The 57,671-nt window shown below is 74.4% G+C and carries 46 protein-coding genes and 1 riboswitch (1 of these 47 only partly in view); of the genes, 28 read left to right on the top strand and 18 right to left on the bottom strand.

Annotation, left to right across the window (positions count from 1 at the left end; translation table 11 throughout):
* Positions 1 to 814 carry the 5' portion of an MFS transporter gene (locus V1J52_RS12605; RefSeq protein ID WP_330139813.1) on the bottom strand. Its footprint begins 443 nt before the window's first position, so the window shows 814 of its 1,257 coding nt (coding positions 1-814); its start codon is at positions 812 to 814; its stop codon lies beyond the left edge, outside the window.
* A 92-nt stretch (positions 815 to 906) separates the two neighbouring features.
* Between V1J52_RS12605 and V1J52_RS12600 the strand changes: the two genes are divergently transcribed.
* Positions 907 to 2,202, top strand: coding sequence for an ROK family transcriptional regulator (locus V1J52_RS12600; protein WP_443075809.1), 1,296 nt, complete (start codon positions 907 to 909; stop codon positions 2,200 to 2,202).
* Between the two features lie 96 nt (positions 2,203 to 2,298).
* Here the strand turns inward: V1J52_RS12600 and V1J52_RS12595 are convergent, their stop codons facing one another.
* Positions 2,299 to 4,644, bottom strand: a complete 2,346-nt coding sequence (locus tag V1J52_RS12595) for a chitinase C-terminal domain-containing protein (protein ID WP_330139812.1) — start codon at positions 4,642 to 4,644, stop codon at positions 2,299 to 2,301.
* A gap of 274 nt (positions 4,645 to 4,918) precedes the next feature.
* Positions 4,919 to 5,049, top strand: a riboswitch (FMN riboswitch).
* A gap of 181 nt (positions 5,050 to 5,230) precedes the next feature.
* Between V1J52_RS12595 and ribD the strand changes: the two genes are divergently transcribed.
* The 8 genes from ribD to V1J52_RS12555 all read left to right on the top strand — a co-directional run bounded on the left by ribD (position 5,231) and on the right by V1J52_RS12555 (position 11,256).
* A complete protein-coding gene (gene ribD, locus V1J52_RS12590) occupies positions 5,231 to 6,304 on the top strand; it encodes a bifunctional diaminohydroxyphosphoribosylaminopyrimidine deaminase/5-amino-6-(5-phosphoribosylamino)uracil reductase RibD (RefSeq protein ID WP_330140106.1) in 1,074 nt (357 codons plus the stop codon).
* Positions 6,305 to 6,922: a riboflavin synthase gene (locus V1J52_RS12585; protein WP_330139811.1), complete on the top strand. Its 618-nt coding sequence runs from the start codon at positions 6,305 to 6,307 to the stop codon at positions 6,920 to 6,922.
* A complete protein-coding gene (locus V1J52_RS12580) occupies positions 6,919 to 7,593 on the top strand; it encodes a nicotinamide mononucleotide transporter family protein (protein WP_330139810.1) in 675 nt (224 codons plus the stop codon). The genes V1J52_RS12585 and V1J52_RS12580 overlap by 4 nt, the downstream gene beginning before the upstream one ends.
* Positions 7,590 to 8,906: a bifunctional 3,4-dihydroxy-2-butanone-4-phosphate synthase/GTP cyclohydrolase II gene (locus tag V1J52_RS12575; RefSeq protein ID WP_330139809.1), complete on the top strand. Its 1,317-nt coding sequence runs from the start codon at positions 7,590 to 7,592 to the stop codon at positions 8,904 to 8,906. Before V1J52_RS12580 ends, V1J52_RS12575 begins: the two co-directional genes overlap by 4 nt.
* An 81-nt stretch (positions 8,907 to 8,987) precedes the next feature.
* Positions 8,988 to 9,473 (top strand): 6,7-dimethyl-8-ribityllumazine synthase, encoded by a 486-nt coding sequence (gene ribH / locus V1J52_RS12570; RefSeq protein WP_330139808.1) that lies wholly within the window; start codon positions 8,988 to 8,990, stop codon positions 9,471 to 9,473.
* 66 nt (positions 9,474 to 9,539) lie between these two features.
* A complete protein-coding gene (locus tag V1J52_RS12565) occupies positions 9,540 to 9,812 on the top strand; it encodes a phosphoribosyl-ATP diphosphatase (protein ID WP_330139807.1) in 273 nt (90 codons plus the stop codon).
* A 77-nt stretch (positions 9,813 to 9,889) separates the two neighbouring features.
* Positions 9,890 to 10,738 (top strand): ATP phosphoribosyltransferase, encoded by an 849-nt coding sequence (hisG, locus tag V1J52_RS12560; protein WP_330139806.1) that lies wholly within the window; start codon positions 9,890 to 9,892, stop codon positions 10,736 to 10,738.
* Positions 10,739 to 10,782: 44 nt separating this feature from the next.
* Positions 10,783 to 11,256 (top strand): PH domain-containing protein, encoded by a 474-nt coding sequence (locus V1J52_RS12555; RefSeq protein WP_330139805.1) that lies wholly within the window; start codon positions 10,783 to 10,785, stop codon positions 11,254 to 11,256.
* A 14-nt stretch (positions 11,257 to 11,270) separates the two neighbouring features.
* On the opposite strand, the gene V1J52_RS12550 is transcribed toward V1J52_RS12555, so the two are convergent.
* Positions 11,271 to 13,262, bottom strand: a complete 1,992-nt coding sequence (locus tag V1J52_RS12550) for an AAA family ATPase (RefSeq protein WP_330139804.1) — start codon at positions 13,260 to 13,262, stop codon at positions 11,271 to 11,273.
* Positions 13,263 to 13,693: 431 nt separating this feature from the next.
* Positions 13,694 to 14,347, bottom strand: a complete 654-nt coding sequence (locus V1J52_RS12545) for a uridine kinase family protein (RefSeq protein WP_443075808.1) — start codon at positions 14,345 to 14,347, stop codon at positions 13,694 to 13,696.
* A gap of 156 nt (positions 14,348 to 14,503) precedes the next feature.
* On the opposite strand from V1J52_RS12545, the gene V1J52_RS12540 reads away from it, so the two are divergent.
* Positions 14,504 to 15,877: a C39 family peptidase gene (locus V1J52_RS12540; protein ID WP_330139803.1), complete on the top strand. Its 1,374-nt coding sequence runs from the start codon at positions 14,504 to 14,506 to the stop codon at positions 15,875 to 15,877.
* Here the strand turns inward: V1J52_RS12540 and V1J52_RS12535 are convergent.
* From V1J52_RS12535 to V1J52_RS12500, 8 genes are all read right to left on the bottom strand, one after another.
* Complete coding sequence (locus V1J52_RS12535) at positions 15,831 to 17,084, bottom strand: Cmx/CmrA family chloramphenicol efflux MFS transporter (protein WP_330139802.1); 1,254 nt, start codon at positions 17,082 to 17,084, stop codon at positions 15,831 to 15,833. The genes V1J52_RS12540 and V1J52_RS12535 overlap by 47 nt on opposite strands.
* A gap of 284 nt (positions 17,085 to 17,368) precedes the next feature.
* A complete protein-coding gene (locus V1J52_RS12530; protein ID WP_330139801.1) occupies positions 17,369 to 17,704 on the bottom strand; it encodes a YnfA family protein in 336 nt (111 codons plus the stop codon).
* Between the two features lie 62 nt (positions 17,705 to 17,766).
* Positions 17,767 to 20,157: an ATP-binding cassette domain-containing protein gene (locus V1J52_RS12525; protein WP_330139800.1), complete on the bottom strand. Its 2,391-nt coding sequence runs from the start codon at positions 20,155 to 20,157 to the stop codon at positions 17,767 to 17,769.
* 100 nt (positions 20,158 to 20,257) lie between these two features.
* The gene (locus tag V1J52_RS12520) at positions 20,258 to 20,668 is read right to left on the bottom strand and encodes a VOC family protein (RefSeq protein WP_330139799.1); all 411 of its coding nucleotides are present in this window, start codon (positions 20,666 to 20,668) and stop codon (positions 20,258 to 20,260) included.
* A gap of 10 nt (positions 20,669 to 20,678) precedes the next feature.
* A complete protein-coding gene (locus tag V1J52_RS12515; RefSeq protein ID WP_330140104.1) occupies positions 20,679 to 21,119 on the bottom strand; it encodes a helix-turn-helix transcriptional regulator in 441 nt (146 codons plus the stop codon).
* A 135-nt stretch (positions 21,120 to 21,254) separates the two neighbouring features.
* Positions 21,255 to 22,364 carry a ricin-type beta-trefoil lectin domain protein gene (locus V1J52_RS12510; protein ID WP_443075807.1) on the bottom strand — a complete coding sequence of 370 codons (1,110 nt, stop codon included), beginning with the start codon at positions 22,362 to 22,364 and terminating at the stop codon, positions 21,255 to 21,257.
* Between the two features lie 323 nt (positions 22,365 to 22,687).
* A complete protein-coding gene (gene mgrA, locus V1J52_RS12505; protein WP_330139798.1) occupies positions 22,688 to 23,680 on the bottom strand; it encodes an L-glyceraldehyde 3-phosphate reductase in 993 nt (330 codons plus the stop codon).
* A gap of 131 nt (positions 23,681 to 23,811) precedes the next feature.
* Positions 23,812 to 25,113, bottom strand: a complete 1,302-nt coding sequence (locus V1J52_RS12500) for an ROK family transcriptional regulator (RefSeq protein WP_330139797.1) — start codon at positions 25,111 to 25,113, stop codon at positions 23,812 to 23,814.
* Positions 25,114 to 25,530: 417 nt separating this feature from the next.
* Between V1J52_RS12500 and V1J52_RS12495 the strand changes: the two genes are divergently transcribed.
* From V1J52_RS12495 to V1J52_RS12475, 5 genes are read left to right on the top strand one after another with little or no spacing between them, the layout of a single operon-like run.
* Complete coding sequence (locus V1J52_RS12495) at positions 25,531 to 27,222, top strand: ABC transporter substrate-binding protein (RefSeq protein ID WP_330139796.1); 1,692 nt, start codon at positions 25,531 to 25,533, stop codon at positions 27,220 to 27,222.
* A gap of 57 nt (positions 27,223 to 27,279) precedes the next feature.
* Positions 27,280 to 28,269: an ABC transporter permease gene (locus V1J52_RS12490; protein WP_330139795.1), complete on the top strand. Its 990-nt coding sequence runs from the start codon at positions 27,280 to 27,282 to the stop codon at positions 28,267 to 28,269.
* A 19-nt stretch (positions 28,270 to 28,288) separates the two neighbouring features.
* Complete coding sequence (locus V1J52_RS12485; RefSeq protein WP_330139794.1) at positions 28,289 to 29,278, top strand: ABC transporter permease; 990 nt, start codon at positions 28,289 to 28,291, stop codon at positions 29,276 to 29,278.
* Entirely contained in the window at positions 29,275 to 30,213 is a 939-nt protein-coding gene (locus V1J52_RS12480; RefSeq protein WP_330139793.1) for an ABC transporter ATP-binding protein, read from the top strand. Before V1J52_RS12485 ends, V1J52_RS12480 begins: the two co-directional genes overlap by 4 nt.
* Positions 30,210 to 31,112 carry an ABC transporter ATP-binding protein gene (locus V1J52_RS12475; protein ID WP_330139792.1) on the top strand — a complete coding sequence of 301 codons (903 nt, stop codon included), beginning with the start codon at positions 30,210 to 30,212 and terminating at the stop codon, positions 31,110 to 31,112. The genes V1J52_RS12480 and V1J52_RS12475 overlap by 4 nt, the downstream gene beginning before the upstream one ends.
* A gap of 39 nt (positions 31,113 to 31,151) precedes the next feature.
* On the opposite strand, the gene V1J52_RS12470 is transcribed toward V1J52_RS12475, so the two are convergent.
* A complete protein-coding gene (locus V1J52_RS12470; RefSeq protein WP_330139791.1) occupies positions 31,152 to 33,335 on the bottom strand; it encodes an alpha-galactosidase in 2,184 nt (727 codons plus the stop codon).
* 165 nt (positions 33,336 to 33,500) lie between these two features.
* Here V1J52_RS12470 and V1J52_RS12465 point away from each other — a divergent pair, with 165 nt between their 5' ends.
* Positions 33,501 to 36,011, top strand: a complete 2,511-nt coding sequence (locus V1J52_RS12465) for a glycoside hydrolase family 2 protein (RefSeq protein ID WP_330139790.1) — start codon at positions 33,501 to 33,503, stop codon at positions 36,009 to 36,011.
* Complete coding sequence (locus tag V1J52_RS12460) at positions 36,008 to 36,901, top strand: LacI family DNA-binding transcriptional regulator (protein ID WP_330139789.1); 894 nt, start codon at positions 36,008 to 36,010, stop codon at positions 36,899 to 36,901. Before V1J52_RS12465 ends, V1J52_RS12460 begins: the two co-directional genes overlap by 4 nt.
* 122 nt (positions 36,902 to 37,023) lie before the next feature.
* On the opposite strand, the gene V1J52_RS12455 is transcribed toward V1J52_RS12460, so the two are convergent.
* Positions 37,024 to 37,500 carry an ATP-binding protein gene (locus V1J52_RS12455; protein ID WP_330139788.1) on the bottom strand — a complete coding sequence of 159 codons (477 nt, stop codon included), beginning with the start codon at positions 37,498 to 37,500 and terminating at the stop codon, positions 37,024 to 37,026.
* 361 nt (positions 37,501 to 37,861) lie between these two features.
* Here V1J52_RS12455 and V1J52_RS12450 point away from each other — a divergent pair, with 361 nt between their 5' ends.
* The 3 genes from V1J52_RS12450 to V1J52_RS12440 all read left to right on the top strand — a co-directional run bounded on the left by V1J52_RS12450 (position 37,862) and on the right by V1J52_RS12440 (position 43,285).
* Positions 37,862 to 40,804: a glycoside hydrolase family 48 protein gene (locus tag V1J52_RS12450; protein ID WP_330139787.1), complete on the top strand. Its 2,943-nt coding sequence runs from the start codon at positions 37,862 to 37,864 to the stop codon at positions 40,802 to 40,804.
* A gap of 227 nt (positions 40,805 to 41,031) precedes the next feature.
* Positions 41,032 to 42,666, top strand: coding sequence for a cytochrome bc1 complex cytochrome b subunit (gene qcrB, locus V1J52_RS12445; protein ID WP_330139786.1), 1,635 nt, complete (start codon positions 41,032 to 41,034; stop codon positions 42,664 to 42,666).
* Positions 42,667 to 42,760: 94 nt separating this feature from the next.
* Positions 42,761 to 43,285 (top strand): DUF1360 domain-containing protein, encoded by a 525-nt coding sequence (locus V1J52_RS12440; RefSeq protein ID WP_330139785.1) that lies wholly within the window; start codon positions 42,761 to 42,763, stop codon positions 43,283 to 43,285.
* Positions 43,286 to 43,330: 45 nt separating this feature from the next.
* On the opposite strand, the gene ctaF is transcribed toward V1J52_RS12440, so the two are convergent.
* Together ctaF and ctaD are read right to left on the bottom strand one after the other, a co-directional pair.
* Positions 43,331 to 43,729, bottom strand: coding sequence for an aa3-type cytochrome oxidase subunit IV (gene ctaF, locus V1J52_RS12435; protein ID WP_330139784.1), 399 nt, complete (start codon positions 43,727 to 43,729; stop codon positions 43,331 to 43,333).
* The gene (ctaD, locus tag V1J52_RS12430; protein WP_330139783.1) at positions 43,726 to 45,417 is read right to left on the bottom strand and encodes an aa3-type cytochrome oxidase subunit I; all 1,692 of its coding nucleotides are present in this window, start codon (positions 45,415 to 45,417) and stop codon (positions 43,726 to 43,728) included. The genes ctaF and ctaD overlap by 4 nt, the downstream gene beginning before the upstream one ends.
* Positions 45,418 to 45,693: 276 nt before the next feature.
* Here ctaD and V1J52_RS12425 point away from each other — a divergent pair, with 276 nt between their 5' ends.
* Entirely contained in the window at positions 45,694 to 47,493 is a 1,800-nt protein-coding gene (locus tag V1J52_RS12425) for a thiamine pyrophosphate-requiring protein (RefSeq protein WP_330139782.1), read from the top strand.
* Between the two features lie 125 nt (positions 47,494 to 47,618).
* Here the strand turns inward: V1J52_RS12425 and V1J52_RS12420 are convergent, their stop codons facing one another.
* Positions 47,619 to 48,674, bottom strand: coding sequence for a glucose 1-dehydrogenase (locus tag V1J52_RS12420; protein WP_330139781.1), 1,056 nt, complete (start codon positions 48,672 to 48,674; stop codon positions 47,619 to 47,621).
* A 143-nt stretch (positions 48,675 to 48,817) separates the two neighbouring features.
* Between V1J52_RS12420 and V1J52_RS12415 the strand changes: the two genes are divergently transcribed.
* Complete coding sequence (locus V1J52_RS12415) at positions 48,818 to 49,687, top strand: DUF4429 domain-containing protein (protein ID WP_330139780.1); 870 nt, start codon at positions 48,818 to 48,820, stop codon at positions 49,685 to 49,687.
* A 279-nt stretch (positions 49,688 to 49,966) separates the two neighbouring features.
* Positions 49,967 to 51,151 (top strand): acyl-CoA dehydrogenase family protein, encoded by a 1,185-nt coding sequence (locus V1J52_RS12410; protein ID WP_330139778.1) that lies wholly within the window; start codon positions 49,967 to 49,969, stop codon positions 51,149 to 51,151.
* A gap of 66 nt (positions 51,152 to 51,217) precedes the next feature.
* On the opposite strand, the gene V1J52_RS12405 is transcribed toward V1J52_RS12410, so the two are convergent.
* Positions 51,218 to 51,616 carry a hypothetical protein gene (locus V1J52_RS12405; protein WP_330139777.1) on the bottom strand — a complete coding sequence of 133 codons (399 nt, stop codon included), beginning with the start codon at positions 51,614 to 51,616 and terminating at the stop codon, positions 51,218 to 51,220.
* A gap of 215 nt (positions 51,617 to 51,831) precedes the next feature.
* Between V1J52_RS12405 and V1J52_RS12400 the strand changes: the two genes are divergently transcribed.
* The 5 genes from V1J52_RS12400 (at position 51,832) to fxsA (ending at position 57,632) form a co-directional block, all read left to right on the top strand.
* Positions 51,832 to 52,272, top strand: coding sequence for an Lrp/AsnC family transcriptional regulator (locus V1J52_RS12400; RefSeq protein ID WP_330139775.1), 441 nt, complete (start codon positions 51,832 to 51,834; stop codon positions 52,270 to 52,272).
* A 58-nt stretch (positions 52,273 to 52,330) separates the two neighbouring features.
* Positions 52,331 to 53,971 carry an amidohydrolase gene (locus tag V1J52_RS12395; protein WP_330139774.1) on the top strand — a complete coding sequence of 547 codons (1,641 nt, stop codon included), beginning with the start codon at positions 52,331 to 52,333 and terminating at the stop codon, positions 53,969 to 53,971.
* Between the two features lie 532 nt (positions 53,972 to 54,503).
* A complete protein-coding gene (gene lnt, locus V1J52_RS12390; RefSeq protein WP_330139773.1) occupies positions 54,504 to 56,228 on the top strand; it encodes an apolipoprotein N-acyltransferase in 1,725 nt (574 codons plus the stop codon).
* A complete protein-coding gene (locus V1J52_RS12385; protein WP_330139772.1) occupies positions 56,225 to 57,013 on the top strand; it encodes a polyprenol monophosphomannose synthase in 789 nt (262 codons plus the stop codon). Before lnt ends, V1J52_RS12385 begins: the two co-directional genes overlap by 4 nt.
* Positions 57,000 to 57,632 (top strand): FxsA family membrane protein, encoded by a 633-nt coding sequence (gene fxsA / locus V1J52_RS12380; protein WP_330139771.1) that lies wholly within the window; start codon positions 57,000 to 57,002, stop codon positions 57,630 to 57,632. The genes V1J52_RS12385 and fxsA overlap by 14 nt, the downstream gene beginning before the upstream one ends.
* Positions 57,633 to 57,671: the final 39 nt, after the last annotated feature.

The raw sequence follows: 57,671 nt of genomic DNA, 5'->3' as shown, positions 1-57,671 counted from the left end.
CGAGCCGGGCCACCGCCATCGTGCAGGCGAACGCCGTCGTGGACGCCGCGGCGGCACCGGCCGAGGTGCCGAGCACGTCGCGCAGGTAGACGGCCGACCAGTCGAGGCTGGCGCCCTCGGCGAAGACCGCGCAGAACCCGACCGCGCCGATGACCAGCGCCGACTTCGGCGGCAGCGTGAAACGCGGCGGCGGGTGCTCGTCCGGGGCGCTGCGCAGGTCCAGTACGCCCTGGCAGAAGACGGCGCCGAGGACCGTCAGGACGGCGGCCGCCACCGTCAGGTGCACCCGCGCGTCCAGACCGGTGTGGGCCGCGACGGTACCGGCTGCGGAGCCGGTCAGGGCGCCCACGCTCCACATGCCGTGCAGTCCCGACATGATGGAGCGGCCCATGCGCCGCTCCACCTCCACGCCGAGCGCGTTCATCGCCACGTCGGACATGCCCGCCGTGGCGCCGAAGACGAACAGGGCGCCGCACAGGGCGAGCAGGTCGGGGGCGAGGGCGGGGAGCGCCAGGGCGGCCGTCCACAGGGCCAGCAGGCCGCGCAGGGCGGTCCGGGCGCCGAAGCGGTGACTGATCCTCCCGGCCAGCGGCATGGCGAGGGACGCGCCGATGGCCGGGAACGCCAGGGCGAGTCCGAGCTGGCCCGCGCTGATGCCCGCGTGGTCCTGAATCCAGGGGATGCGGGTGGCGAAGCCACCCGTCACCGCGCCGTGCACGGCGAACACGGCCGCCACGGCCAGGCGTGCCCGCCGCACCCGCCGCACGGAGAAGACGCCCGCGCTCCCGCCGTCCGGTTTCCCGATGTCCGCCATGCCGTGGAGCCTCCCCGGTCGCCGCCTGTGCCGTTGCCGCCGTAAACTATCAGGAAGGTAGCCTGAATAATAGTTGGAGTGCGTCTGGAAGGATGGCCCGCGTGAGCCCACGCCTGCCCGCGGACAGCGGCTCCGGTGCCTTGCGGCCCGGCCCCGCCCCCCGCGTCTCCGCCCGCCCCGCCGCCGCGGCACCCGCCGCCGCCTCCGCGTCCCCGAGCACGGCGCGGGCCATCAACGACCGGCTGGCCCTGCGCCTGCTCCAGTCCGAGGGGCCGCTCACCGCGGGCCAGCTCAAGAAGCTGACGGGCCTGTCCCGGCCCAGCGTCGCCGACCTGGTCGAACGGCTCGGCGCCGCCGGGCTCGTCGCGGTGGTGGGGGAGACGGGCGCCGAGCGGCGCGGTCCCAACGCCAGGCTCTACGGCATCGTCGCCGACCGTGCCCACCTGGCCGGGATCGACGTGCGCACCCACCGCGTCTCCGTGGCCGTCGCCGACCTCCTGGGCCGCACGGTGGCCGAGGACACGCTTCCCGTGGACCCGGCCGACGAGCCCGGCCGCACCGTCGACGCGGCCTCGGGCCTGCTGGAGCGGACCGTGGCGCGGGCGGGTGTCGGCACGCCGCACACCCTGGCCGTGGGCGCCCCCGGACTCGTCGACCCGGCGACCGGGCGCCTTCAGCACACCGGTTCGCTGCCGCACTGGCACGGGGAGTTCGTCACCCGGCTGCGCGGCACCCTGGGCGCCCCGGTGCTGCTGGAGAACGAGGTCAACCTCGCCGCGCTGGCCGAGCAGCGGCTCGGCGCCGCCCGGGACCGCGACACCTTCGTCCTGCTGTGGCTCGGGCACGGCGTGGGCGCCGCCGTGATCCTCGACGGGGCGCTGCGCCGCGGCGCCTCGGGCGGCACCGGGGAGATCGGCTTCCTGCCCGTGCCCGGAACGGCGGACCCGCCGACGGCCACCGACTGCGACGGCGGTTTCTTCTCCCTGGCCGGAAGCGCCGCCGTCTGCGCCCTGGCCCGCGAGCACGGACTGGCCGTGCCCGGGGACGCGGGGGACGCCGCACCGGCCGCCGAGGCCGTCGTGCGGGCCGCGGCCGCCGACGGCGCCGGGCGGGCGGACGGGTTCCTGGACGCGCTGGCCGCCCGCGTCGCCGTGGGCGCGGCGGCCGTCTGCGCCGTCCTGGACCCCGGCTGCGTCGTGCTGGGCGGTGAGACGGGCCGTGCGGGCGGTGACGCGCTCGCCGCCCGGGTGCGGGGGAGCCTGGCCGGGATGATCCCGCTGCGCACCGAGGTCAGGGCGGGCTCGGTGGGCGGCGGCGCGGTGCTGCGCGGCGCGGTGCTCACCGCGATGGACGCCGCGCAGGACGTGCTGTTCAGTCCGCCGGTGTGAACGGCGGCGGGCGGGACGCGGCCCGGGGACGGTGAAGGGCCCCGGTGGGCGCGGCCTGTCGCACGCGCCCACCGGGGCCGGTCAGCGGGGGAGGGCTCAGCAGGCGCCGAGGTCCTCCCAGACACCCCACTCGCCGGTGGTGCCGGGCTCGTCGCCCTGCGTCCACCACTTGGCGCGCCATGTGCGGCCGTCCCAGGCGACGGTGCTGCCGCCGGTGTAGACGCCGCCGGACGTCCACGCCGGAGCGGCGCACTCCCCGCCGTCACCGCCGCCGTCGTCACCGCCGCCGTCACCACCACCGTCGCCGCCGCCGTCGCCCGGGGTGCCGGGCGTCGTGCCGCGGGCCAGGTCGGCGGTGATGCCGTAGCGGGTGCCGTCCACGGTCACCGTCCAGTTGGACGGCGTCGAGACGGGCATGTAGTAGACGAAGTCGAGCACCACGGTGCCGCCGGGGGCCACCGACTGCCAGGCGGGCAGCTTCAGCGACACCCGGTGGTAGTCGCCGTCCAGCCCGCCGACGTTGCCCGTCCTGGTGTGGTCGCTCGCGACGACCGTCGTGCCGAACCCGGACTGGTCCTTGGCGTTGCCCGGGGCGGAGGTGGCGTAGTCGAACTGGAACTCCGTGCCGCCCGGGAGGGTGGTGCCGGAGTTGTTCGTGATCCGCAGCTTCGGCCCGATCGGGTAGTTGGAGTCGCCGAGGGCGAAGTCGGTGAAGCGCACGTCCACGTCGAGCGTCTCGGTGGGCATGTCGCCCGTCGCCCGCTGCGCGCCGTACGCCGGAGCCGACTTGAAGGCGTCGTACATGACGCCGGTGAGCGTGTCACCGGTCTCGTACTGGCCCTTGTCCGCGTTCCAGCCGTAGTCCCCGGCCAGCTCCCACACCATCGTGCCGCCGATGCCCTGGTCCACCACGTAGTCGGCCTTGGCCCGCACCGACTGCTCGTCCTCGGTGGACAGGAACACCTTCTTCTGCGCGTTCCACAGCCACGGCGCCGCCATCGTCTGGCTGTACTTGCGGTCGTAGGTACCGGTCAGCGCGTGGCCGGCGGGGAAGCCGTACTGCGTGACGTAGTCCCCGACGATGCCTTCCTCAAGGTTCTTGGCGTGCCACATCGGGTTGGAGCCGGCGGGCGACTCCACACCGTCGGTGTCCAGGTCGTGCCAGAGGTTGTCGATGCCCGAGGCGCCGTCACCGCACGTGGTCAGGCCGGAACCGGCCGGGCAGGTGGTCGCGCGCGCCTTGCCCCACAGGCCGTCCGTGCCGCCGGTGACGTTCTTCCAGCCGCGCGTGTAGTACGGCAGCCCGATGTTGATGCGGCCGGCGGGCATGGAGCCGCGGAAGTAGTGGTAGGCCCAGTCGGCGTTGAGGTAGCCGATCCCGCCGTACTGCGAGGTGGTGTAGACGCCCGCGGCGGCCAGCTCCCCGTCCTTGCCGTCGTCGAACAGCGCGGCGTTGGGGCCGACGTGCTCGTTCCAGGCGCCGTGCAGGTCGTAGGACATGATGTTGACGTAGTCGAGGTACTTGGCGCTCTCGTACGTCTCCATGCCGCGCAGCAGGTAGCCCGAGGAGGGCGCGGCCACCGTGAGCAGGTAGTGCTGTCCGTCCGCCGCCCCGGCCCGGTCCAGCTTCTCGCGCAGCGTCTTCATCAGCTCCGCGTAGCCCGCGTTCAGCCCGGCCCGGCGCGGGTTGGAGATGTGCCAGTCCAGCGGGTTGCCCGCGTCCTTCATCGACGTGGCGTACTCGTAGTCGATGTCGACGCCGTCGAAGCCGTACGTCTTGATGAAGTCGACGGCCGAGTCGGCGAACGTCTCGATGCCCGCGTGGTTCACCGAGCCGTCGGCGTTGGTGGCCATCGAGTAGAAGCCGCCGGAGTCCACCCGCTCCCCGCCGGGCCCGAAGTAGCCGCCCGTCTCCGCCCAGCCGCCCACCGACACCAGCGTCTTGACCTGCGGGTGCTGCTTCTTGAACTTGTTCAGCTGGTTGAAGTGGCCCTGGTAGCCGAAGTCCGGGTCCATCTCGGCGCCCTCGACGCCGGGCCAGGTCATCCCGGTCGCGGGGTTCTCGGGTCCGTCGGGGCCGACGGAGAGCCGGTTCGCGCCGTCGACGTGCGCGAAGGCGTAGTTCAGGTGGGTGACCTTGTCCCACGGGATGTCGGAGGCGAGGTAGGCGTCGCGGCCGTCCTTGCCGGTGCGCCAGCCGGTGAAGTAGCCGATGATGCGGCGCTGGTGGTCCGCGCCCATCTTCTCGCGTCCGGCGCTGTCGTAGACGGTGCAGTAGGGGACGTCGACCCCCGGCGTGGCGTAGAGCCCGTCGGGACGGCAGGACTCGTGCTCCGCGACCTGGGCCTGGGCGGGGGTGGCGGTGAGCGTGCCGAGCAGCAGCCCGGCGACGGCGGTGGTGACCGCCGTGAGTGTCGCTCTCGCGCGGTTTCTGGGCAACACGATCGGGGTCCTCCTGGAGAGGGGGGACGGGTACACGGGCGCGTGGGGGGTCGTGCCTGGCCCGGGGCGTGCGCACGCCGTCGGACCGCTCCTCGGAGGTGTGGTGAGATTAAGAGGACTAGACCAGTGAGTCAATAGGTATGGACCAATGCCCCGGCAACTCGCCCCCGCCCCGGGCTCGGCCCGGGGCGGGGGCGTCCTGTGAGTCAGGCCACATTCCTCGCCCGCATGGGACGGCGCGGCGCGTGGCAGACTGGACACGTACACGTGACGTCAGCGCACTCCGGGGTCGGTGAAAGTCCGAACCGGCGGTTACAGTCCGCGACCCGTCCGCCGCCAGCGGCCGGTTGACCAGGTGAAACTCCTGGACCGACGGTTAAAGTCCGGATGGGAGGCAGTGCGCGGCGGATGTCACGCGGCGCGCCGCCGTCGCCGTGGCCGTCCCCTCGCGGGGGCGGAAACAGCCCTGGCCCGGTGCCGCCGTCCCGGCGTCCGCCCAAGTCCCGCTCTACCCCGGAGTCCGTGCCCCTTGAGGCAGGAGGACCCGGTGGCCCCCGCAACCGCAGCGCCCGGCGAGCGCGACGCGATGCGCCGCGCGATCGCCCTCGCCGCCCGTGGGCTCGGCCGTACCCGCCCCAACCCCGTCGTCGGCTGCCTCGTGCTCGACGCCGCCGGGCGCACCGTGGGGGAGGGCTGGCACAAACGGGCCGGCGGCCCGCACGCGGAGATCCACGCCCTCGCCGAGGCGGGCGACGACGCCCGCGGCGGCACCGCCGTCGTCACCCTGGAGCCCTGCGCCCACACCGGGCGCACCGGCCCGTGCGCGCAGGCGCTGATCGACGCCGGGGTGGCCCGCGTCGTCTACGCCGTCGCCGACCCCACCGGCACCGCCGGCGGCGGAGCCGCAGCCCTGGCCGCCGCGGGCGTCCGCGTCGCCGGGGGACTGCTGGCCCAGGAAGCGGCGTCCGGCAACGCCGCGTGGCTCACCGCCGTCACGCTCGGCCGCCCGCACGTGCACTGGAAGTACGCCGCCACCCTCGACGGCCGCACCGCCGCCGCCGACGGCTCCAGCCGCTGGATCACCTCCCCCGAGGCCCGCGCCGACGTGCACCGGCTGCGCGCCGAGTCCGACGCCGTGCTCGTGGGAGCGGGCACCGCGCGCACCGACGACCCGCACCTCGCGGTGCGCGGCGTGCCCGGAGCCGTCCAGCCACTGCGCGTCGTCGTGGACGCCGGGGCCCGCGCCGTCCGGCCCGGCGCCCGCGTCCTGGACGACGCCGCCCCCACCCTCGTGGCCGTGGCCGAGGACGCCGACGCCACCGCGCTGGAGGAGCACGCCGACATCCTGCGGCTGCCCCGGGCCGCCGACGGGCCGGGGCTGGACCTCGCCGCGCTGCTCGCCGCCCTGCACGCCCGCGAGCTGCGCTCGGTGCTGCTGGAGGGCGGGGCCCGTCTCGCCGGGGCGTTCGTCGCCGCCGGCGCCCTGGACCGGGTCACCGGCTACCTCGCGCCCGCCCTGCTGGGTGCGGGGCCGCCCGCGCTGGCCGACGCGGGCATCACCACCATCGCCCAGGCGCTGCGGCTGTCCGTCACCGACGTCACGCGCGTCGGCCCGGACCTGCGCGTCACCGCCGTCCCCACCGCCCCCGAGGAGCGCTGAGTGTTCACCGGAATCGTCGAAGAACTGGGCGAGGTCACCGCCATCGAGCCCCTCGGGGACTCCTCCCGGCTGACCCTGCGCGGCCCGCTCGTCACCCAGGACGCCCGGCACGGCGACTCCATCGCGGTGAACGGCGTCTGCCTGACCGTCGTGGACACCCTCGACGGCACCTTCACCGCCGACGTCATGGCCGAGACCCTCGGCCGCACCAGCCTCGGCGCCCTCACCGAGGGCGCGCGGGTCAACCTGGAGCGGCCCATGGAACTGGGCGGGCGCCTGGGCGGCCACCTCGTGCAGGGCCACGTGGACGGCACCGGCACCATCGCCGCCCGCACCCCGGGAGAGCACTGGGAGCTGGTGCGCGTCAGCCTGCCGCCCCAGCTGGCCCGCTACGTCGTCGGGAAGGGCTCCATCACCGTGGACGGCGTGAGCCTCACCGTCGTCGAGACCGGCGACGACTGGTTCACCATCAGCCTCATCCCCACCACGCTCGACCTCACCACGCTCGGCGTGAAGCGGACCGGCGACCCGGTCAACCTGGAGGTGGACGTCCTCGCCAAGTACGTCGAGCGGCTGCTCGGCGCCGGGGGGACGGCCCGGACGGAGGCCGCCCGGTGAGCTTCCTCGACTCCCTCAACAGCACCGCCTTCGAAGCCTTCGGGCAGACGGTCATCTGGTCCGACATGACGGGCAACCTGCTCGGACTCGCGGCCCTCGCCCTCGGCTGGCGCCGCTCCGTCCTCACCTGGCCCGCGCAGCTCCTCGCCGGGATCATCCTCGTCGCCGCCTACCACTCGGCGTCGCTCAGCGGCGGGGTCGGCAAGCAGCTCGTCGTCATCGCCGTCGCCCTGTGGGGCTGGCGGCAGTGGCGGACCGGACGCGACCGGGCCGGTGACGGCGCCGTCGCCGTCCGCTTCGCCACCACCCGCGAGCGGCTGCTGCTGGCAGGCGGCACGGCCCTGGGCACCCTCGCCGTCGGCGGCCTGTTCACGGCCGTGCCCGAGCTGTCGTGGAACCCGTGGCCGGACGCGTACATCTTCACCGGGACGCTCGCCGCCATGGTCGCCCAGGCCCGCGGCCTGGTGGAGTTCTGGTTCGCCTGGATCCTGGTCGACCTCGTGGGCGTGCCCCTGGCCTTCTCCAGCGGGCTCGCCTTCTCCGGCCTCGTCTACCTCGTCTACCTCGTCCTCGTGCTGTGGGGGCTGCGCGCCTGGTGGCTGCGCAGCCGCGACGCGAGCACCGCGCCGGCCCCGCGGCCGGTGCCGGATATGGAAGGAACGGCCGCATGACCACACTGGAGAGCTGGTACGACGCGGCGGGCCCCGGCCTCGCCGCCGGGGACTCCCTCGTCCTCGATCCCGTCGAGCGGGCCGTCGCCGAACTGGCCGCCGGACGGCCGGTCGTCGTGGTGGACGACGCGGACCGCGAGAACGAGGGCGACCTCGTCATCGCGGCCGAGAAGATCACCCCCGAGATCGTCGCCTTCATGATGAGCGAGTGCCGCGGCCTGATCTGCGTGCCCATGGAGGCGCCCGCGCTGGACCGCCTGGACCTGCCGCAGATGGTCGGGCAGAACACCGAGTCCATGGGCACCGCCTTCACCGTCTCGGTGGACGCCGCCCGGCACCACGGCGTCACCACCGGCATCAGCGCCGCCGACCGCGCCGCCACGATCGCCCTGCTCGCCGATCCGGCGAGCGACACCGCCGACTTCGTGCGCCCCGGCCACGTCTTCCCGCTGCGCGCCCGCCCCGGGGGCGTACTGACCCGCCCCGGCCACACCGAGGCGGGCGTCGACCTGGCCCGGCTCGCCGGGCTGCGGCCCGCCGCCGCCATCGTGGAGATCGCCGCCGAGGACGGCACGATGCTGCGGCTGCCCGAACTGGTGCCCTTCGCCCGCAAGCACGGGCTGGCGATCATCTCCATCGAGGACCTCGTCGCCTACCGCAGGGCCGTCACCGGGACCACCGCGCCGACCGTGCGCCGGGAGGCCGTCACCTCGCTGCCCACCGGGCACGGCACCTTCCGCGCCCACGGATACCGCTCCACCGCCGACGGGGTCGAGCACATCGCGCTGGTCGCCGGAGACGTCGGCGACGGCGAGGACGTCCTTGTGCGGGTGCACTCCGAGTGCCTGACCGGCGACGTCTTCGCCTCCGAGCGCTGCGACTGCGGCCCCCAGCTCCAGGCGTCGCTGCGCCGCGTCCAGGAGGAGGGCCGGGGCGTTGTGATCTACCTGCGCGGGCACGAGGGCCGCGGCATCGGCCTGCTCTCCAAGCTGCGCGCCTACGAACTCCAGGAACTCGGCCGCGACACGCTGGACGCCAACCTCGAACTCGGCCTGCCCGCCGACGCCCGCGACTACGCGGCCGGCGCCCAGATGCTCGCCGACCTCGGCGTCCGCTCCGTGCGGCTGATGACGAACAACCCCGACAAGAGCCGGGCCCTGGAGCACAACGGCGTACGGGTCACCGCGCGCGAGTCCATGCCCGTCCAGGCCGGGGAGCACAACCTGCGCTACCTGCGCACCAAGCGCGACCGCATGGGCCACGAGCTGCCCTGGCTGGACGAGCCCCGCGTCGCCGTCTGCCACCAGCAGTGACCCGGTGCGCGGCCCCGCACGCGCCGCGCGCCGCCTCAACCGAACTCCACCCCACGACCCATGGACACCAGAGGAGCACACGTGAGCGGCAAGGGCGCACCCGAGCTGACCGTCAAGAACTGCGGAGACCTGCGGGTGGCCGTGGTCGCGGCCCAGTGGCACGTGACGGTCATGGACGGACTCGTCGACGGCGCCCTGCGCGCCCTGCGCGAACTGGGCATCGACGAGCCCACCCTGCTGCGGGTCCCCGGCAGCTTCGAACTCCCGGTGGTGGCCAAGGTGCTGGCCTCGCGCGGCTACGACGCCGTGGTGGCGCTGGGCGTCGTCATCCGCGGCGGCACCCCGCACTTCGAGTACGTCTGCCAGGGCGTCACCCAGGGCCTCACCCAGGTCTCGGTCGAGACCGGTGTGCCCATCGGCTTCGGGGTGCTGACCTGCGACACCGAGCAGCAGGCCCTGGACCGGGCGGGCCTGGCCGGCTCCAGCGAGGACAAGGGGCACGAGGCCGTCACCGCCGCCGTGGCCACCGCGGCCACCCTGCGGACCGTCGCCGAGCCCTGGCGCTGAACGCCCGTCCGCCCACCGGACACCCCGCGCCCGCGCCGTCCCCCACCGGCGTAGGGTGGGACCACCATGGCCAACAAGACTTTCGACGAGCTCTTCGCCGAGCTCCAGCAGAAGGCCGCCACCGGCGACCCGTCCACCTCCCGCACCGCCGAGCTGGTCGCCTCCGGCGTCCACGCCATCGGCAAGAAGGTCGTCGAGGAGGCGGCCGAGGTGTGGATGGCGGCCGAGCACGAGGGCACCGAGCGCACCGCCGAGGAGATCTCCCAGCTCCTCTACCACCTCCAGGTGATGATGGTCGCCCGCGGCATCGGCCTGGACGACGTATACGCTCACCTCTGAGCGGCCCGCCCGCCTGCCCACCCCGCCGTTCACCCTCTTCGGCCGGTCCCGGCCCCGAAGCGAAGGAAGACCGATCCATGCTGCGCATTGCCGTCCCCAACAAGGGTTCACTGTCCGAGCCTGCGTCGGCGATGCTCCATGAGGCCGGCTACCGCCAGCGCAAGGACCGCCGCGAACTCGTCCTGGTCGACTCGGCGAACGACGTGGAGTTCTTCTTCCTGCGTCCCCGCGACATCGCCGTCTACGTGGGCTCCGGCAAGCTCGACATCGGCATCACCGGGCGGGACCTGCTGCTGGACTCCGGAGCGGACGCCGAGGAGATCCTCCAGCTCGGCTTCGCCGGTTCCACCTTCCGCTACGCCACCCTGCCCGGCACCGCGGACCACGTCACCGAGTTCGGCGGCATGACCGTCGCCACCTCCTTCCCCGGCCTCGTCATGCAGCACCTGGCCGAACACGGCGTCGACGCCTCCGTCGTCCGGCTGGACGGCGCCGTGGAGACGGCCATCAAGCTCGGCGTCGCCCAGGTCATCGCCGACGTCGTGGAGACCGGCACCACGTTGCGCAACGCCGGTCTGGAGATCATCAGCGACCCCATCCTCGTCTCCGAGGCCGTCGTCATCCGCGGCACCGGGGCGCCCGCCGACGACCCCAAGGTGCGGCAGTTCCTGCGGCGCATGCACGGCGTCCTGGTCGCCCGCGAGTACGTGATGATGGACTACGACATCCGCGCCGAGCACGTCGAGGAGGCCGTCCAGCTCACCCCCGGCCTGGAGTCGCCCACCGTCTCGCCGCTGCACGACAAGGGCTGGGTCGCCGTCCGTTCCATGGTCCCGGCCCAGGACGCCCAGCGGATCATGGACGACCTGTACGACCTGGGCGCGCGGGCGATCCTCAGCACCACCATCCACGCCTGCCGCCTCTGATCCGCGCTCCGGCACCGTCCCGCACCACCGAGGAAGAAGCGCCCGTGCCCCCCGCTCCCGCCCCGGCCCTGCCCGTCACCTTCCGGCCGGTCCGCACCCGCGTCATCCTGGTCAGCACCGGCGTGGTGATGCTCGTCGTGCTCACCGTCGTCGCCCTGCTGCTCGAACAGCTCAGCGCGGGGGAGCGGGCCAGCTTCGTCGCCACCGGAGCGCTGTTCCTGGCCGTGCTGGTGCTGCTGGCCCGGCCGCACGTCCGCGCGGACACCGCGGGGATCACGGTGGTCAACCTCACCCGCACCCGGCGGCTGGACTGGGCGGAGATCGTGGCCGTCAACCTGCGCGCGGGCGACCCCTGGGTGTACCTCGACCTGACCGACGGCACCAGCCTGCCCGCCATGGGCATCCAGCCGGGGCTCGCCCGCGAGCAGGCCGTGCGGGACGCGGCGGCGCTGCGCGCCCTCGCCGAGGAGCGCGGCACCCGACACGGCGGCACCGCGGGCGACGGCGGTCCGCGCTGAGCCGTACCCTGGGCTCAGCCCGGCGGCGGTTCGGGGCGCGGCCCGGCCGGTCCCCGTCCCGACAGCACCTCCCCGTACGCCTGCATCAGGTCCGGCAGCCGCAGCGTGCGCAGGTCCTCGCGCGTCGGCGGCCCGGGGTACCCCGAGAGCCGCAGGTCGCGGTAGGCGCAGCTCTTCTCGTACAGCGTCCGCAGGAAGCGCCCGTTGCCCAGCTCGTCGATCCAGCCCTGGTCCACCACGTGCCCGCTGACGCTGTGCAGCTCCTCCAGGGCCTCCTCGTCCCACCGGTCGCCGTTCTCGGCCGCGAGGACCTCGCCGATCGCCGTCAGCTCCAGCGGGCGGTAGCTGGGGAAGTCGATCCGGGTGGTGAAGCGGGAGCCGAGCCCCGGGTTCACCGCCAGGAGCCGCTCCATCCCCTCGGGGTAGCCCGCCAGGATGACGACCAGCCGGTCCCGGTTGTCCTCGGCGCGCTTGAGCAGCACCTGGAGCGCCTCGTCCCCGTACGCGTCCCCCTTCGCGTAGCCGGAGTTGGACAGGCTGTACGCCTCGTCCACGAACAGCACTCCGCCGAGGGAGGAGTCGATCAGCTCGTTGGCCTTCACCGCCGTCTGGCCGAGGAACTCCCCCACCAGATCGGCCCGTCCGGCCTCCACCAGGTGGTCGCCGCCCAGCAGCCCGAGGGCGTAGAACACCCGGCCGAGTATCCGGGCCACCGTCGTCTTGCCCGTGCCGGAGGGGCCGGAGAAGACGAAGTGGCGCTTGGGCGGCTGCACCGGCAGACCCTGGCGGTCCCGCAGCCGCGCCATGTGCAGTTGCGCCGACAGCGCCCGCACCTGCCGCTTGACCGGCTCCAGGCCCACCATGCGTTCCAGCTCCGCCAGCGCCTGGCCGAGCAGCACCGGATCGGAGGGGCCCCGGGGCCACGGGTCGCCGCCGGACGGGTCCGGCTGCGCCGCGGCCCGCCGCTCCCGCACCCCGTCCGCGCCCACCGGCGCCGCGTCACCGCCCTGGCCGGGCAGCCACAGGCCGGCCAGGGCGGCGTCCGCCTCCTCCTCGGCCGCGTCCGCGAAACCGTCCGTGCCGTCGGCGTCCCACGGCCCGGTGCCCGCGTCACCGCCCTGCCCGGCGCCGCCCTGCCCGGCCGCGCCACCCTGGCCGACGGGGCCTTCGGGGCCCGTCCCGGACGCCGCGGCCAGCGGCGCCGCCCAGGAGGAGGCGACGGCGTCCGCCGCGCCGTCGGACTCGGTGATCGCGGTGAGCCGTGCCGCGGTGTCCATGAACGAGGGGTCCACCCGGTGCACCGCCCGGTACAGCGGCAGCGCGGCGGGGCTGCGCCCGGTGCCCTCCCGCGCCCTGGCCAGCCAGTAGCGCAGCTCCTTGCGCTGCGGCTGTTCGCTGCGGCAGCGCATCAGCGCGCGGGCGAGCAGCGGCTCCGCCTGCCCGTACATCTCCAGCCGCACCCGGGCCATGCCCGCGAAGAGCCCCGCCTCGATGCCCAGCAGCGGATCGGCGACCAGCGGCTCGGTGTGCGCGATCAGCGCCTCCCAGTCCTTGGCCAGGTAGGCGCGGCAGGCGTGCAGGAAGCGCACCTGCGGATCGGTGTCCGCCGGCGGGCACCCCGCCAGCGCCCGGTCCAGTTCGGCGACGTGACGGCCGTCGAGCCAGTGGGAGGCGTGGGCCAGCAGCAGATCACGGCTGCTCTCCAGCACCGGCTGCACCCACCAGCCCAGCCAGTACCAGGAGTTGAGGTTCCGCCGGTGCCGGGAGCGCTGCTCGCCGAACCGGTCCCGGTACTCGAACATCCGCAGCAGCGCGGTGGTGGTGTCGACGCGCAGCGCGTGCAGGCCGAGCCAGGCGTCGGCCATGCCCGCGTCCAGACGCACCGCCGCCCGGAACTCCTCCTCGGCCTGCGCGTAGCCGCCCACGGTGTACGCGTCCACGCCGCGCAGCCACGCGAGGTCGGCCGGTGTGTGCGGCCCCCGGGCGCCGTGCGTGCCGAAATCCATCTCGCCCCCCACGGGCCGATACCCGTCCACTCGCCGCCGGACGCCCGCCCCGCGCCCGGCCAACCGCCGTCGCACCGGCGGCTGTTCGGTCCTGGTCAGCAGACCGCCCGACGTTCGCATCGTACCCGTGCGGCACGCTGCGTCGAAGGGTGCCGTACGGACGGTGCCCTTCCCGGGGCCGGGCCGCGGGGGAGGGGGCGGCCGGAGACGGACACGTACCGTGAGCGCGTGGCGCCCCGCGGCGGCGCGGGGACGGGCGCGGTCGCGACGGAGCCCCCGGGCACGGGGGAACGACCGGGGGCTCCGCGATCGCGGGCGGCCTGCACCGGCCGCACGTCACGAACGTAATCCGGCCCGGCGCGGCCGGTCAAGCCACTGCGCGGCGCGGCCCCCGCCCCGGCACCCGGCCGTGTCCGCCCCGACCCGCCCGGTCACACAGGGTCACGAGCGGCGCCGTTCCCGGCGGCGCCGGGCCCCGGCAGGACGAGACAGCCCCGCGGGTCCCCCGGCACCTGCCGTACCAGGACGTCGGCGTGGGGCAGCGTCGGGTCGGCCGAGAAGTGCGCGCGCTCCGCCGCCGTCCAGCCGTCCCAGAACGCGGCGAGCCCGGGGCCGTCCCGCCGCCGTCCCCGCTGCCAGGCCACCTCCGGCGCCACCTGGAGCCACAGGACGGCGGCGAGGGCCGGCCGCACGGCGCGCCGTCCCGCTCCGACGCCCTCCACCAGCACCACCGGCGCGGGCGGCACCTCCAGCGGCCGGACGAAGGCGCGCCGCTCCCAGTCGTAGCCCGCGAACCGGGCGGTCTCGCCCCGGGACAGCGGCTCCAGGACGCGCTGCCACAGCCGCCCGGTCCAGCCGAACGGCGCGGCGTGGCTGGCCACGTCGTCCAGGTGCAGCACCGGAGCCGCGCCGAGCGCGTCCGAGAGCCCGGCCGCGAGGGTGCTCTTGCCGGAACCGGCGTGCCCGTCCACGGCCACCAGCCGCACCGGGCCGAGGGACGGCGCCGTACCGGCCAGCCGGGCGGCCAGCGCCGCCAGGGCCGGGGAGCCGTCCGGGGCGGGGGAGTGGTGGCCGAGGTCGCGCACCCGCCCAGGGTACGGCGCGCGCCCTCCCGGGTGGTCCGGGCCGTCCCGGCGGCCCCGCCCGGGCCGGGTCACTGGCCCGCGGACCCCGCGACGGCGATAGTGGTCACCGCTGCCTGGCCGGGCCGCCACCTCGACGCCCCCTGGAGAGACCGCCGCATGAGCCGACCCACCACCACGCGCCGCGCCCTGCTGACCGCCTCCGCCGCGGCCCTGGCCGCCTCCGCCACGACACTGCCGGTCCCCGCCGGGGCCGCCCCGGCCTCCCGCCCGCGCGGCGGCCCGGGCGGGGGTTCGACCGTCGCCCACCACGCGTGGCACACCGCCGCCGACTGGCGGCAGGGCACGGCCCAGGGCATCCGCGCCGCCGCGGGGAGCCGCCCCGGCGTCGTCATCGGCACACCGCACGCCACCCTGCGCTACCGCGATCCGCACGGCGGCACCCGGACCGAGACCTGGGAGTACGCCACCTGGACCTCCCCCGTACAGCGCCTGCGGGTCCCCGCCGCCGAACTGATCGCCTCGTGGAACGCCGACACCCCCGAGGGCACCTGGCTGCGCGTCGAGGCGAGCGGCAGCTACACCGGCGGCGGCGACACCCCCTGGTACACGCTCGGCGTCTGGACTGCGGGCGACGGCCCCGACGTGCCCCGCCGCACCTCCGTGGACGGACAGGGCGACGGCCGCAGCACCGTGTGGACCGACACCCTCACCGTCACCGAGGACGGTCTGCGTCTGACCGCCTACCGGCTCCGGGCCACGCTGCTGCGGGCGCCCGGGAGCCGCGCCACCCCGACGCTGTGGCGCCTGGGCGCGATGACCTCCGACGTGCCGGACCGCTTCGAGGTCCCGGCCACCGCCCCCGGACCGGCGGCGGGCGTCGAGGTGCCCGTGCCGCGCTACTCGCAGACCATCCACCTCGGCCGCTACCCCGAGTACGACAACGGCGGGGAGGCGTGGTGCAGCCCGACGTCGTCCCAGATGATCATCGAGTCCTGGGGCCGACGCCCCGACCCCGCGGACTACGCCTGGGTCAGCCCCTCCTACGACGACCCGCAGGTCTGCCACGCGGCCCGCCAGACCTACGACCACCAGTACGAGGGCTGCGGCAACTGGCCCTTCAACGCCGCCTACGCCGCCACCTACCCGGACCTCCAGGCCGTCGTCACCCGCCTGGACACCCTGCACGACGCCGAACGCCTCGTGCGCGCGGGCATCCCCCTCATCACCTCCCAGTCCTTCCTGGCCGACGAGCTGGACGGCGCGGGCTACGGCACGGCGGGGCACCTGATGACGGTCGTCGGCTTCACCGAGGACGGCGACGTCATCGCCAACGACCCGGCCGCCGAGGACAACGCCACCGTCCGCCGCGTCTACCGGCGCAGGCAGTTCGAGAACATCTGGCTCCGCACGAAGCGCTACGGCGCCGACGGCACCGTCGTCGGCGGCACCGGCGGCGTCTGCTACCTCTACTTCCCCACCCGGCTCACCCCGGCCCAGCGGCGCGCCCTGGCCTCCGTGGGCGTCCGCTGAGACGTTCCCGGCCTGCCGCCCGCGGCGCGTCACCGTCATGCTCCCTCCCCCTCCGCGCGGTGACCGCGCCGCGGAGGGGCAGGGCGAGGAGCAGCGCGGCCGCGACCAGGAAGCCGCTCGCCCACAGCGGCCCCCGGGGTCCGGCGTCCGTGCCGAGGGTGGACGCGGCGAGCAGCGGACCGGCGACGGCGCCGGCGTTGAGCGCCGCCGTCGCGTACGAGCCCGCCATGGTGGGGGCTGGGGAGGCCGCGTAGAGGACGCGGGTGATGAGCGTGCCGCCGAGGGCGAACGACAGCACGCCCTGCACGCCCACCAGGGCCAGCAGCGCCGCCGGCTGGTCCGCGAGCACCGCCAGGGCGCACCAGCCGGTGAGCAGGGCCGGACCGCAGACCGCGACGACGAGGCCGGGGCGGCGGTCGGACCACCGCCCGGCGACGGCGGCACCGAGGAGGGAACCGGCGCCGAAGAGCACCAGGACACCGGAGACCCACAGCTCGCCCAGCCCCGCGACGCCGGTCACGACGGGGGCGAGGAAGGTGAAACCGGCGAAGGTCGCCCCGTTCACCAGCGCGCCGAGCAGCATGGCCGCCGCCAGCCGCGGGCTCCGCAGGTGCGCCAGCTCCGCGCGCAGGTCCGGGCCGTCCCCCTGCTCCGTGCGCGCGCCGCGCGCCGGGACGCCCCCGAGGATGCCGACGGCTGCGGGCAGGCAGAGGACGGCGACGGCCCAGAAGGTGGCGCGCCACCCGGACAGCGTGCCGAGCGCCGCTCCCGCGGGCACCCCGGTGATCATGGCCGCCGTCGTCCCGGACAGCAGCACGGCGAGCGCGCGTCCCTTCCGGGCGGGCGCGACCAGCGCGGTGGCCGTCGTCAGGGCCACGGCCAGGAACCCCGCATAGGCGAGCGCCGCCACCACCCGGGTGGCGAGCAGGAGGGGAAAGCTCCAGGTGACGGCCGCCGCGGCGTGGGCCGCCAGGAAGACCAGGACGAAGCCGAGGAGAGCGGACCGGGCGGGCCAGGCCCGGGCCAGCCCGGCCATGAGGGGGGCGCCCACGACCATTCCGGCGGCGAAGGCCGAGGTGAGGGAGCCCGTCGCCCCGACCGTCACGCCGAGGTCCGAGGCGATGTCCGGCAGCAGACCGGCGAGCATGAACTCCGAGGTGCCCATGGCGAACACCGCCAGGGCGAGCAGGTACAGCGGAAGAGGCATCGAGCGCTCCGGGGCGAGGGCGTGCGAGAGGGAACGTCTCGTCACCGCGGCCAGCGCCCCGGGAAGTGCCCTCGTCCGGCCGCGGACGGCGGCGGGACGGTGAAAGGGCGGACTTCGGTGGTTCAGGGGGCTGACGGCACGTGACCGAAAGCCCCCACCGTGGACGCCTCGGGGCTCGACATGGCCCGCACGTTACCCGACCGGTGCCCCGCGCGGCATCCGCCTCCCCCGCGCGGACGCCGCGCGTCCCGGCGCCGTCCCGGTACCAGGGCGTGCGGCGGCGGTCAGTGGCCGCGCGGGGCGTACATGATGACGGCCATCCCGGCGAGGCAGATCAGCGCGCCGACGACGTCGAACCGGTCGGGCCGGTAGCCGTCGGCCACCATGCCCCACAGGAGGGACCCGGCGACGAAGACGCCGCCGTACGCGGCCAGGATGCGTCCGAAATGGGCGTCGTGCTGCAAGGTCGCCACCACGCCGTACAGGCCGAGAGCGATCACCCCGGCCCCGATCCACACCCAGCCCCGGTGCTCGCGGACCCCCTGCCAGACGAGCCAGGCGCCCCCGATCTCGAACAGGGCCGCGACGGCGAACAGGGCGATGGAGCGGGCGACGAGCACGGTGACGTCTTTCTGGCGCTGGCGGGGCGGACGCCTCCATGATGCCCGGGAGCCACCCGCGGTCAGGCGCCGACGTAGGCCGCCAGGTGCTCACCGGTGAGGGTGCGGCGCCCGGCGACCAGATCGGCCGGGGTGCCCTCGAAGACGACCCGGCCGCCGTCGTGGCCCGCGCCGGGACCGAGGTCGATGATCCAGTCGGCGTGCGCCATGACGGCCTGGTGGTGCTCGATGACGATGACCGACGTACCCGAGTCGACGAGCCGGTCGAGCAGACCGAGCAACTGCTCGACATCGGCCAGGTGCAGACCGGTGCTCGGCTCGTCCAGGACGTAGACGCCGCCCCGGTCGGCCATGTGGGCGGCGAGCTTCAGCCGCTGCCGCTCGCCGCCGGACAGCGTGGTGAGCGGCTGGCCCAGGGTGAGGTAGCCGAGCCCGACGTCGGCGAGCCGCTTCAGGACCCGGTGCGCGGCGGGCGTGCGCGCCGCACCGGAGCCGAAGAACTCCTCGGCCTCGGCCACCGGCATGGCGAGCACCTCGCTGATGTCCCGGCCGCCGAGGCGGTGCTCCAGCACCGCCGCCTGGAACCGCCTGCCCTCGCACTCCTCGCAGGGGGTGGCCACGCCCGCCATCATCGCCAGGTCGGTGTAGACGACACCGGCCCCGTTGCAGTTCGGGCAGGCACCCTCCGAATTGGCGCTGAACAGCCCCGGTTTCACGCCGTTGGCCTTGGCGAACGCCTTGCGGACCGGGTCGAGCAGCCCCGTGTACGTGGCCGGGTTGCTCCGCCGCGAGCCGCGGATCGGGCCCTGGCCGACGGAGACGACGCCCGCGTCGGAGGGGAGGGACCCGTGCAGGAGCGAACTCTTGCCGGAGCCCGCGACGCCGGTGACGACGACCAGCACCCCGAGCGGGATGTCGACGTCCACGTCGCGCAGGTTGTGCTGGTTCGCGCCGCGGACCGCCAGCGCTCCGGTGGGCGTCCGCACCGCCTCCTTGAGCGCGGCCCGGTCGTCGAAGTGGCGGCCGGTCAGCGTGCCGCCCGCCCGCAGCCCCTCGACGGTGCCCTCGAAGCAGACGGTGCCGCCTGCCGCACCGGCGCCCGGGCCGAGGTCGACGACGTGGTCGGCGATGGCGATCGTCTCCGGCTTGTGCTCCACCACGAGCACCGTGTTCTTCTGGTCCCGCAGCCGCAGCAGCAGGCGGTTCATCCGCTGGATGTCATGGGGGTGCAGGCCCGCGGTCGGTTCGTCGAAGACGTAGGTGACGTCGGTGAGCGAGGAGCCGAGGTGGCGGATCATCTTGACGCGCTGCGCCTCGCCGCCCGACAGCGTGCCCGACGCCCGGTCGAGCGAGAGGTAGCCCAGTCCGATCTCCACGAACGAGTCGAAGGTGCGCAGCAGCGCGGACAGCAGCGGTGCCACCGACGGCTCGTCCAGGCCCCGGACCCACGCGGCGAGGTCGCTGATCTGCATCGCGCAGGCGTCACCGATGCTGATCCCGCCGATCCGGGAGGAGCGCGCCGCCTCGCTGAGCCGGGTGCCGCCGCACTCGGGGCAGGGGGTGAAGGTGACCGCCCGGTTCACGAACGCCCTGACGTGCGGTTGCATCGCCTCCCGGTCCTTGGCGAGGAAGGACTTGCGCACCTTGGGGATCAGCCCCTCGTAGGTGAGGTTGACGCCGTCGACCTTCACCTTGACCGGTTCCTTGTGGAGGAAGTCGTGCAGCTCCTGCTCCGTGTACGCGCGAATCGGCTTGTGCGGGTCGACGAAGCCCGACTCGGCGAAGAGCCGCACCGTCCAGAAGTTGTCCGCCTTGTAGCCGGGAACGGTGATCGCGCCCTCGGAGATGGACCTGGAGTCGTCGTAGAGCTCGGCGAGGTCCAGGTCGGAGACGGTGCCCCGGCCCTCGCAGCGCGGACACATGCCGCCGGTGCGGGAGTAGGTCTGCTTCACCGTCTTCCGGTCACCGCGCTCGACGGTGACCGCGCCGCTCGCCCGGACCGAGGGAACGTTGAAGGCGAAGGCGCCGGGCGGCCCGATGTGCGGCTGCCCGAGCCGGCTGAACAGGACACGCAGCATCGCGCCCGCGTCGGTGACGGTGCCGACGGTGGAGCGGACGTCGCCCCCCATCCGCTGCTGGTCGACGATGATCGCGGTCGTCAGCCCGTCGAGCACGTCGACGTCGGGCCGGGCCAGCGTCGGCATGAAACCCTGCACGAAGGCGCTGTAGGTCTCGTTGATCAGCCGCTGCGACTCCGCGGCGACCGTGCCGAACACCAGCGAACTCTTGCCGGAGCCGGAGACGCCCGTGAACACCGTCAGCCGGCGCTTGGGAATCTCGACGTGGACGTCCTTGAGGTTGTTCACCCGCGCGCCGTGCACGCGGATCACCTCGTGCCCATCGGCGGCGTGCGGGGCGGACGGCTCCGCGTCCGGCCCTGGGGCCCAGTTCATCGTCTCTCCCTGTGGTCGCGGGGTGGTCGTCGCGGGCCGCCCGCGCGGCCTGTGCCGGCGCCGCTCGCCGCGGTGGGCCCGGCGGTGACCGCCGGACGGTTCAGCGCAGTTCCTGGAGGCGCACCAGGTTGCCCGCCGGGTCGCGGAAGGCGCAGTCGCGGACGCCGTACGGCTGGTCGGCCGGTTCCTGGACGACCTCGGCACCGCTGGCCTGGAGCCGTTCGAAGGCGCCGTCGAGGTCGGTGGTGGCCAGCAGGACGCCGGCGTAGGTGCCCTTGGCCATCATCTCGGCGATGGTGCGGCGCTCGTCGTCCGTGACACCGGGGTCGGCGGCCGGCGGGGTCAGGACGATGGACGTGCCGGGCTGGCCGACGGGGCCGACCGTGAGCCAGCGCATCCCCTCGTACCCGACGTCGTTGCGGACCTCGAAGCCGAGGACGTCGCGGTAGAAGGCGAGCGCGGCGTCCGGGTCGTCGTGCGGGAGGAAGCTGGAGTGAATGGTGATGTCCATGGCTGCCACGCTAGACGCGGCCCGGCGGCACCGCTTCTCGATTCCTGACCGGTCTGGTCACCCGTTTCTCCAGGCACGGCGGCATGCCCGGCGCGGCGCCCGCCGCGCGGCGCCGGTAGACGCTGGGCGGCACCCCGACGAGTTCGGTGAAGCGGGTGCTGAAGGTGCCCAGGGACGAGCAGCCGACCGTGAAGCAGACCTCCGTGACGCTGAGGTCGCCGCGGCGCAGCAGCGCCATGGCGCGCTCGATGCGCCGCGTCATGAGGTAGGAGTACGGCGACTCGCCGTAGGCGAGGCGGAACTGGCGGCTGAGGTGCCCGGCCGACATGTGCACGCCGCGGGCGAGCGCCTCGACGTCCAGCGGCCGGGCGTACTCCCGGTCGATCCGGTCGCGGACGCGGCGCAGCCGCGCGAGGTCGCTCAGACGCCGCGCCGGGACGGGCGGGCTCATCGGGACGGGCGGGCTCGCCGGGACGGATGCGCTGGTCACACGCCGAAGCCTACGCCGGGGCCCCGGGGCGCGGCCGGGCGCGGGAGTGGCCCGGCCTCCCGTGGCTCCGGGGAGGCCGGGCGTCCGCGGGCGTCGTCAGCGGCGTGCCCACCGCTGGTTGGCCTGTCCGTTGCACGGCCACACGATGACCCGGGTGCCGTCCGCGGTGGCCGCGCCCTCGGCGTCCAGGCACAGGCCCGACGACGCGGCCCGGACGGTGCCGTCGGACCGCAGGTCCCACCGCTGGTCCGCGCCCGGGCCGCACGGCTGCGTCCGCACGGCTGTGCCCGGCCCCGCGGCGGCCAGGCAGGTGTCACCGTGGCCCCGCAGCCCGCCGTCCGCGGTCGCCGTCCACTGCTGGCCCGCGCCGCCGTCGCAGGACCACAACCGCACCCGGGCGCCGTCCGGGAGCGGGGCGGGCCGCACGTCCACGCACCGGCCGGACTGGGCGCCGACGAGGGCGAAGGCGCCCGTCTCCGGCCCGCCGGGGGCGCCGTCGAGGGCGGCGGCCAGCGCCGGGAACCAGCGGTCGGCGATCTTCCGGTCCCCGGAGGCGACCGGGTGGACGCCGTCGTAGGTGTCCGCGGCGGTGTCGAAACCGGTGTACTGGTCGACCACGGTCACCGGCGACTGCGCGGTGCTCTGCGCGCGGGCCCAGCCGGGGATCGCGGCGTTGAGCGCGCGGACCCGCTCGTCGCACCCGGTGCAGCCCTCCGGGCGCAGCGGGATCAGCTGGGCGACGATCACCCGCATGCGCGGGTTGGCGGCGCGCATCTGCCGCACCAGGGTGGTGTACGCGGACAGGACGTCGGCGGCCGGGACGCTGCTCCACATGTCGTTGGTGCCCAGGTGGACCAGCACCACGTCGGGGCGGGTGGCGGCGAGCCAGCCGGGCAGCCGGTTCTCCCGGGCGATGCCGGTGGCGAGGAATCCGCCGTGCCCCTCGTTGTCGGCGTCGAAGGGCACCCCGCAGTGCGGGGTGTTCAGCGTGCCGACGAAGTCGGCGGCGCGCCCGCTGCCGGTGATCCGTTCGTACAGCATGGCCCGCCAGCAGCCGGGGGAGCCGGTGATCGAGTCCCCCAGCGGCATGACGCGGACGGGTTCGGCGGCGCGGGCCGGGGCGGGCGTGAGGAAGGTGAGGACGGCGAGGAGCAGGGCGAGGAGGACGGCGCCCAGCTGCGCGGGCCGCCCGGCGGTGACGGTCACGGAAGACCCTCCGGGGTCGGGTGGACCTGCCATCGGGCAGGTGGGAGCCCGCCCGGGGACGCCGTCCCGGCAGGTGGACGGCGTCCCCGGGCGGGACGCGCGGCCGCGTGGGCCTCACCGGCAGGCGGCGTCACCTGGGGGCACCGCCCGGCCCGGCCCACGGGTTCTGGTGACGGTACGGTCACGCGCCGTGCTCCGGCAAGGGGCGGGGAGGAAATCCGGACTGAGTTTCTTCGGACGCCTAACATCTGAAGGCCGCTCGGCCCGGCCTGGGTCCGGCCGCGCACCGCCGGGGTGACCGGACGGCGCGCGGCCCGCGTGCCCTACTCCGCGTGGCGCTCGATCTCGGCGAGTTCCTCCGCCGAGAAGTCCAGGTTCTCCGCGGCCCGCACGTTGTCCTCCAGCTGCCTGACGCTGCTCGCGCCGACCAGCGCGGACGTGACCCGGCCGCCGCGCAGGATCCAGGCGATCGCCATCTGCGCGAGGGTCTGCCCGCGCCGCCGGGCGATCGCGTCGAGCGCCCGGACCTTGGCCAGGACGTCGTCCGAGACGCGGTCGGTGCTCAGGAACGGGCTGGCACCGGCCGCGCGGGAGTCCGCCGGGATGCCGCTCAGGTAGCGGTCGGTGAGCAGGCCCTGGGCGAGCGGCGAGAACGCGATCGAGCCCGCGCCCACCTCGTCCAGGGTGTCCAGCAGCCCGTCCCGCTCGACCCAGCGGTTGAAGATCGAGTAGGAGGGCTGGTGGATGAGCAGCGGCGTGCCCAGCCCGGCGAGGACGCGCGCCGCCTCCCGCGTCTGCTCGGGGCTGTAGTTGGAGACGCCCACGTACAGCGCCTTGCCCCGCTGCACCGCCGAGTGCAGCGCGCCCATCGTCTCCTCGATGGGCGTGTCCGGGTCGGGGCGGTGGTGGTAGAAGACGTCGACGTAGTCCAGCCCCAGCCGGCCGAGGCTCTGGTCCAGGCTGGCGAGCAGGTTCTTGCGCGAACCCCACTCCCCGTACGGGCCCGGCCACATGTAGTAGCCCGCCTTGCTGGAGACGACGATCTCGTCGCGGTAGGCCCGCAGGTCGGTGGCGAGGACGCGCCCGAAGTTCTCCTCCGCCGCCCCGGGCGGAGGCCCGTAGTTGTTGGCGAGGTCGAAGTGGGTGACGCCGAGGTCGAAGGCGCGGCGGACGATGGCCCGTTGGACGTCGAGGCCCCTGTCGTCGCCGAAGTTGTGCCACAGGCCCAGTGACACGGCCGGCAGCTTGAGCCCGCTGCGCCCGGTGCGGCGGTAGGGCATGGACGCGTATCGGGCCTCGTGGGCGATGTGGTTCACGGTCTCCTCAAGCGGTGTCCGGGCTGGCCGCGGGGGCCGGCGGCCGGGCCCGGCGCCGGGCGCCCGGGGGCGGGCCCGCGGGGAAGGGTCCGCGCCACTGTGGCACACAGTCGGTGACGTCACAAGGATCTTCAGGCGCTCGGGGCGGGCGCGGACGGAGGCGCCGCGAGGGCGACCTCCTCGGCCGCCGCCACCGCCTGGTGCAGGTGCAGGCCCTGCCGCAGCGGCACCAGCTCGGCCTGGAGCACCATCGTGGCCGCGCCGATGGCCGGTGCCGTGGCGGCGGAGTCCGACAGCCGCACGGCCACGGTGTGCGAGCCCCGGGCGAAGAACGCGCGGTCCAGCTCCTCCTGCACCACCGGCAGGTAGATCGACCCGGCGTTGCCGAGGCTCGGCCCGGTGAGGACCAGCAGCTCCAGGTCCATGATGTTGGCCAGCGTGCGGGCGGCCACCGCCAGGTAGCGGGCGGAGCGCTCCAGCAGGGCGCGCGCGCCGCCCTCCCCGTGCCGGGCGGCCCGGGTGACGGCGGCGAAGTCCGCGGCGACCGACAGCCGGGGCCCGCCCGGCGCGTTGGTCAGCCCGGCCGCCCGGGAGATCGCGGCGTCCGCCCGGGCGGCGGCCACGACCGCCGCCGGGCCGGCCAGCACCTCGGTGCAGCCGCGGGCACCGCACCAGCAGTCGGGGCCGGCGACGTCCAGGCAGACGTGGCCGATCTCGCCCGCGTTGCCGCTGACGCCCCGGTAGGCCATGCCGTCGATCATCAGCCCGGTGCCGATGCCGCTGCCCATGTAGAGGGCGGCGAAGTTCGGCGTGCCGCGCACGACCCCCGACCAGTGCTCGCCGAGGGCCGCGGCCGTGGCGTCGTTCTCCAGGATCACCGGCATGCCGGTGGCCTCGGAGACGGCCTGGTCGAGGGGGAACTCCTCCCAGTGCCGCATCGTCGGCGGGGTGAGCCGCATGCCGCTGGCGGGGGTGAGCGGGCCGGGGGAGACGAGGCCCAGGCCCAGGACGCGGCCGTGGTCGATGCCCGCGCCCTCGATGAAGTTGCGCACTTCCCCGGCCATGCGGGAGACGACGACCGGGGGGTCTTCCGCTCCCGCCCCGGCCCGGGACATCCGGGCGACGACCGCACCGGCCAGGTCCGTGAGCACGTAGGTGATGCCCGCGTGGTCCAGGTGGACACCGACGGCGTAGCGCGAGGACGGGTTGAGCTGGAGGAGCACCCGCGGCTTGCCGCCGGTGGACTCCGCGCGGCCGATCTCCAGGACCAGGCCGTCGTCGATCAGGCGGCGCACCACGGTGGAGATCGTCGCCCCCGTGAAACCGGTGGCCTGGATCAGTCCGACCCGGCTGATGGTGCCCGCGGCCCGGATGACGTCGAGTACGGCCGCCCTGCTCGTCGCGTGGGGCATGACCCGTGCCGCCGTGCTCACCGCGTCCTCCTGGGCCGGGCGGGCGCAGCCTCGCCGGCGGGTCGTTCTGTTCCGGCCGCAGCGGGGCGCCGGCGGGTTACTTTGCCCGTCGAACAATACTAGCGCCGCCGTCCCGGACCGCCCGGCGCCGGGCCGCCCGTCCCGGGCCGCCGGAGCGTCCCGGGGGCGGGCGCTCCGGCGCCCTCGGCCAAGGGTCCGCAGGCCGTACCGCGAACGGGCCGGCCCCGCTCCGCCCCCGCCGCCCCCTCAGCCCCGGGGAGCACCTCCCGGCGCACGACACCAACGGGTAACGGCCGGACACACGCATTGACTTTCTTTCTTTGGCTGCTTAACAATCCGCTCACGAGCGTGGCGCCGGCCCCCACCCGGGAACGACGAGCCCGCGCGCGATGCCGTCCGTCACGAGAGGACCACAGCATGTCCATGCGCACCAGGGGCGCGGGCGTCCGCCGCGCCGCCGCCGGGGCCGCCGTCGCCGTGCTCGTCGCCACGGGCTGCGGCGCGGGCGGCCAGGGCGGTTCCGCCACCGACCCGGGCACCCTGATCGCCTACGCCGGACAGGCCGGTGACTACCAGGTCAACTTCAACCCGTACTCGCCCACGCTGATCGACGGCCCCGGCACCATCTACGAGCCGCTGTTCTACTTCAACGCCGCGAGTGACGAAGCGGAGCCGCAGCCCCGGCTGGGCACCGACTACGCCTGGAACGAGGACGGCACGGTGCTGTCGGTGACCCTGCGGGACGACGCGCGCTGGACGGACGGCGAGCGGTTCACCGCCGACGACGTCGTGTTCACGATGGACATGGTCAGGGACAACCCGACCATGAACAGCACCGGCTTCGACGGCGTCACGAAGGCGCTGGACGACACCCACGTCACCATCACCTTCGACGAGCCCGCCTACACCGAGGCGCCGCAGATCCTCGGGAAGCTGTTCATCGTGCCCGAGCACCTCTGGGGCGCCCTCGACGCCCCGGCGGAGAGCGTCATGGCGGAACCGGTCGGCACCGGGCCCTTCGTGCTGGAGGAGTTCAAGCCGCAGGCGTTCACGCTGCGGGCCAACCCCGACTACTACGGCGGCGAGCCGGAGCTGGAGCAGATCCGCTACATCGCCCTGTCCGGCAACCAGTCCGGCGCCGACGCGCTCAACGCCGGCCAGATCGACTTCATGACCGGCCCGGTCCCCGACATCGCCGGCATCGAGGAGAACTACCCCGGCTACAAGGCCATCACCGTCCCGTGGAACCAGATCGCCCTGTTCACCTGCTCCAGCGCGGAACTCGGCTGCGAGGGCCCGCAGACCGACCCCGCCGTGCGCCGGGCCATCTACCACGCGATGGACCGCGAACAGCTGAACGCCCTCGCCTTCCAGGGCACCGCGAGCGAGATCTCCCCCGGCTTCGCCCTGCCGGACCGGGACGGGGAGTGGCTCTCGGACCAGCTGGAGCACCGGCTCGCCCCGATGGAGCCGCAGCTCGCGGAGGCCACCCGCCTCCTGACGGAGGCGGGCTACACCAAGGGCTCCGACGGCGTCTTCGCCAAGGACGGCAGGAAGCTGGAGCTGACGGTCAAGGTCGTCTCCGGCTGGACCGACTACATCACGGCCGTCAACACCCTGAGCGAGCAGCTGGGGAAGGCCGGCGTCAAGCTCACCGCGCAGCAGGTCTCCTGGAACGAGTGGTCCGACGCGCGCGGACGCGGCCAGTACGAACTGCTCATCGACGCCGTGCAGCAGGGGCCGTCCGCCGACCCGTACTACTCCTACAGCTACTTCTTCGCGGGCCACACCACCGCGCCGGTGGGGGAGGTCGCCAACCCCGGCTTCGCCCGCTACGACAACGCGTCGGTCAACGAGGCCCTCGCCGGGCTGAAGCGGCTGCCGTTCGACGACGCGGACGCCCGGCAGCCGTACTTCGACGTCATCCAGACCGCGCTGGAGCGGGACATGCCCTACATCCCGGTCCTCACCGGCGGAACCACCAGCGAGTACCACGCCGACAAGTTCAGCGGCTGGCCCACGGCGGACGACCTCTACGCCTTCCCCGCGGTGTGGTCGCGCCCGGACAACTCGCAGATCTACCTGAACCTCGAACCGAACGCCGGGTGAGGTCCCCCGCGGCGCCCGGTCCGGCGAGGAGGAACCCACAGTGATTGGCGGCGCACGATGAGGTACTACGGCCGCAAGGCCGGTTTCTACCTGGTCGCCCTCTGGGCGGCCCTGACGCTGAACTTCGTCATCCCCCGACTGATGCCGGGCGACCCGGTGGACATCCTGATGGCCAAGCTCGCCCAGCGCGGCGGCGCCGTCGACCCGTCCGTCCGCCGGTCCTACGAGCTGCTGCTCGGAGCCGGCGGCGGTGACCCGCTGTGGGAGCAGTACGTCTCCTACCTGGGCAACACCGTGCGCGGGGACTTCGGCGTCTCCGTCAGCTCCTACCCGGCCCCCGTCTCGGAGGTGATCGCGCAGTCACTCCCCTGGACGGTCGTGCTGGTCGGCCTGGCCACCGCGATCTCCTTCGTGCTCGGCATCGCGCTGGGCGCGGTGGCCGGCTGGAAGCGCGGCAGCTGGCTGGACTCCCTCGTGCCCGCCACCACCGTCCTCGCCGCGGTGCCCTACTTCTGGCTGGCCCTGATCCTGGCCGCCGCGCTGGCCTCAGGACTCCAGTGGTTCCCGCTGCTGGGCGGCTACGACGTCACCCTCAGCACGGGCTGGAACTGGGAGTTCATCTCCTCGGCCGCCTACCACGGCGTCCTGCCCGCCCTGACGATCGTGATCTCCTCGGTCGGCGGGTGGCTGCTCGGCATGCGGAACATGATGGTCTCCACCACCTCCGAGGACTACGTGCTCACCGCGCGGGCCAAGGGCCTGCGCGGGCGCCGCATCATGGTCCGCTACGCCGCCCGCAACGCGGTCCTGCCCTCGGTGGCCGGCTTCGCCACGTCGCTCGGCTTCGTCGTCTCCGGGTCGGTCATCACCGAACAGGTCTTCTCCTACCCGGGGCTCGGCACGCAGCTCCTGGAGGCGGTGCAGAACAACGACTACGCCCTGATGCAGGGGATCTTCCTGGTCATCACCGTCGCCGTACTCGGCGCCAACCTGCTCGTCGACCTCCTCTACGGCGTGATCGACCCGCGCACCCGAGCCGCCCACTGACAGGGAAGGAAGCCAAGCCGTGACCCACCCCATCCCGCCCGAGGGCGCCCTGGCGGACGAGCCGGGGCGAGCGGGGGCGGCCTCGCCGGCCCACCGGGCCCCCGCGGGCAGCGGTTCCACCGGTGCCTGGCGGTCGCTGCTGCCGCGCTGGTCGCCCAGGCTCGGCGCCGGGCTCGGGCTCGTCGTCGCCATCGCCCTCTTCGGCGCCCTCGGCCCGCTGCTCCTCGGGGACCCCGGCGCCGTCCGCGACATCGGCCTCACCCCGCCGGGCGGGGACTTCCCGCTCGGCACCACCCAGACCGGGCAGGATGTCTTCGCGCAGCTCGCCCACGCGACCCGCGGCTCGCTCCAGATCGGCCTGCTCGTCGGGGTCATGGCCACCGTGCTGTCCGCGTTCTTCGGCATCATCGGCGCCTACGCCGGCGGCGTCGTGGACGAGGCGTTCTCGCTGTTCTCCAACGTCATGCTGGTGATCCCGGGCCTGCCGCTGGTCATCGTCATCTCCGGGTTCGTGCCCGCCTCCCAGCGCGGCACCTGGACGATCGCGCTGGTCCTGGCGATCACCGGCTGGGCCGCCGCCGCCCGCGTCCTGCGCGCCCAGACCCTCTCCGTCCGCAGCCGCGACTACGTCGCGGCGGCCAAGGTGGCGGGGGAGAAGCCGTGGCGGGTGATCGGCGTGGAGATCCTGCCCAACCTGCTGCCCGTGCTCGCCTCCCAGTTCGTCTTCGCCGTCCTCTTCGCCATTCTCAGCGAGGCGGGACTGTCCTTCCTCGGGCTCGGCGCCGCCAACTCCTCGACGCTCGGCACGATGCTCTACTTCGCGCAGAACGGCTTCGCCCTCCAGTACGAGGCGTGGTGGTGGTTCGGGCCGCCCGGCCTCGTCATCGCCGCGTTCGGCGCCGGACTGGCCCTCATCAACTTCAGCCTCGACGAGATCATCAACCCCAGGCTGCGGGCCGCGAGCCACACGCGCGCCGCCCGCAAGGCCGCCAGGAGCGCCGCCTCATGACGGAGAAGACCGTGCTGCCCGCGCCCCGCCCCGGCGCCCCGCGAACGCCCCAGGAGGCGGTGCTCACCGTGGAGGGCCTGAACGTCGTCTACCGGGCCGCCCGCCCGGTGCACGCCGTGCGGGACGTCTCCCTCACCCTGCGCCGCGGCGAGATCCTGGGCCTGGCCGGCGAGTCCGGCTGCGGGAAGTCGACCCTGGCCTACGCCGTCGGCCGGCTGCTGGAGTGGCCGGCCGACCTCGCGTCCGGCTCGGTCACCTTCCACGACCGCGACGGCACCGACGTGGACCTGCTCGCCCTGCGCGGTGAGAAACTGCGCCGCTTCCGCTGGTCCAAGCTCTCCATGGTGTTCCAGGGCGCGATGAACGCGCTGAACCCGGTTACCCCCGTGCGGGCGCAGATGGCGGACGTCCTGACCACGCACGAGCCGGGCATGTCCCGCCGGGAGCGCGGACGGCGCTGCGCGGAGGTCCTGGAGCTGGTCGGCGTCGACCCGGGGCGTCTGCACGCCTTCCCGCACGAACTGTCCGGCGGCATGCGGCAACGGGTCATGATCGCCATGGCGCTGCTGCTGGACCCGCAGGTGATGATCATGGACGAGCCGACGACGGCCCTCGACGTCCTCGTGCAGCGCGGCATCCTGCGCGAGATCCTGCGGCTGCGCGACGAACTGGGCTTCGCCGTCGTCTTCATCACCCACGACCTGCCGCTCCTGCTGGAGCTGAGCGACCGCATCGCGGTCATGCTGCGCGGCGAGATCGTCGAGTACGCGGACGCCGAGGACGTCCACCGGCGGCCCCGGCACGCCTACACGCGCACGCTGCTCGACTCCTTCCCCAGCCTGACCGGGGAGCGCGGCTCCTTCCCGCGCGGCACCGGCCCGGCCCGCGACGACGGAGCCCCGGGCACCCGGCCCGCCGAAGGAGACCCGCGATGACCACCCTGCGCGTCCGCGACCTGACAAAGGACTTCACGCTCCGCTCCGGGCTGCGCCGCACCGCCCTGCGCGCCGTCGACCGGGTCGGCTTCGACCTCGTGCCGGGGCGCACCCTCGCCCTCGTGGGCGCGTCCGGCTCCGGCAAGTCCACCGTCGCGCGCATGCTCGCCCGGCTGGAGAAGCCCAGCTCGGGCACGGTCGCCGCCCTGGGCGACGACGGCCGGCCGGTGCCGTCGCGGGCCTACCGCGACCACGTGCAGATGGTCTTCCAGGACCCGTTCGCCTCGCTCAACCCCTTCCACTCGATCGAGCACCACCTGGCCCGGCCGCTGCTCCTGCACGGGCGGGCCGCGTCCCGGCGCGACGCCCGCCAGGAGGTGTACCGGCTGCTGGAGCGGGTCAGCCTGCCGGCCGCCTCGGTCGCGCACCGCCGCCCGCACGAACTGTCCGGCGGCCAGCGGCAGCGCGTCGCCATCGCGCGGGCGCTGGCCCCCGGCGCGCGGGTCGTCGTCGCCGACGAGCCGGTGTCGATGCTGGACGTCTCCAGCCGCCTCGGCGTGCTGCGGCTGCTGGCGCGGCTCCAGCGCGAGGACCGGCTCGCCGTCCTCTACATCACCCACGACCTGGCCACGGCACGGCACTTCTCGGACGACATCCTGGTGATGAACAAGGGCCGGGTGGTCGAACGCGGCCCCGCCGACGAGGTGATCCTCAACCCGCAGCACCCCTACACGCGGCTGCTGCGCTCGGCCGCGCCCGATCCGGAGCTGCGCGGCCGCTGGCAGCGGCCCGAGGAGACGGCCCATCCGGAGCAGGACCACGACCACCTCGCCTACGACCACCACACCGGCACGTGGCGGGACCTGGAGGCGCCCGGCCGGGGCCGGGCGCCCCGGTGACCGGGCCGGGCCGCCCGGGCCCGGCCGGAGCGCCCGGTGTCAGCCGACGCGGGTGGCGCGCAGCAGCACCAGCCGCTCGGGGTAGAGCACGGGAGCCTGCACACCGGCGCGGGCCAGCACGCGTCCGGGCAGCTCCACCCCGCCGGGCGTCCACCAGGGCAGCTCCACGCCCCAGTCGTGCGCGTTGCCGTCCGGCAGGTCGCCGGGCGGCTGCGGCCGGACCCGGTAGACGGCCCCGGGGTCCAGCCCCGGCAGCCGGACGGGGCCCGGCGGGTACAGCGCGGAGGACGCCGTGGCCACCAGCGCGAACACCGCGTCCGAGGCGTCCCGGGCGACGACGCCGTGCAGGTGGCAGGCCGGGTCCGGATGGTCGGCGTGGACGGCGGTGCCCGAGTGCAGCAGCGGGCGCAGCTCCTTGTAGAGGGCGGTCCACGCGCGCAGCCGGTCCAGGTCCGCGGCGCTCGCCGCGGTGAGGTCCCACTCGATGCCGAAGTGCCCGAACAGCGCCGTACCGGCCCGGAAGTCGAGCACGTGGCGGCGTCCGGTGGTGTGCGCGACGCCGGAGCCCACGTGGGTGCCCATCAGCTCCAGCGGGATCAGCGCGTTCGTCCAGCGCTGGATCTGCTGGCGTTCCAGGGCGTCGATGCAGTCCGACACCCACACCCGGTCGGTGCGCTCCAGGATGCCGAGGTCCACCCGGCCGCCGCCGGAGGAGCAGGACTCGATCTCGACGCCCGGGTGGCGGCGCCGCAGCTCGTCCATGAGGCGGTAGGCGGCCAGCGTCTGCCCGTGCACGCCCGCGCGGCCGGTCGGCCGGTGCCCGGCGTCCACCAGGTCGCGGTTGTGGTCCCACTTCAGGTACCCGATGGGATGAGCGCCCAGCAGGTCGTCCAGGCGTGCGAGGACGTACGCGTACGCCTCCGGGCGGGCCAGGTCGAGCACCTGCTGCGACCGGGCGGTCCGGGGCGGCCGGTCGCCCGCGGCCATGATCCACTCGGGGTGCGCGCGGGCCAGGTCGGAGTCCTCGTTGATCATCTCGGGCTCGACCCAGAGGCCGAACTCCAGGCCCAGACCCGTGACGTGGGAGGTGAGCGGGCCGAGCCCGTCCGGCCACGCCTGGGGCGAGACGTACCAGTCGCCGAGCCCCCTGCGGTCGTCGCGGCGGGAGCCGAACCAGCCGTCGTCCAGCACGAACCGCTCGGCGCCCACGGCGGCCGCCGCGTCCGCCAGCGCGCGCAGCCGGTCCAGGTCGTGGTCGAAGTAGACGGCCTCCCAGGTGTTGAGCGTGACCGGGCGCGGTGCGGACGGGTGGTGCGGACGGGCGCGCAGCTCGCGGTGGAAGCGGGCCGACAGCTCGTCCAGCCCGGTGCCGCAGGAGCCGTAGGCCCAGGGCGTCGTGTAGTGCTCGCCCGGCGCGAGCAGCACCTCGCCCGACAGCAGCAGTTCGCCGCAGCCCAGCAGGGACACCGAGTGGAAGGTGCGCTCGGCGAAGGTGCGGTGGTTGCCGGACCAGGCGGTGTGCACCCCCCACACCTCGCCGCTGCGGTTGCCGAAGTGCTCGGTGCCCGCCACCAGCAGGTGGGCGCTGTCGTAGCCGGTGCGGCCGGTGCGGTTCTCCCGCACGCGCAGGCCCTGGGTGAACGGCGTCCGCTGGGGGCTGCGTTCGCGCAGGTGGTGGCCGGTGAAGTCGAGCAGCTCGGTGGCCTCGGGCGGTACCGGCAGGGTGAGGTGCACGGCGTCCACGGCGAACGGGGTGGCCCCCCGGTTGGTCAGCGTCGCCGCCTGGCGCACGAGCCCGGCCGCGGTCAGCTCGATCGTCAGCTGAAGGTCCAGCCCGGCGGCGTCGTCCCCGGCCCGCACGCTCACCCGGCCGCCCGTGCCGCCGGGCGCGGTCACCTGCGCGCCGGACACCCGGAACGCGGTGGAGAAGTGCGCTCCGTCCCGGTTCCCGGCCAGGCCCGGGGTGCCGAGCCAGCCGGCCGACTGCTCGGGCAGGACGGACACCTCGACGGGCCCGTCCACGGAGAAGCCGATGGGCTGCGGACGCCGGGTGAGCCGGAGCGCGTCGAGCGCGGCCGGGCCCAGCCCGCCCAGGTCCGCTCCCCAGTGCAGCACCCGGGGCAGGGTGCCCCCGGCGAGGTCGAGGACGAGGCTGACCCCCGCCGCGCGCAGATGCACCGGGGGCGGGTTCTCGGAGTCGGGCTGCGGGGCCAGGGTGCGCATGGTTCCTTCACTCCTCGTCGGCGGTGCCATCTGTGCGTTGACTTACTTTGTTCGGCGGCGTAAGAATGTGCCGACCCTACTCGCCCCGCCTCGGGGAATCCAGGTCCCCGCCCCCCCGATCCGCCGGGCGGCGCGCGCACGAAGACGAACCCCCAGGAGTGCCGAGTGACGACCTTCCGCGACGCCCGCGAGACCCTGCACGACGGCTGGCGGCTGACCGCGGTCGCGGGCCCCGTCCCCGAGGCCGTCCTCGGCGCGGACGTACCGGCCCGCGTCCCCGGCAGCGCGCACCTGGACCTCATGGCCGCGGGCCTCATCCCCGACCCCTACCTCGACCGCGCCGAGGAGGAGCTGGCGTGGACGCACCGCACCCACTGGCGCTACACCCTCACCTTCACCGCCCGCCCCGCCGCCCCCGGCGAGCGGGTCGACCTGGCCTTCGACGGCCTCGACACCGTCGCCACCGTCGAACTGAACGGCCACCTCCTGGGCTCCACCCGCAACATGCACCGCGGTTACCGCTTCGACGTGCGCGACGCGCTCGCGGACGGCGCCAACGAACTGGCCGTCACCTTCCGCCCCGCCCTGGAGTACGCCGAGGAGGTCGAGCGGGAGCTGGGCCGCCGCGAGCACGTCTACCCGCACCCGTTCAACATGGTCCGCAAGATGGCGTGCAGCTTCGGCTGGGACTGGGGCCCGGACCTCCAGACCGCCGGCATCTGGAAACCCGTCCGCCTGGAACGCTGGAGCACCGCGCGGCTCAGCCGGGTACGGCCGCTGGTGACCGTGGACGCGGACGGCACCGGCCGCGTCGAGGTGCACGCCGACGTCGAGCGCTCGGGCTCCGGTCCGGACGCCGAGCTGGACCTGACGGTCGACGTCGCCGGGCGGCGCGCGCGCACCGTCGTCCCCGCCGGACGGACCACCGCCGTCGCCACCGTCCTCGTCCCCGCGGCCCGGCTGTGGTGGCCCGCCGGGTACGGCGCCCAGCCCCTGTACGGCCTGGACGTCACCCTGGGCGCGCCCGGCCGCCCCGAAGCCCTGGACCGCGCCTCGCGCCGCATCGGCTTCCGCACCGTCACCGTCGACACCGCCCCGGACGGCACCGGCACCCCCTTCACCGTCGTCGTCAACGGCAGGCCCGTCTTCGCCAAGGGCGCCAACTGGATCCCCGACGACCACTTCCTCACCCGCGTCACCCGCGAGCGCCTGGAACGCCGCGTGGACCAGGCCGTGGGCGCCCACATGAACATGCTGCGCGTCTGGGGCGGCGGCATCTACGAGAGCGACGACTTCTACGACGTCTGCGACGAACGCGGCGTCCTGGTCTGGCAGGACTTCCCCTTCGCCTGCGCCTCCTACCCCGAGGAGGAACCGCTGCGCAGCGAGATCGAGGCCGAGACCCGGGAGAACGTCGTCCGGCTCATGTCCCACGCCTCGCTCGCCCTGTGGAACGGCGGCAACGAGAACCTGTGGGGTTTCGTGGACTGGGGCTGGCCGGAGCAGCTGGCCGGCCGCACCTGGGGCCTCGGCTACTACACCGGCCTGCTGCCCCGCGTGTGCGCCGAACTGGACCCGCACCGCTTCTACGCCGACGGCAGCCCCTACAGCCCCGGCGCGCCACTGGACGCCGTCCACCCCAACGACGAGAACCACGGCACCCGCCACGAGTGGCGGGTGTGGAACGAGCGGGACTACACGCACTACCGCGACCACGTCCCGCGCTTCTGCTCCGAGTTCGGCTTCCAGGGCCCGCCCGCGTGGGCCACGCTGACCGCCTCCGTCCACGACGACCCGCTGACCCCCACCTCCCCGGCCTTCGCGCTGCACCAGAAGGCCGAGGACGGCAACGGCAAGCTCGAACGGGGCTTCGCCCCGCACCTGCCGCAGCCGCGCACCTTCGCCGACTGGCACTGGACGACGCAGCTCAACCAGGCCCGCGCCGTCGCGTTCGGCGTCGAGCACTACCGCTCCTGGTGGCCGCGCACCGCCGGGTCGCTGGTCTGGCAGCTCAACGACTGCTGGCCGGTCACCTCCTGGGCCGCGGTGGACGGCCAGGAGCGGCCCAAACCCCTGTGGTACGCGCTGCGGCACGCCTACGCCCCGCGCCTGCTGACCCTCCAGCCCCGCGACGGGGCGCTCGCCGTCATCGCCGTCAACGACCACGACGAGCCGTGGACCGGCCACCTCACGCTGGAGCGCCAGACGTTCGGGGGCCTGGTCCAGGCCAGTGCTAGGGTCGGGCTGCGCGTGCCCGCCCGTTCCGTCGCCCGGTTCGAGCCGGGCGAGGCCCTGGTCACCCCGGACGACGCGGAGCGGGAGGTACTCGTGGTCACCTCGGACGAGGCACGGGTGTGCCACCTCTTCCGCGAGGACATCGAGCTGGCCTACGATCCCGCCGCGCTGAGCGCCGGCGTCGTGCCCGTCCCCGGTGGCTACCGGGTGGACGTGCACGCCCGCTCCTTCGCCCGCGACGTCGCCGTCCTGGCCGACCGGGTCGCCCCGGACGCCGTCGTGGACGAGATGCTGGTGCCCCTCCTGGCCGGGGAGTCCCGCTCGTTCACCGTGCGCACCGCGGCACGCCTGGCCGACCCGTCCGTGCTGACCGGCCCGCTGGTGCTGCGCAGCGCGGCGGGAGCCGCCGCTGCCGCCGAGCCGGAAGTGCCCACCGCGTGAGCGTCCCCCAGAGCCACCGCGCGGGGCCGGGCGCCGTCGGCCTCGTCCTGGCCCGGCCCGCGCGCCTGCTGGGCGTCGAACCGTTCTTCATGGAGTTCATCGCCGGCATCGAGGAGAGCCTGGTCGAGCGGGACATGTCCGTCCTGCTGCACGTCGTCACCACGCACGAGGCGGAGATCGCCACCTACCGGCGGTGGGCCGGGCGCGGCCTGGTGGACGCCGTCGTGGTCGTCAACCTGGCCGAGGGCGACCAGCGGCCCGCCGTCCTGCGCGAACTCGGGCTGGCCGCCGTCCTCGCCGGGACCTGGGAGGACGAGCCCACCGTGCCCACCGTGCGCACGGACGACGCCGGCCCCGTCCGCGAGGCGCTGTCCCGGCTGCTGGAGCTGGGCCACCGGCACATCGCCCGCGTCACCGGCCCGGCCGCGCTGCTGCACACCCGAAGCCGCACGCGCGTCCTGCGCGAGGGGTGCGCCCAGGCCGGTGTCGAACCGGTCGTCGTCGAGGGGGACTACTCCGCCGACGCGGGCGCCCGTCTCACCGCGGAGCTGCTGCGGCGCGCGCAGCCGCCCACGGCGATCCTCTACGACAACGACGTGATGGCCGTGGCCGGGCTCGGCGCCGCCAAGGAGGCCGGGGTGGAGGTGCCGGGGGAGCTGTCCCTGATCGCCTGGGACGACTCCACGCTGTGCCGCCTGGCCACGCCCGCGCTCAGCACGATGACCGTGGACGTGCACGGTTTCGGCGTCGCGGTGGCCGAATCGGTCCTGGAGTGCGTCGACGGCCGTCCGGTGACGCCCCGCTCCTCGCCCGCGGCCCGGTTCACCCCCCGGGGCAGCACCGCGCCGCCCGCGCGCTCCCCGGGCGCCGCTGGCGCGGCCGGGGCCTGAGCGCGGGCCGGGGAGCGCGCCGGGGACACGCGTGGGGGGGATAACCGTCCCGGGCGGTCTGGCCCTCACCCCGGACGCCCGGGACGGTCGTTCGTGGCGGGCGGCGGGCGCCCGCGTGCGCCTCAGCCGGCGGCGGTCAGCACGTCGGCGCGGACGTGCACCCCGCCGGTGTCGGCGTGCGGGTCGACCTCGCAGAAGTGCGCCAGCGCCCGGACGAGGGCGAGGCCGCGGCCCCGCTCCTCCCACGGCCCGGCGGGGTGCTCCGGCACCGGCCAGCCCGGCGCCCGCGCCGTGCCGCTGTCCGCGACCAGCACGCGCACCGCGTGCGGGCCGAGCACGAGCGTCACCGTCATCTCCTCCCCGCCGTGCTCGGCGGCGTTGGCGGCCAGCTCCGCCACCACCAGCAGAACGTCCCCCGCCGCTTCCTCGGGCAGCCCCCAGGTGTCCAGGACGCCGCGGGCCCAGACCCGGGCGGCCCGCGCCTGCGCGGGCGTGGCGGAGGCGGAGAGGCTCGCGACCCGCCGCGCCTGCGGGGCGAGCCGGTCGAGGGCGCGGGCGAGGTACGCCGGATGCGGCGCGGACACGGGGCTGATCGTCATGTGGTTCCTCCCGGCGCCTGGAGCGGGACGAGGGTGCCGACGGCCCGAGCTGGTGCTCCGGCGCGCCGCGGGGCCTCCCGGCACGGGTGGCCGGAACGGAGGGGGGAACCGTCCGGGCGGTGGGTGTGTGGAAGCGCTCCCATGAGCTTGTTCAGACGTTAGCGCCACGTTGTCGCTCCGCGCCAGGTGCGCGTCGAAGAAATCAAGGAAGCCCGGGCCTCGTCCGGGGCGTGCACGCATCTTGACAGCGTGTAATGCGTGGCCGAAACATGGGAGCGCTCCCATTTCATCGCTCCTTCACGACACGTCTTGTTGTCGTGTCCACCTCAGTTTTTCGAGCCGTCGAGGAGAGTGCTCACCCATGCACACCGGAAGAGGATCACCCCCGCGCAGGGGCGCCCCACGGGCCAGGGCGCTGGCCGCCGGGCTGGCCGCGGCCCTGTGCCTGCCGCTGGCGGGAGCGGCCACCGCCCAGGGGGCGGACGCGCCCGCCGCGGCGGCGGTGCAGTGCAGCGTCGACTACAGCACCAACGACTGGGGCTCGGGGTTCACCGCCCAGGTCGCCGTCACCAACCGGGGCAGCGCCGTCCTCGACGGCTGGACGCTGACCTACGACTACACCGGCAACCAGCGGCTGTCCCAGGGCTGGAACGGCGTCTGGACGCAGTCGGGCACGACCGTCACCGTCAAGAACGCCTCGTACAACGCCAGGATCGCGCCGAACGCCTCCGTCAGCAGCGGGGCGAACTTCACCTACAGTGGCACGAACGAGGCACCGACGTCCTTCTCGGTCAACGGCACCCCCTGCCGGGGCGCCCACCAGCCGCCGGTGACCGTCCTGACCAGCCCCGAGCCGGGGGCGGTGTTCACCGCGGGTGACACCATCCCGATGGCCGCCACGGCGGCCGCGGCCGACGGTGCGACCATCACGAAGGTCGAGTTCTACCACGACACCGAACTGCTGGGCACCGACACCACGGCGCCGTTCGAGCACGACTTCGAGGACGTCCCGGCCGGTGACTACTCGCTGTTCGCCATGGCCTACGACAGCCAGGGCGCCTCGGCCGAGTCCACGCCCGCGGGCGTCCAGGTCGTCTCCGGGCCCGCCGTCGTCGCCACCCCGGGCCAGCTCGGAGTGCGGCAGGGCGAGACGGCGGACTTCGCCGTGGCCCTGTCCACGCGGCCGTCGCAGGAGGTGACCGTCACCACGGCCCGCACCTCCGGCAACGCGGGACTGACGGTCTCCTCTGGCGCGGAGCTGACGTTCACGCCGGACAACTGGAACACCGCGCAGGACGTGACCGTCGCCGCCGACACGGAGGGGGAGGGCGCGGCCGTGTTCACGGTCAGCGCTCCCGGCCACCGCGAGGCGGAGGTCACCGTCACGCAGCTGGGTGAGGCAGGGGAGTACGACGAGCGCTTCCTCTCCCTCTACAACAAGATCACCAACCCGGCCTCCGGTTACTTCTCGCCCGAGGGCATCCCGTACCACTCGGTGGAGACGCTGATCGTCGAGGCGCCGGACCACGGCCACGAGACGACGTCGGAGGCGTACAGCTACCTGATCTGGCTCCAGGCCATGTACGGGAAGATCACCGGCGAGTGGGACCGGTTCAACGAGTCCTGGGAGATCATGGAGACGTACATGATCCCCACCGCGCAGGACCAGTCGACGAACAGCTTCTACAACCCGTCGGCACCGGCCACCTACGCCTCCGAGTGGGACGAGCCCGCGCAGTACCCCTCCGAGCTGAACGCGGGGGCACCCGTCGGGACCGACCCGCTGGCCGACGAGCTGAGCCGCACCTACGGCACGGACGACATCTACGGCATGCACTGGCTGCAGGACGTGGACAACGTCTACGGCTTCGGCAACGCGCCGGGCAAGTGCCAGGCCGGTCCGGACGACGAGGGACCGTCCTACATCAACACCTTCCAGCGCGGACCGCAGGAGTCCGTGTGGGAGACGGTGCCGCACCCCACCTGCGACAACTTCACCTACGGCGGTGCGAACGGCTTCCTCGACCTGTTCACCAAGGACGCCTCCTACGCCAAGCAGTGGAAGTTCACCAACGCCCCCGACGCCGACGCGCGCGCCGTCCAGGCCGCCTACTGGGCGGACAACTGGGCCAAGGAGCAGGGCAAGGGCGGCGAGGTCGCCGAGGTCGTCGAGAAGGCGGCCAAGATGGGCGACTACCTGCGCTACGCCCTGTTCGACAAGTACTTCAAGAAGGTCGGCAACTGCGTCGGGCCCACCGCCTGTCCCGCGGGCTCCGGCAAGGACAGCGCGCACTACCTGCTGTCCTGGTACTACGCCTGGGGCGGCGCGACCGACTCCTCGGCGGGCTGGGCCTGGCGCATCGGCTCCAGCCACGCCCACGGCGGCTACCAGAACCCGATGGCGGCCTGGGCGCTGAGCAGCTACGCCCCGCTCAAGCCCGAGTCGGCCACCGGCCAGGAGGACTGGGCCATCAGCACCGAGCGGCAGATCGAGTTCTACCGCTGGCTCCAGTCGGACGAGGGCGCCATCGCGGGCGGCGCCACGAACAGCTGGCGGGGCCGGTACGCCCAGCCGCCGGCCGGCACGCCGACGTTCTACGGCATGTACTACGACGAGGCGCCCGTCTACCACGACCCGCCGTCGAACCAGTGGTTCGGCTTCCAGGCGTGGTCGATGGAGCGCGTCGCCGAGTACTACCACGCCACCGGCGACCCGATGGCCGAGGACGTCGTCTCCAAGTGGGCCGAGTGGGCCATGTCGGAGACCACCATCAACCCGGACGGCACCTTCCTGATCCCCGCGACGATGGAGTGGACCGGCGCCCCCGACACCTGGAACCCGGACGCCCCGGGTGCCAACGACGGCCTGCACGTGGACGTCGTGGACTACGGCAACGACGTCGGCGTGGCCGGCGCCTACGCCAGGACGCTGGCCTACTACGCGGCCAAGTCCGGTGACACCGCGGCCAGGGACATGGCCAGGGACCTGCTCGACGGGATGTGGGACAACCACCAGGACCCGATCGGCGTGGCCGTGCCCGAGACCCGCGGTGACTACGAGCGGTTCGACCAGGAGGTCTACGTGCCCAGCGGCTGGAGCGGCACCATGCCGAACGGCGACGTGATCGACGAGGACGCCACGTTCGCCTCCATCCGCGGCTTCTACCAGGACGACCCGGCCTGGCCCAAGATCGAGGAGTACCTGAACGGCGGCGCCGTGCCGACGTTCACGTACCACCGCTTCTGGGCCCAGGCGGACATCGCCCTGGCGCTGGGCGCCTACGCGGACCTCTTCGAGGAGTAGGGCCGCCGGCACCACGGAGCTGAAGGGAGCACAGCACGACCAGCACGACCAGCACGGCCCGGGGCCCGGCGGCGCAGCAGCCGCCGGGCCCCGGCGCGCCGCGCCCCCGTCCGCGCGACCGGCACGTTTGACACCGGCCGCCCCGGGAACCGGTCAGCCCTCAGCGATTCCCGGGCCCGTGCCGCGCTCGGGGCGCACGCGCGTGCAGGGACGGAGTGGGAGCGCTGGTGTTGCCGTCGCGGAAGAAGGCGAGATGCGAGGAGCGGACCCGGCAGGCGGCGTTGCGGGGCTTCGACGCGCTTGATGCCCGGCTGCCGCTCGCCGAGGGGGCCCGGCACACCGTCCGCAAGGCGTTCCCGGGCCACTGGTCCTTCCTGCTGGGGGAGCTGGCGCTCTACAGCTTCGCCGTCCTGCTCCTGACCGGCGTCTTCCTCACCCTGTTCTTCAAGCCCAGCATGGCGGAGGTCGTCTACGAGGGCGGCTACGCGCCGCTGCGCGGCGTCCTGGTGTCCGAGGCGTACGCCTCGACCCTGGACATCAGCTTCGACGTGCGCGGCGGGTTGCTGATCCGTCAGATGCACCACTGGGCCGCACTGCTCTTCCTCGCGTCCATCGCCCTGCACCTGCTGCGCGTCTTCTTCACCGGCGCCTTCCGCAAGCCCCGGGAGGTCAACTGGATGGTGGGCGTCACCCTCTTCCTCCTGGCCCTCCTGGAGGGCTTCAGCGGCTACTCCCTGCCGGACGACCTGCTCTCCGGCACGGGGCTGCGCACCGCCCAGGGCATCGTGCAGTCCGTGCCGGTGGCGGGCACCTACCTGAGCTTCCTCGCGTTCGGCGGGGAGTACCCCGGGGACGCGATCATCCCCCGGCTGTTCACCGCGCACGTCCTGCTGGTGCCCGGCGTCCTGCTGGCCCTGGTGACGCTGCACCTGCTGCTCGTCTTCCGGCTCAAGCACACCCAGTGGGCGCGGCCGGGGCGGACGAACCGCAACGTCGTCGGCGAGCCGATGGTCCCGCACTTCGCGGCGAAGTCCGGCGGGCTGTTCCTCATGGTGTCCGGGGTGCTCGCCCTCTTCGGCGCCCTCGTCCAGATCAACCCCGTGTGGTCCTTCGGCCCCTACCGGCCCGACCAGGTCTCCACCTTCTCGCAGCCCGACTGGTACGTCGGCTTCCTGGAGGGCGCGCTGCGGCTGATGCCGCCCGTGGAGATCACCGCGTTCGGCCACACGCTGATGCTGAACGTCCTGGTGCCCGCCGTGCTGCTGCCCGGCGCGCTGTTCGCGGTGCTGTACCTCTACCCGTTCGCCGAGAAGTGGATCACCGGCGACGGTTCCGAGCACCACCTGTGCGACCGGCCCCGCGACCGGCCCGTCCGCACCGGTCTCGGGGCGGCCGGGATCACCTTCTACGCCGCGCTGTTCATGGCCGGCGGCAACGATCTCATCGCCTTCACCTTCGACGTCTCGCTGAACGCGCTCACCTGGACGTTCCGCACCGCGGTGCTGCTCGGGCCGTTCGCCGCCTTCATGATCACCAAGCGGCTCTGCCTCGCCCTCCAGGAACGCGACCGCGAGCGCCTGACGCACGGGGAGGAGACGGGCCGGGTGCGGCAGTCGCTGGAGGGCGGCTTCGAGGCGTCCCACACCCCGCTGCCTCGGGAGAAGCAGTACCCGATCCTGGTCCGCGACGTGCCGCCGCCCCTGGAGGACGGGCCCGGGAGGGGACGCCGGCGCGACCGGCTGCGGCGCTCGCTGAACCGCTGGTCCCACCGGTCCCGCGTCGAGATGCCGGCCACGTCCGCCGAACGCCGGGAGATCGCCGCCCGGACGGCCCCGCCGGCGCGGCCGGACGAGGAGGACTGACCGGGTTTCCGGCACCGGCCGGGGGACAACCGTGCAGGGGGCGGCGGAGTCCGCCCGCGCCATGACGATGACACGACCATCCGCGGGAGACACCATGCTGGAGAACATCGCCGAGACCGTGCGTGACCACGCGAAGGCCCACGCGGACGCCTACGCCGACGGCGCGGAGCGTCCGCTCGGCGGCTACCTCAAGGCCATGGGCGTCTTTGGCGCCTCGGTGGCCGGGCTGGCCCTGGTGGCGGGCAAGGCGGGCCGGGAGTGGCCGCAGCTGCCGGTCAAGGACATCGTGCTGCTCACCGTGGCGACGCACAAGCTCTCCCGGATCATCGCCAAGGACCCGATCGCCAGTCCCCTCCGGGCGCCCTTCACCCGCTACCGGGGCACCAGCGCGCCGTCGGAACTGGCCGAGGAGGTCCGCGGCCGCGGCGCGGCCCACACCGTGGGCGAACTGGTGACGTGCCCCTTCTGCCTCGCGCCGTGGATCGCCACCGCGCTGCTGGGGCTCCACGCGCTCGCCCCCCGGGCGGCCCGCACGTGCTGCACCGGGCTGGCGGCCGTCGCGGGCTCCGACGGCCTCCAGTACGCCTACGCCGCCGCCCAGCAGGCCGAGCAGCACTGACGGAGCGCCGTGCGCGGACGCCTCCGGGCCCGCGCACGGCAGCCGTCAGCCGGGCCGGTCGGTGCCGTCCGGGTACTGGAAGGCGAAACCGAAGACGCCCGCGGCCAGCACCACGAAGCCGATGAGGAGCAGCCACAGGCCGTAGACCACCCCGAGGGCGAGCACCGTGAAACCGGCGGCGGTGATCACCGGCCACGGACTGTGCGGCGGGAAGAAGTCCAGGGGGCCGGCCCGCTCGGCGATCTCGCCCTCGCGCCGGTCCTCCGGGCGCTTCCCGCGCCTGCGGTACTGCGTTCCGAGGAAGAACGCGACGAGCGAGGCCATCAGCACGGCGATCACCACGATGGCGCTGCCCGCCGGGTCCTGCGCGTACAGCAGGTAGGGCACCGAGATGACCGCGAAGAACGCCGCGACCCCGGCGAAGTACAGCGCTTCCGTCCTCACCGGAGCTCCTTGCGGGACGAGGTGGTCAGCGGGTGGTTCAGGGCGAAGGCGGGATCGTTGGAGCGGATGCGCGGGAGGGTGACGAAGTTGTGGCGCGGCGGCGGGCAGGAGGTGGCCCACTCCAGCGACCGCCCGTAGCCCCAGGGGTCGTCCTCCCGCACCCGTTCGGCGTGCTGGCTGCTCCACCACACGTTGTAGAGGAACACCAGTGTGGAGACGCCCAGCAGGAACGCGCCCACCGAGGAGATGACGTTGAGCGTGGTGAAGCCGTCCGCCGCCAGGTAGTCGGCGTAACGGCGCGGCATGCCCTGCTGCCCCAGCCAGTGCTGCACGAGGAAGGTGGTCTGGAAGCCCACCAGCGTCAGCCAGAAGTGCACCTTGCCCAGGCGCTCGTTGATCATCCGGCCGGTGAACTTGGGCCACCAGAAGTAGAACCCGCCGAACATGGCGAACACGACCGTGCCGAAGAGCACGTAGTGCAGGTGGGCCACGACGAAGTAGCTGTCCGTCATGTGGAAGTCCAGCGGCGGCGAGGCGACGAGGACGCCGCTGAGGCCGCCCAGCAGGAAGGTCACCAGGAAACCGACGGACCACAGCATCGGTGTCTCGAAACTGAGCGAGCCCCGCCACATCGTGCCGATCCAGTTGAAGAACTTCACGCCCGTCGGCACGGCGATGAGGAAGGACATCAGCGAGAAGAACGGCAGCAGCACCGCGCCGGTGGCGAACATGTGGTGCGCCCAGACGACGGCCGACAGCATCGTGATGGCGATGGTCGCGCCGACCAGTCCCAGGTAGCCGAAGATGGGTTTGCGGCTGAACACCGGGATGATCTCCGTGACGATGCCGAAGAACGGCAGGGCCACGATGTACACCTCGGGGTGGCCGAAGAACCAGAACAGGTGCTGCCACAGGATCGCGCCGCCGTTGGCCGCGTCGAAGACGTGCGCGCCGAACTTCCGGTCGGCCTCCAGCGCCAGCAGGGCGGCCGTCAGCACCGGGAAGGCCAGCAGGGCCAGGATCGAGGTGAACAGCACGTTCCAGGTGAACAGCGGCATCCGGAACATGGTCATGCCCGGAGCCCGCAGGCAGATGATGGTCGTGATGAAGTTGACCGCCCCGAGGATCGTGCTGGTGCCGGCGACGACCAGCCCCATCGTCCACAGGTCGGCGCCCGTGCCCGGGGAGAACTCCTTGCCGTTCAGCGGCGCGTAGGCGAACCAGCCGAAGGACGCCGCGCCCCCCGGAGTGAGGAACCCGGAGACCACCATGAGGCCGCCGAACAGGTACACCCAGTACGTGAAGGCGTTGAGCCGCGGGAAGGCCACGTCCGGCGCGCCGATCTGCAACGGCATGATCGCGTTGGCGAAGCCGGCGAACATCGGGGTGGCGAACAGCAGCATCATGATGGTGCCGTGGATGGTGACGAACTCGTTGTACCGGGCGGGGGAGGTGATCTGGAGGCCCGGCGCCGCGAGCTCCGCGCGCATCAGCAGCGCCAGCAGCCCCGCCAGGAGGAAGAAGCCGAACGCGGTGACCATGTACAGGTTGCCGATCACCTTGTGGTCGGTCGTGGTCAGCCAGCGCACCAGCTCAGGCCCCAGCCGTCTGCGTTCCCCCGTCCCCGCCTGCGGGGGCCCGGGGTGCGGCAGGGCCGGCACCTGCGCCCCGCCGTCCTGATCGGCCATCACACTCACTCCTCGTCAACGCGTGTCGTCCGGGCGGACGGGCGGTGGACGACTGACCACCCGCTCCGTGCCCCAACCCTGCGCTACCCGCCGCCCGCACCCCCCGGCGGCGCGCCGCACGTCCCCCTCAGCCGTCCGGGCGTACCGGTTCGGCCGACTACGGCCGCCCGCAGCGGGTACCCGGCTCCATCCGCCGCACGCCAACCCGGTTTCGGCGGCGCTGTGGCCGGTAACCCCGTCACCCGCCCGCCGGGGATCTTTGGAGGAGGAGTCAGGATGAGCCAGGTAGCCGACTACCTGCTGGAGCGCCTGCACGCCTGGGGAGTCGGCCGTGTCTACGGCTACCCGGGCGACGGCATCAACGGACTGCTGGGCGCCTTCGACCGGGCCCAGGGCAGGCCCGGGTTCGTCCAGGCGCGGCACGAGGAGACGGCCGCGTTCATGGCCTGCGGCCACGCGAAGTTCACCGGGGAGGTGGGCTGCTGCGTGGCCACCTCGGGCCCCGGCGCCATCCACCTGCTGAACGGCCTGTACGACGCCAAGCTGGACCACCAGCCGGTCGTCGCCGTCGTCGGGCAGCAGAAGCAGCTCTGCCTCGGCTCCCACTACCAGCAGGAAGTGGCGCTGGAGAACCTGTTCGCCGACGTCTCCGAGTTCTGCCAGATGGTCACCCACCCGGCGCAGCTCCGGCACGTCATCGACCGCGCCTTCAAGACCGCGCTGACGCGGCGCGGCGTGGCCACCATCATCATCCCCGAGGACGTCCAGGAGGCGGACGCCCAGCCCTCGCCGCCCAAGGAGCACGGCTCGGTGTTCTCCAGCGTCGGCTGGAGCCGCCCGCGGGTCCTGCCGGACGAGGACGAACTGCGCCGGGCGGCCGACGTGCTGAACGAGGGCCGGAAGGTCGCCATGCTGATCGGGCAGGGCGCCGCGAACGCCGTGGAGGAGGTCAAGGAGGTCGCGGAACTCCTCGGCGCCGGTGTGGCCAAGGCCCTGCTCGGCCGGGAGGTGCTGCCCGACGACATCCCCTGGGTCACCGGCCCGATCGGCCTGCTCGGCAGCCGGGCCAGCGACGAGATGATGCAGAACTGCGACACCCTCTTCATGATCGGCACCAGCTTCCCCTACGCGGAGTGGCTGCCGGACGAGGGGCAGGCGCGCGGTGTGGAGATCGACATCGACGGCTGCATGATCGGCATGCGCTACCCGATGGACGCGCACCTGGTCGGGGACGCGAAGGAGACCCTGCGCGCCCTCGCCCCGCTGCTGCACCGCAAGGAGGACCGCGGCTGGCGCAAGCAGATCGAGAAGGACGTCCAGGAGTGGGACCGCATCTGCGAACGGCGCGCGCAGCAGCACTTCGACGGCACCATCAACCCGCAGGCCGTCGCCGCCGAACTGTCCCCGCGGCTGCCCGACGGGGCGATCGTCACCGCCGACTCCGGCTCGGGCACCAACTGGTGGGCCCGGCACCTCAAGCTGCGCGAGGGCATGCGGGCGTCGCTGTCCGGCACGCTGGCCACGATGGGCCCGGGCGTGCCGTACGCCATCGCCGCCCGGTTCGCCTACCCCGACCTCCCGGTGGTCGCCATCGTCGGGGACGGCGCGTTCCAGATGAACGGCATGAACGAGATGATCACCGTCAAGCGGTACGCGGACCGCATGGCCACGGGCGCGCCCCTGGTCTTCTGCGTGCTGAACAACCAGGACCTCAACCAGGTCACCTGGGAGCAGCGCGCCATGGGCGGTGACCCGAAGTACCCCGGCTCCCAGGACATCCCCGACGTCCCCTACGCCGCCTACGCCGAGCTGCTCGGGCTCAAGGGCATCCGGTGCGAGTCGCCCGAGGAGGTCGGCGCCGCCTGGGACGAGGCACTGGCCAGCCGGGTCCCCGTCGTCCTGGAGTTCAAGGTGGACGCGGAGATCGCGCCCATGCCGCCGCACATCATGTTCGACCAGGGCAAGAAGGCCGCCAAGGCCGCCGTCCGCGACCCGCAGAAGACGGGCATCGCCGCGCGCGGCGTGCGGCAGAAGATGGCGGAGTTCGCCGAACGCCTCCCCGGCCGCGGCGACTGACGGCGCGGCGGTGGCGGTGACGCGGCCCCCGCCGGGTGAGGCGGCCGGCCCGGCGCCGGGCGTGCAGGCCGCCTCACCCGCCGCTCGCGTCACCGCCGCACGACGGGGGTGACGCGCCCCGGGGCTCAGCCCCGGGGTGTCAGCTCCAGAACGGTCTTCACCCCCTCGGGGTCCGGCTCGAACGCCTCGGCGAAGCGGTCCAGCGGGAGCCGTCGGGTGATCACGCGGTCCAGCCACTCCCGGTCTGCGGCGGCCAGCGCCCCGGCGGCGTCCGCGAAGTGCGTCCGGTTCGCGTTCACCGAGCCGACCACCGCCGAGTTCTCCAGCACCAGCTCCCGGTTCAGCGCCCCCGCGTCCAGCCGCAGGGTGCGCCCGGGGGAGACGCCGGTGAGGCACAGGACGCCGTACGCCTCCAGCCCGATCATGGCCTCGAAGGCGACAGCGGGCGCGCCCGTCGCCTCGATCACCACGTCCGGCCGCACCCGCCGCAGCACTTCCGCCGCGTCCGCGCTGTGGTAGGCGGCGCCCAGCAGCCGCACCAGCTCCGGCTTGGCGCCCCGCTCCACCTGGTCCAGGACGTGCACCTCCAGCCCCCGCTGCCGGCCCAGCAGCGCCGCGAGGAGACCGATCGGGCCCGCGCCCGTGACCAGGACCGAGCGCGGCTCGAACCACGCCCGCTCGCCGATCCGGGTGACCTGCTCCCACGCCTTGGCCACCACGCTCGCCGGCTCCGTGAGCACCCCGACGCGCTCCAGCGCCGGATCGACGCGCACGGCGTAGGCCGGGTCCACCGTCCAGGCGGTCGAGCCGAAGCCGTCGAGCTCCTTGATGCCGCGCTCGGTGTAGCGCCCGTTGCGGCACATGTCGAACTGCCCGCGCGCACACGCCCCGCACGGCTCCGGATCGGGGCGCCGCACCACCCCGGCCACCAGGTCGCCGGGGGCGAAGCCGCTGCCCGGCGGCGCCTCGCGCACCCGGCCCAGCGACTCGTGGCCGAGCACCAGGCGCTCCCGGCCCGGCGGCGCCGCGCCGTGCGCTCCGGAGACGATCTCCCGGTCGGTGCCGCACACGCCGAGGAGCAGCCCCTCGACCAGCAGCTCGCCGCCGGCCGGTTCGGGGTCGGCCAGCGTCTCCACGCGCATTGAGTTCTCTCGTCCCGGTGCCACGGTCAGGGCGTGCATCACCACTCCAGCGGATAGCAGGTCGCGTCAGGCGCCGGGGACGGACGCCGCGCCCGCCCCCGGTCCCGTCCACCGTTCCCGCAGCGCCCGGGCCCACACCCGCGAACCGTCGGTGCCCGCCTGGCGCCTGCGAGAATCACGGCATGGCGGAGATCACCCACAAGAGCGGCACCTGGAGCTTCGACGGTGACGGCGTGCGCGTCGTCCCCGGGAGTGACAAGGCCGTCCACGCCCTGCGGCAGGCGCTCGGCGAACTGACCGTCCCCCTCGCCGCGCTGGCCGGCGTCGCCTTCGAGCCGGGGCGCAGGACAGGACGGCTGAGGCTGAGGCTGCGCGAGGGCAGCGACCCGCTGCTCCAGGCCACCGGAGGCCGGCTGACGGACGCCGCCGACCCCTACCAGCTCACCGTGGACGCGGACCGCTCCGGCAGCGCCGAGTACCTGGTCGACGAGGTCCGCAACGCCCTCCTGCTCGAGCAGGTGCCCAGCGGGCCGGCCGAGCGCTACCTGCTCCCCGGACCCGCCGTCCCGCTGACGGTCGGCGCCGGGGACGGCACGGTGTCCTTCGACGGTGAACTGGTCCGGCTGGAGTGGAACTGGAAGACGGAGGAGGCCAAGAAGTCGGCCGGGCCCCGCACCCTCGCGCTGGCGGACCTGCGCGCGGTGGAGTGGCTGCCGTCGATCGGGCTGGAGAACGGGTACCTGCGCTTCGTGACCGCCGGGGCCACCGCGACGGCGCCGCCCAAGTACGACCCGCACGCGGTGGAGCTGTACGGCTTCCGCAAGGACCCGCTCATGGCACTCGTCGCCGCCGCGGTCACCGCCCGCCTGCCCCACCCGTTCACGCCGCCGGCGCAGGCCGCCGGGCCCGCGGCCCCGGGCCCGGCCGACGACGCGGACGGCCACGACGCGCTGCTGCGCCGCCTGCGGGAACTGGGGGAGCTGCACACCGCCGGCGTCCTGACGGCCGAGGAGTTCGCCGCCGCCAAGCAGGCCGTGCTGAGACGCTTCTGACCCTCCCGGCGCCCGCCCCCGGCGCGACGGGTCGGGCGCCCGCCCGCCCGCGCCCGCCCGCGCCCCCGCCGTCCGCGATGGCCGCGCGCAGGCCGAACGATGTCCGGACGGCGGTGACGCGGTGCCGCTCATCGGGCATACTCCAACCGTCACAGCCGCTGGTCAACGCCGTCCGAGACCCGGAGCGCACCAGCGGCCGGGGACCGACACGTACCCGGCGGCGCCGCCACACCCCGCGCGCCCGTCGCCGCAGCGCCCGACAGGGAGGAGAGCGTAGCGATGAGCGCAGCGACGTCCGACTACGGTCCGCGGCCGGTGGAGCGCCGGCTGCCCACCGAGGAGGCCAGGGACCTGCTGGCCCTGGTCCGCGAGCTGGCACAGCGCGAGATCAGGCCCGTCGCGGCGCGGGAGGAGGAGGCGGGGGGGTTCCCCCGCGAGACCTTCGCCCTGCTGTCCCGCTCCGGTCTGCTCGGCCTGCCCTATCCGGCCGAGTACGGCGGCGGCGACCAGCCGTACGAGGTCTACCTCCAGATGCTGGAGGAACTGGCCGCCGCGCGGCTGACCGTCGGCCTCGGCGTCAGCGTGCACTCCCTGGCCTGCCACGCGCTCGCGTCCTTCGGCACCAAGGAGCAGCGCACCGAGCACCTGCCCGCCATGCTGGGCGGCGGCCTGCTCGGCGCCTACGGCCTCTCCGAGCCCTCCGCCGGCTCGGACGCCGCCGCCCTGCGCACCCGCGCGGTCAGGGACGGCGACGACTGGGTCATCGACGGCTCGAAGGCGTGGATCACCCACGGCGGCATCGCCGACTTCTACACCGTGCTCGCCCGCACCGGCGGCGCCGGACCGCGCGGCATCACCGCCTTCCTCGTCCCCGCGGAGGCCGCGGGGCTGAGCGCCGCCGTGCCGGAGCGCAAGATGGGCATGAAGGGCTCGCCCACCGCCCAGGTGCACCTCGACGGTGTCCGCGTCCCGGACGGCAGGCGGATCGGGGACGAGGGCCAGGGCTTCGCCATCGCCCTCGCCGCCCTGGACGCCGGCCGGCTGGGCATCGCCGCCTGCGCCGTCGGGCTTGCGCAGGCGGCGCTGGACGAGGCGCTGGCGTACGCGGCCGGGCGTGAGCAGTTCGGCCGGCCCATCGCCGACTTCCAGGGCCTGAGGTTCCTGCTCGCCGACATGGCCACCCGCGTGGAGGCGGGGCGCGCGCTGTACCTGGCCGCCGCGCGCCGCCGGGACGACCGCCTGCCCTTCGCCCGTGAGGCGGCCATGGCGAAGCTGATGTGCACCGACACCGCCATGCAGGTGACCACCGACGCCGTCCAGGTCCTCGGCGGCTACGGCTACACGGCGGACTTCCCCGCCGAGCGGTACCTGCGGGAGGCCAAGATGCTCCAGATCGTCGAGGGCACCAACCAGATCCAGCGCGTCGTCATCGCCCGGCACCTCCTGGGCCCCGAGTCGCGCTGACCGGGGCGGAGCGCCGCCGGGCCGGGGGCGCGCCCGGCCCGGCGGCACGCCGCGGGCCGGGCCGGGTCAGCGGCGGGCGGGAGCCCTGCGCACCGGGCGCGAGCCGGGACCGCCCGCGTGCGAGAAGGGCTGGGTGCGCCAGTCGAGACCGGCCGGGAGCGTCAGCAGGGCCGCGGCGTCCTGCTCCTGCGGCTCGCCGTCCCCGGCGGGCCGGGCCGTCGCGGCCGCCCGGCCCGAGCCCTGGCAGACGGTCAGGCCGAACGGGTCCCACGGGGTGGGGCACAGCGCGTGCTCGGGCAGCGTCTCCTCGTCGGCCAGCAGCGCGATCGGCGCCGCGCAGTCCGGGCACAGCACCCGGTAGATCTCCAGAGATTCGTACAGGTCCTCGAACTCCGCGGTGTCCCAGGTGCCCTCGGCGGAGCCGGTGACCGGATCACTGGACTGGAGCGGCTTGGCAGTGCGCATGCATCCCCCTCGAACGGAATGGCCGGACGTCGTGGGAAGGTCTCGATCACATCTCGGCCACACCAAGCATTTCCCGGCGGCACCCGCACGTAATCGCCGGCACCCCCCTGAGCCGGGCGCGCCGGTGTGGCCTTGGTCACACACCGGTCCCCGGGGGCCCCTCGCCGGGACGCGCACTGTGCCGGAGTGCGCCGGGCACAGTAGGTTGACCCGTTGTGGAGGAGCTGGACCGGCAGATCGTGGAGTTGCTCGTCAAGGACGGGCGCATGAGCTACACCGACCTGGGCAAGGCCACCGGCCTGTCCACCTCGGCCGTGCACCAGCGCGTGCGCCGCCTGGAGCAGCGCGGAGTGATCCGCGGCTACGCGGCGATCGTGGACCCGGAGTCCGTGGGGCTGCCGCTCACGGCGTTCATCTCGGTGGCCCCCTTCGACCCGAGCGCCCCCGACGACATCGCCGAGCGGCTCGCCGACGTCCCGGAGATCGAGGCCTGCCACAGCGTCGCGGGGGACGAGAACTACATCCTCAAGGTGCGGGTGGGCACCCCCATCGAGCTGGAACACCTGCTCGCGCGCATCCGCACCCTCGCCGGAGTCTCCACCCGCACCACCGTCGTCCTGTCCACGCCGTACGAGGCGCGGCCCCCGAGCGTCTGACCTGCCCGGCGCGACCCCGGGCGCGCCCGGGCCCCGGGCAGGCGCGACACTGTCCCCCATGAGCGAGCGCACGACCGACCACGGCACCCCCGGCACCGTCCTGCTGCGCGGCGGCCAGGTGTACAGCCCCGCCGACCCGTTCGCCACCGCGATGGTCACCGAGGGCGGCAGCGTCGCGTGGGTCGGCTCGGAGGGCGCGGCCGCGTCCTTCGCCGACGGCGTGGACCACGTGGTGGACCTGGACGGCGCCCTGGTCACCCCCGCGTTCACGGACGCGCACGTGCACACCACGGCCACCGGCCTCGCGCTCACCGGCCTCGACCTCACCGGCACCGCGAGCCTGGCCGACGCGCTGGAGCGGGTCCGCGCCCACGCCGCCGCCCGCCCCGGCGACCGCGTCCTGCTGGGCCACGGCTGGGACGCCACCGCCTGGCCGGAGCGGCGGCCGCCCTCCCGCGCGGAGCTGGACGCCGCCACCGGCGGCCGGGCCCTCTACCTCACCCGGACCGACGTCCACTCCGCGCTGGCCACCACCGCGCTGCTGGAGCGCGTCACCGGCGTGCGCGACCTGCCGGGCTTCGCCGCCGACGCCCCGCTCACCGGGGCCGCCCACCACGCGGTGCGGGCCGCCGCCCACGCCGCCGTCACCCCCGCGCAGCGCGCCGCCGCGCAGCGCGCCGCCCGGAGCCGCGCCGCCGCACTCGGCATCGGCACGCTCCACGAGTGCGCGGGCCCCGACATCTCCAGCGCGGAGGACCTCACCGGGCTGCTCGCCCTGGCCGCCGCCGAGCGGGGACCGCGCGTCTTCGGCTACTGGGCGCAACCGGTGACCGGTGCGAAGGACGCCGGGCGGGTGCGCGAGATGGGCGCCGTCGGCGCGGCCGGCGACCTGTTCGCCGACGGCTCGCTCGGCTCCCACACCGCCCACCTGCACGCCCCGTACGCGGACGCCCCGCACACCGGCACCGCCCACCTGGACGCCGGCGCGGTGGCCGCCCACGTCACGGCCTGCACCGAGGCCGGGCTCCAGGCCGGGTTCCACGCCATCGGCGATGCCGCCCTGACCGCCGTCACCGAAGGGGTGCGCGCCGCCGCCGCGCAGCTCGGCACCGCACGCGTGCGGTCCCTGCGCCACCGCGTCGAGCACGCCGAGATGCTGAGCGGGGACCACATCGCCGCCTTCGCCGAGTTCGCGCTCATCGCCTCCGTCCAGCCCGCCTTCGACGCCGCCTGGGGCGGCGCGGACGGCATGTACGCCGAACGCCTGGGCGCGGAGCGGGCGGGCACGCTCAATCCGTTCGCCGCGCTGCTGCGGGCCGGGGTGCCGCTGGCCTTCGGCTCCGACAGCCCGGTCACCCCGCTCGGCCCCTGGGCCGCCGTCCGGGCCGCCGCCTTCCACCGGACGCCCGCGCACCGCGTCTCCGCACGGGCCGCCTTCACCGCCCACACCCGTGGCGGCTGGCGGGCGCTGGGCCGGGACGACGCGGGCGTCCTGGTCCCCGGGGCCCCCGCCGACTACGCCGTCTGGCGTGCCGGGGACCTCCTCGTGCAGGCCCCGGACACCCGTGTCGCCAGCTGGTCCACCGACCCGCGCTCCGGAACGCCGGGCCTGCCCGACCTCACGCCCGGCGGCGAGCTGCCCCGGTGCCTGCGGACCGTGGTGGACGGCCGCACCGTCCACGAGCGGCCGAACGAGTGATCCGGGCACGGCGGTAATCCCGGCCGATGCGGCCGGACGCCGCCGTGCGGCCCGGCCCGGGCGGCACTGACCTGCTGCTTCGGCGCCACGGGTCAGAGACGCGCAGAAGGCGCCGCTGTTGACAGGCGGCCGCCGGGGACGGGTAGGTTCGGCCGGGTCCACCACGGGACGTCCGGCCGAAGGGTCTTTGCGCAGTCGTCGAACGCCGCTGGGCCATGGGGTGGTGCGTCGCACCGGCACACCACCACTGGGAGCCAGGTCCAGCGCCCGCGGCACGGGGGCGGAGTGATCCGTCCGGCCGGCAGGTGCGACCCGGGTCGGGCCCGGACGCTCAGTAGACAACGGCTTTCGGTCGGTCCGCAGCCAGCGGGTCCCGGGCCGGCCCGAAGGGCGCCGGGCCCCGGCCCGTAGCCGGGAAGCCGCCCCGCGGCCCCGGCCACGGGCGTCCCACTCTGTTACCCGCCCGGCGTCCGCGACCGGCCCCCCGCGTTGTACGGTCACCTCAGACCTCTCACCTGCAGGAAGGCCAACCGTGGCACCGGGCCCCGAGACCACCGCCGCAGCGGACCCCGCGCCGGCGCGGCGCGGCGCGCCCGCCCCCGCCACGGGGGCCGGGCGGCCGCCCGCCGCGCCCCGCCCGCGCGGACCGGCCGCCCGCCTCCTGCGGCGGACCGGCCGCGCCGCGCCGCGCACCGGCTGCGCCCTGGCGGCCGGGCTCGCGCTGGCCGCCGCCTTCCCGCCGGTGGGCCTGTGGCCGCTCTCGCTCGTCGCCGTCGCCGCGCTCGCCCTGCTCACGCGCGGCCGCACCGCCCGCCAGGGCGCCGTCACCGGCCTCGTCTTCGGAACGGCGTTCTTCCTCGGCCTGCTGCAGTGGCTGCGGGTCATCGGCTGGGACGCCGTCATCGGCCTGTCCGTCCTCCAGGCCCTCTTCCTCGCCGTGCTGGGCGCCGGGCTCGCCCGCACCTCCCGGCTCCCGCTGTGGCCGCTGTGGGGGGCGTGCCTGTGGGTCGCGCAGGAGTGGGCCCGCGACCGGGTGCCGCTCGGCGGCTTCCCCTGGGGCCGGCTCGCCTTCGCCAACACCGGCTCCCCCTTCACCCCCCTGGCCGCGCTCGGCGGTGCCCCCCTCGTCACCTTCGCCGTGGCACTGAGCGGTACGGCGCTGGCCGCCGCGGCGCTGGCCGTCCGCCGCCGGGCCACGGCCGCCCCCTCCGCGACCGCTTCCCCTTCCGCTACGGCCACCGCCGCCGACGGCGCCCGCGCGCGCCGCTCGGCGCTCGGCGCCGTGGGGCTGGCCGCCGCGGCGGCCGCCGCCGGGTACGCCGTGCCCGTCCCCACCGACGCCGACGACACCGTGGACATCGCCGTCGTCCAGGGCAACGTGCAGCGGCCGGGCATGGACTTCCTGGGCCGCCGGATGCTCATCCTGGAGAACCACGTCGAACCCACCCTCGCGCTCGCGCGGGACGTGGCCGCGGGCCGCGAGGAGCAGCCCGACCTCGTCATCTGGCCGGAGAACGCCTCCGACCTCGACCCGCACCGGAACGCCGACGCCCGCGCCGCCATCGACCGGGCCGCGCGGGCCATCGGCGTCCCCATCCTGGTGGGTGCCCTCGTCGACCACCCCACCCGCGAGGGCTACGTGGAGAACCAGGGCATCGTGTGGGACCCCGAGACGGGCCCGGGCGACTCCTACACCAAGCAGCACCCCGTGCCGTTCGGCGAGTACGTGCCCTTCCGCGAACAGCTCAGCAAGGTCATCACCCGCCTGGAGCGCGTGCCCCGCGACTTCTGGCCGGGCCAGGGCCCCGGCGTCCTCCAGGTCGGCCCGGCACGCCTGGGCGACGTGATCTGCTTCGAGGTGGCCTACGACGAGATCGTCCGCGACACCGTCCGCGCGGGCGCCCGCGCCCTGGTCGTCCAGACGAACAACGCCACCTACGGCCGCACCGGGCAGCCCGAGCAGCAGCTCGCCATGTCCCGGCTGCGCGCGATCGAGCACGGGCGGGCGGTCGTCACGGCGGCGCCCAGCGGCATCAGCGCCGTCGTCGCCCCCGACGGCACGATCGAGCAGCGGACCGAGGAGTTCACGCAGGACGTACTGACGGCCCGGCTGCCGCTGCGCGACGGGTCCACCATCGCGGACAAGGCCGGGGCGGCTCCGGAGTGGGCTCTGGCCCTGCTGGGCATCCTGTCCTGGCCCGCGGCCGCCTGGTACGGGCGCCGAAGCCGCACCGACGAGAAGGGGAAGCAGCCGTGAGTGACCTGGAAGAGGTGCGGCGCTCCGGCCCCCTCGGCACCGTCCTCGTGATCATCCCGACGTACAACGAGGCGGACAACGTCCGCTCCATCGTCACCAGGACCCGGGCCGCCGTCCCCGACGCCCACGTGCTGGTCGCCGACGACAACAGCCCCGACGGCACGGGCAAGATCGCCGACGAGCTCGCCGCCGAGGACGAGCGGGTGCACGTCCTGCACCGGCGCGGCAAGGAGGGGCTCGGCGCGGCCTACCTGGCGGGCTTCCGGTGGGGCGTCGAGCGCGGCTTCGGCGTCCTGGTCGAGATGGACGCCGACGGCTCCCACCAGCCCGAGGAACTCCCGCGCCTGCTCACCGCGCTCAAGGGCGCCGACCTGGTGCTGGGCTCGCGCTGGATGCCCGGCGGGCGGGTCGTGAACTGGCCGGCCTCGCGCAGGTTCCTCTCCCGCGGCGGCAGCACCTACGCGCGCATGGCGCTCGGCATCCCCGTCCGCGACGTCACCGGCGGCTTCCGCGCCTTCCGCGCGGAAACCCTCGCCGGACTCGGCGTCGACACCGTCGCCTCCCAGGGGTACTGCTTCCAGGTGGACCTGGCCTACCGGGCCGTCCGCGCCGGCTACCACGTCGTCGAGGTGCCGATCACCTTCGTGGAACGCGAGCTGGGCGACAGCAAGATGAGCCGCGACATCGTCGTGGAGGCCCTGTGGCGGGTCACGGCCTGGGGCGTCCGCTCCCGGTGCGAGCAGGTCCTCGGACGCAGGCACACTGGACAGCATGAGCACGCGTGAGCCCAGCCCCTACGAACCCGGCCGGCAGCACCACGGCGGCGGTGCCCGCCCGCCCGGCGGCCCCCCGCCGCGCCGCAGCCGGACGCGCGCCCTGCTGCCGCTGGGCGTCGCCCTGTGGGCGGTGCTGGAACTGTGGCTGCTGATCGCCCTGGCCGACGCCGCGGGCGGGCTCACCGTCTTCGCCCTGCTGGCCGCGGGGTTCGTGCTCGGGGCCGTCGTCATCAAGCGTGCCGGGCGCCGGGCCTGGCACGGTCTGGCCGCCTCCCTCCAGCCGGGCGCCCCGCCGCCGCAGCGGGACGTCGCGTCCGGCCGGCGCGGGGGCGGCAACACCGTCGCCATGCTGGGCGGCCTGCTGCTCATGCTCCCGGGCCTGCTGTCCGACGCCGCCGGGCTGCTGTGCCTCTTCCCGCCCACCGCGCGGCTGCTGCGCCGCGGGGCGGCCCGCCGGATCACCGGCCACCGTCCCGCCCCCGGCGCCACCGGGGGCCTGGGGGAGACGCTGCACCAGGCACGCGCCGCCGGGGAGCAGATGCGCATCCACCGCCCCGACGGCAAGGTGGTGCGCGGCGAGGTCGTCGACCCGGACGAGGAGAGCGGCGGCGCCCCCGGCCCCCGGTGACGGCCCCGGGCCCCCGGCGGCGGGAAACGGACACACAGC

It is taken from the genome of Streptomyces solitudinis (assembly GCF_036323765.1).
Lineage (GTDB): Bacteria > Actinomycetota > Actinomycetes > Streptomycetales > Streptomycetaceae > Streptomyces.
The sequence above is the reverse complement of the archived record's forward strand: the minus strand, read 5'-3'. Positions and strand labels throughout refer to the sequence as shown.

Excerpts from the sequence above, each read along its gene's own strand:
- V1J52_RS12600 (WP_443075809.1), top strand. The coding sequence starts at position 907 with ATGGCCCGCGTGAGCCCACGCCTGCCCGCGGACAGCGGCTCCGGTGCC.
- ribD (WP_330140106.1), top strand. The coding sequence starts at position 5,231 with ATGCGCCGCGCGATCGCCCTCGCCGCCCGTGGGCTCGGCCGTACCCGC.
- V1J52_RS12575 (WP_330139809.1), top strand. The coding sequence starts at position 7,590 with ATGACCACACTGGAGAGCTGGTACGACGCGGCGGGCCCCGGCCTCGCC.
- V1J52_RS12565 (WP_330139807.1), top strand. The coding sequence starts at position 9,540 with ATGGCCAACAAGACTTTCGACGAGCTCTTCGCCGAGCTCCAGCAGAAG.
- hisG (WP_330139806.1), top strand. The coding sequence starts at position 9,890 with ATGCTGCGCATTGCCGTCCCCAACAAGGGTTCACTGTCCGAGCCTGCG.
- V1J52_RS12550 (WP_330139804.1), bottom strand. The coding sequence starts at position 13,262 with ATGGATTTCGGCACGCACGGCGCCCGGGGGCCGCACACACCGGCCGAC.
- V1J52_RS12540 (WP_330139803.1), top strand. The coding sequence starts at position 14,504 with ATGAGCCGACCCACCACCACGCGCCGCGCCCTGCTGACCGCCTCCGCC.
- V1J52_RS12535 (WP_330139802.1), bottom strand. The coding sequence starts at position 17,084 with ATGCCTCTTCCGCTGTACCTGCTCGCCCTGGCGGTGTTCGCCATGGGC.
- V1J52_RS12525 (WP_330139800.1), bottom strand. The coding sequence starts at position 20,157 with ATGAACTGGGCCCCAGGGCCGGACGCGGAGCCGTCCGCCCCGCACGCC.
- V1J52_RS12520 (WP_330139799.1), bottom strand. The coding sequence starts at position 20,668 with ATGGACATCACCATTCACTCCAGCTTCCTCCCGCACGACGACCCGGAC.
- V1J52_RS12515 (WP_330140104.1), bottom strand. The coding sequence starts at position 21,119 with ATGAGCCCGCCCGTCCCGGCGCGGCGTCTGAGCGACCTCGCGCGGCTG.
- V1J52_RS12495 (WP_330139796.1), top strand. The coding sequence starts at position 25,531 with ATGTCCATGCGCACCAGGGGCGCGGGCGTCCGCCGCGCCGCCGCCGGG.
- V1J52_RS12490 (WP_330139795.1), top strand. The coding sequence starts at position 27,280 with ATGAGGTACTACGGCCGCAAGGCCGGTTTCTACCTGGTCGCCCTCTGG.
- V1J52_RS12480 (WP_330139793.1), top strand. The coding sequence starts at position 29,275 with ATGACGGAGAAGACCGTGCTGCCCGCGCCCCGCCCCGGCGCCCCGCGA.
- V1J52_RS12475 (WP_330139792.1), top strand. The coding sequence starts at position 30,210 with ATGACCACCCTGCGCGTCCGCGACCTGACAAAGGACTTCACGCTCCGC.
- V1J52_RS12470 (WP_330139791.1), bottom strand. The coding sequence starts at position 33,335 with ATGCGCACCCTGGCCCCGCAGCCCGACTCCGAGAACCCGCCCCCGGTG.
- V1J52_RS12455 (WP_330139788.1), bottom strand. The coding sequence starts at position 37,500 with ATGACGATCAGCCCCGTGTCCGCGCCGCATCCGGCGTACCTCGCCCGC.
- V1J52_RS12450 (WP_330139787.1), top strand. The coding sequence starts at position 37,862 with ATGCACACCGGAAGAGGATCACCCCCGCGCAGGGGCGCCCCACGGGCC.
- V1J52_RS12440 (WP_330139785.1), top strand. The coding sequence starts at position 42,761 with ATGCTGGAGAACATCGCCGAGACCGTGCGTGACCACGCGAAGGCCCAC.
- ctaD (WP_330139783.1), bottom strand. The coding sequence starts at position 45,417 with ATGGCCGATCAGGACGGCGGGGCGCAGGTGCCGGCCCTGCCGCACCCC.
- V1J52_RS12425 (WP_330139782.1), top strand. The coding sequence starts at position 45,694 with ATGAGCCAGGTAGCCGACTACCTGCTGGAGCGCCTGCACGCCTGGGGA.
- V1J52_RS12420 (WP_330139781.1), bottom strand. The coding sequence starts at position 48,674 with ATGCACGCCCTGACCGTGGCACCGGGACGAGAGAACTCAATGCGCGTG.
- V1J52_RS12415 (WP_330139780.1), top strand. The coding sequence starts at position 48,818 with ATGGCGGAGATCACCCACAAGAGCGGCACCTGGAGCTTCGACGGTGAC.
- V1J52_RS12410 (WP_330139778.1), top strand. The coding sequence starts at position 49,967 with ATGAGCGCAGCGACGTCCGACTACGGTCCGCGGCCGGTGGAGCGCCGG.
- V1J52_RS12405 (WP_330139777.1), bottom strand. The coding sequence starts at position 51,616 with ATGCGCACTGCCAAGCCGCTCCAGTCCAGTGATCCGGTCACCGGCTCC.
- V1J52_RS12395 (WP_330139774.1), top strand. The coding sequence starts at position 52,331 with ATGAGCGAGCGCACGACCGACCACGGCACCCCCGGCACCGTCCTGCTG.
- fxsA (WP_330139771.1), top strand. The coding sequence starts at position 57,000 with ATGAGCACGCGTGAGCCCAGCCCCTACGAACCCGGCCGGCAGCACCAC.